General features: G+C 70.0%; 52 protein-coding genes and 1 pseudogene (2 of these 53 only partly in view). 30 read left to right on the top strand and 23 right to left on the bottom strand.

The genetic code is table 11. From position 1 onward, the window contains the following. From ACZZZQ_RS10160 to ACZZZQ_RS10125, 8 genes are all read left to right on the top strand, one after another. On the top strand, positions 1–708 hold the 3' portion of the coding sequence (locus ACZZZQ_RS10160; protein WP_463507484.1) for a hypothetical protein. The gene continues 213 nt to the left of window position 1, outside the view; the window shows 708 of its 921 coding nt (coding positions 214–921); its start codon lies off the left edge, out of view; its stop codon occupies positions 706–708. A gap of 231 nt (positions 709–939) precedes the next feature. Continuing rightward, positions 940–1,149: a hypothetical protein gene (locus ACZZZQ_RS10155; protein ID WP_053099248.1), complete on the top strand. Its 210-nt coding sequence runs from the start codon at positions 940–942 to the stop codon at positions 1,147–1,149. Between the two features lie 107 nt (positions 1,150–1,256). Next, complete coding sequence (locus ACZZZQ_RS10150) at positions 1,257–2,489, top strand: molybdopterin molybdotransferase MoeA (RefSeq protein WP_463507483.1); 1,233 nt, start codon at positions 1,257–1,259, stop codon at positions 2,487–2,489. Further along, positions 2,486–3,196 (top strand): molybdenum cofactor guanylyltransferase, encoded by a 711-nt coding sequence (gene mobA / locus ACZZZQ_RS10145; RefSeq protein WP_463507482.1) that lies wholly within the window; start codon positions 2,486–2,488, stop codon positions 3,194–3,196. Before ACZZZQ_RS10150 ends, mobA begins: the two co-directional genes overlap by 4 nt. After that, positions 3,193–3,477: a DUF6457 domain-containing protein gene (locus ACZZZQ_RS10140; RefSeq protein ID WP_372984558.1), complete on the top strand. Its 285-nt coding sequence runs from the start codon at positions 3,193–3,195 to the stop codon at positions 3,475–3,477. The genes mobA and ACZZZQ_RS10140 overlap by 4 nt, the downstream gene beginning before the upstream one ends. A 125-nt stretch (positions 3,478–3,602) precedes the next feature. Beyond that, positions 3,603–4,994, top strand: a complete 1,392-nt coding sequence (locus ACZZZQ_RS10135) for an MFS transporter (protein WP_463507481.1) — start codon at positions 3,603–3,605, stop codon at positions 4,992–4,994. Between the two features lie 2 nt (positions 4,995–4,996). Further along, entirely contained in the window at positions 4,997–6,541 is a 1,545-nt protein-coding gene (locus tag ACZZZQ_RS10130) for an FAD-dependent oxidoreductase (protein ID WP_463507480.1), read from the top strand. Continuing rightward, entirely contained in the window at positions 6,538–8,604 is a 2,067-nt protein-coding gene (locus tag ACZZZQ_RS10125; RefSeq protein ID WP_463507479.1) for a molybdopterin oxidoreductase family protein, read from the top strand. Before ACZZZQ_RS10130 ends, ACZZZQ_RS10125 begins: the two co-directional genes overlap by 4 nt. 15 nt (positions 8,605–8,619) lie before the next feature. Here the strand turns inward: ACZZZQ_RS10125 and pheA are convergent, their stop codons facing one another. After that, positions 8,620–9,570 (bottom strand): prephenate dehydratase, encoded by a 951-nt coding sequence (pheA, locus tag ACZZZQ_RS10120; RefSeq protein WP_053097750.1) that lies wholly within the window; start codon positions 9,568–9,570, stop codon positions 8,620–8,622. Between the two features lie 62 nt (positions 9,571–9,632). Between pheA and pgm the strand changes: the two genes are divergently transcribed. Further along, positions 9,633–11,276 (top strand): phosphoglucomutase (alpha-D-glucose-1,6-bisphosphate-dependent), encoded by a 1,644-nt coding sequence (pgm, locus tag ACZZZQ_RS10115; protein ID WP_187250751.1) that lies wholly within the window; start codon positions 9,633–9,635, stop codon positions 11,274–11,276. A 587-nt stretch (positions 11,277–11,863) separates the two neighbouring features. Here the strand turns inward: pgm and ACZZZQ_RS10110 are convergent. The 7 genes from ACZZZQ_RS10110 to ACZZZQ_RS10080 form a co-directional block, all read right to left on the bottom strand. Beyond that, positions 11,864–12,964 carry a glycerate kinase gene (locus tag ACZZZQ_RS10110; RefSeq protein ID WP_463507478.1) on the bottom strand — a complete coding sequence of 367 codons (1,101 nt, stop codon included), beginning with the start codon at positions 12,962–12,964 and terminating at the stop codon, positions 11,864–11,866. Continuing rightward, positions 12,961–14,019: a LacI family DNA-binding transcriptional regulator gene (locus ACZZZQ_RS10105; protein WP_463507477.1), complete on the bottom strand. Its 1,059-nt coding sequence runs from the start codon at positions 14,017–14,019 to the stop codon at positions 12,961–12,963. Before ACZZZQ_RS10105 ends, ACZZZQ_RS10110 begins: the two co-directional genes overlap by 4 nt. A gap of 71 nt (positions 14,020–14,090) precedes the next feature. Beyond that, positions 14,091–14,849: a sugar phosphate isomerase/epimerase family protein gene (locus ACZZZQ_RS10100; protein WP_463498973.1), complete on the bottom strand. Its 759-nt coding sequence runs from the start codon at positions 14,847–14,849 to the stop codon at positions 14,091–14,093. Between the two features lie 637 nt (positions 14,850–15,486). Continuing rightward, positions 15,487–16,350, bottom strand: coding sequence for a sugar phosphate isomerase/epimerase family protein (locus ACZZZQ_RS10095; RefSeq protein WP_463507476.1), 864 nt, complete (start codon positions 16,348–16,350; stop codon positions 15,487–15,489). Continuing rightward, positions 16,347–17,519, bottom strand: a complete 1,173-nt coding sequence (locus ACZZZQ_RS10090; protein ID WP_463507475.1) for a dihydrodipicolinate synthase family protein — start codon at positions 17,517–17,519, stop codon at positions 16,347–16,349. The genes ACZZZQ_RS10095 and ACZZZQ_RS10090 overlap by 4 nt, the downstream gene beginning before the upstream one ends. Positions 17,520–17,521: 2 nt before the next feature. After that, the gene (locus tag ACZZZQ_RS10085; RefSeq protein WP_463507474.1) at positions 17,522–18,685 is read right to left on the bottom strand and encodes a Gfo/Idh/MocA family protein; all 1,164 of its coding nucleotides are present in this window, start codon (positions 18,683–18,685) and stop codon (positions 17,522–17,524) included. A gap of 233 nt (positions 18,686–18,918) precedes the next feature. Continuing rightward, entirely contained in the window at positions 18,919–19,872 is a 954-nt protein-coding gene (locus ACZZZQ_RS10080) for a LacI family DNA-binding transcriptional regulator (protein WP_400342150.1), read from the bottom strand. 158 nt (positions 19,873–20,030) lie between these two features. Here ACZZZQ_RS10080 and galT point away from each other — a divergent pair, with 158 nt between their 5' ends. The 3 genes from galT (at position 20,031) to galE (ending at position 23,516) form a co-directional block, all read left to right on the top strand. Further along, positions 20,031–21,251 (top strand): galactose-1-phosphate uridylyltransferase, encoded by a 1,221-nt coding sequence (gene galT, locus ACZZZQ_RS10075; RefSeq protein ID WP_056279279.1) that lies wholly within the window; start codon positions 20,031–20,033, stop codon positions 21,249–21,251. Further along, positions 21,248–22,444: a galactokinase gene (gene galK / locus ACZZZQ_RS10070; RefSeq protein WP_463507473.1), complete on the top strand. Its 1,197-nt coding sequence runs from the start codon at positions 21,248–21,250 to the stop codon at positions 22,442–22,444. The genes galT and galK overlap by 4 nt, the downstream gene beginning before the upstream one ends. Before the next feature lie 94 nt (positions 22,445–22,538). Further along, on the top strand, positions 22,539–23,516 hold the full coding sequence (gene galE, locus ACZZZQ_RS10065) for a UDP-glucose 4-epimerase GalE (RefSeq protein WP_463507472.1): 978 nt from the start codon (positions 22,539–22,541) through the stop codon (positions 23,514–23,516). Between the two features lie 6 nt (positions 23,517–23,522). On the opposite strand, the gene ACZZZQ_RS10060 is transcribed toward galE, so the two are convergent. The 3 genes from ACZZZQ_RS10060 to ACZZZQ_RS10050 are packed head-to-tail and all read right to left on the bottom strand — an operon-like array spanning position 23,523 to position 26,889. Then, entirely contained in the window at positions 23,523–24,848 is a 1,326-nt protein-coding gene (locus ACZZZQ_RS10060; RefSeq protein ID WP_463507471.1) for an MFS transporter, read from the bottom strand. Further along, entirely contained in the window at positions 24,845–25,753 is a 909-nt protein-coding gene (locus ACZZZQ_RS10055) for a polysaccharide deacetylase family protein (RefSeq protein ID WP_463507470.1), read from the bottom strand. The genes ACZZZQ_RS10060 and ACZZZQ_RS10055 overlap by 4 nt, the downstream gene beginning before the upstream one ends. Beyond that, positions 25,750–26,889, bottom strand: a complete 1,140-nt coding sequence (locus ACZZZQ_RS10050; protein ID WP_463507469.1) for an ROK family transcriptional regulator — start codon at positions 26,887–26,889, stop codon at positions 25,750–25,752. Before ACZZZQ_RS10050 ends, ACZZZQ_RS10055 begins: the two co-directional genes overlap by 4 nt. A 157-nt stretch (positions 26,890–27,046) precedes the next feature. Between ACZZZQ_RS10050 and ACZZZQ_RS10045 the strand changes: the two genes are divergently transcribed. Then, complete coding sequence (locus tag ACZZZQ_RS10045) at positions 27,047–27,334, top strand: hypothetical protein (protein ID WP_053097764.1); 288 nt, start codon at positions 27,047–27,049, stop codon at positions 27,332–27,334. Between the two features lie 14 nt (positions 27,335–27,348). On the opposite strand, the gene ACZZZQ_RS10040 is transcribed toward ACZZZQ_RS10045, so the two are convergent. Further along, entirely contained in the window at positions 27,349–28,782 is a 1,434-nt protein-coding gene (locus ACZZZQ_RS10040) for a gamma-aminobutyraldehyde dehydrogenase (protein ID WP_463507468.1), read from the bottom strand. Between the two features lie 100 nt (positions 28,783–28,882). Here ACZZZQ_RS10040 and ACZZZQ_RS10035 point away from each other — a divergent pair, with 100 nt between their 5' ends. The 3 genes from ACZZZQ_RS10035 to ACZZZQ_RS10025 are packed head-to-tail and all read left to right on the top strand — an operon-like array spanning position 28,883 to position 31,129. Further along, positions 28,883–29,350, top strand: coding sequence for an Lrp/AsnC family transcriptional regulator (locus ACZZZQ_RS10035; RefSeq protein ID WP_053097765.1), 468 nt, complete (start codon positions 28,883–28,885; stop codon positions 29,348–29,350). Positions 29,351–29,378: 28 nt separating this feature from the next. Next, complete coding sequence (locus ACZZZQ_RS10030) at positions 29,379–30,785, top strand: NAD(P)/FAD-dependent oxidoreductase (protein ID WP_463507467.1); 1,407 nt, start codon at positions 29,379–29,381, stop codon at positions 30,783–30,785. Beyond that, positions 30,782–31,129, top strand: a complete 348-nt coding sequence (locus ACZZZQ_RS10025) for a cupin domain-containing protein (RefSeq protein ID WP_187250744.1) — start codon at positions 30,782–30,784, stop codon at positions 31,127–31,129. Before ACZZZQ_RS10030 ends, ACZZZQ_RS10025 begins: the two co-directional genes overlap by 4 nt. A 30-nt stretch (positions 31,130–31,159) precedes the next feature. Here the strand turns inward: ACZZZQ_RS10025 and ACZZZQ_RS10020 are convergent, their stop codons facing one another. The 3 genes from ACZZZQ_RS10020 to ACZZZQ_RS10010 form a co-directional block, all read right to left on the bottom strand. Then, positions 31,160–31,939, bottom strand: a complete 780-nt coding sequence (locus ACZZZQ_RS10020; RefSeq protein ID WP_232224479.1) for a CPBP family intramembrane glutamic endopeptidase — start codon at positions 31,937–31,939, stop codon at positions 31,160–31,162. A 110-nt stretch (positions 31,940–32,049) separates the two neighbouring features. Continuing rightward, positions 32,050–32,715 (bottom strand): hypothetical protein, encoded by a 666-nt coding sequence (locus ACZZZQ_RS10015; RefSeq protein ID WP_157557449.1) that lies wholly within the window; start codon positions 32,713–32,715, stop codon positions 32,050–32,052. Between the two features lie 114 nt (positions 32,716–32,829). Continuing rightward, positions 32,830–33,687 (bottom strand): alpha/beta hydrolase, encoded by an 858-nt coding sequence (locus ACZZZQ_RS10010; RefSeq protein WP_463507466.1) that lies wholly within the window; start codon positions 33,685–33,687, stop codon positions 32,830–32,832. A gap of 35 nt (positions 33,688–33,722) precedes the next feature. Between ACZZZQ_RS10010 and ACZZZQ_RS10005 the strand changes: the two genes are divergently transcribed. After that, positions 33,723–34,271 (top strand): AAA family ATPase, encoded by a 549-nt coding sequence (locus ACZZZQ_RS10005; protein WP_463507465.1) that lies wholly within the window; start codon positions 33,723–33,725, stop codon positions 34,269–34,271. Between the two features lie 27 nt (positions 34,272–34,298). Here the strand turns inward: ACZZZQ_RS10005 and ACZZZQ_RS10000 are convergent, their stop codons facing one another. Then, positions 34,299–34,868, bottom strand: coding sequence for a TetR/AcrR family transcriptional regulator (locus ACZZZQ_RS10000; protein ID WP_463507464.1), 570 nt, complete (start codon positions 34,866–34,868; stop codon positions 34,299–34,301). A 146-nt stretch (positions 34,869–35,014) separates the two neighbouring features. Here ACZZZQ_RS10000 and ACZZZQ_RS09995 point away from each other — a divergent pair, with 146 nt between their 5' ends. From ACZZZQ_RS09995 to ACZZZQ_RS09960, 8 genes are all read left to right on the top strand, one after another. Beyond that, the gene (locus ACZZZQ_RS09995; RefSeq protein ID WP_463507463.1) at positions 35,015–36,673 is read left to right on the top strand and encodes a CocE/NonD family hydrolase; all 1,659 of its coding nucleotides are present in this window, start codon (positions 35,015–35,017) and stop codon (positions 36,671–36,673) included. Next, positions 36,670–37,104, top strand: a complete 435-nt coding sequence (locus tag ACZZZQ_RS09990; protein WP_056279234.1) for a DUF3237 domain-containing protein — start codon at positions 36,670–36,672, stop codon at positions 37,102–37,104. Before ACZZZQ_RS09995 ends, ACZZZQ_RS09990 begins: the two co-directional genes overlap by 4 nt. 73 nt (positions 37,105–37,177) lie before the next feature. Continuing rightward, on the top strand, positions 37,178–38,827 hold the full coding sequence (locus ACZZZQ_RS09985) for an ABC transporter substrate-binding protein (RefSeq protein ID WP_463507462.1): 1,650 nt from the start codon (positions 37,178–37,180) through the stop codon (positions 38,825–38,827). 30 nt (positions 38,828–38,857) lie between these two features. Beyond that, positions 38,858–39,805, top strand: coding sequence for an ABC transporter permease (locus ACZZZQ_RS09980; protein WP_463507461.1), 948 nt, complete (start codon positions 38,858–38,860; stop codon positions 39,803–39,805). Further along, a complete protein-coding gene (locus tag ACZZZQ_RS09975; protein ID WP_463507460.1) occupies positions 39,802–40,665 on the top strand; it encodes an ABC transporter permease in 864 nt (287 codons plus the stop codon). The genes ACZZZQ_RS09980 and ACZZZQ_RS09975 overlap by 4 nt, the downstream gene beginning before the upstream one ends. After that, positions 40,662–42,359: a nickel ABC transporter ATP-binding protein NikE gene (nikE, locus tag ACZZZQ_RS09970; protein ID WP_463507459.1), complete on the top strand. Its 1,698-nt coding sequence runs from the start codon at positions 40,662–40,664 to the stop codon at positions 42,357–42,359. Before ACZZZQ_RS09975 ends, nikE begins: the two co-directional genes overlap by 4 nt. Further along, positions 42,356–42,823: a DUF3237 domain-containing protein gene (locus tag ACZZZQ_RS09965; protein WP_400341361.1), complete on the top strand. Its 468-nt coding sequence runs from the start codon at positions 42,356–42,358 to the stop codon at positions 42,821–42,823. Before nikE ends, ACZZZQ_RS09965 begins: the two co-directional genes overlap by 4 nt. 58 nt (positions 42,824–42,881) lie before the next feature. Then, positions 42,882–44,444 (top strand): amidohydrolase, encoded by a 1,563-nt coding sequence (locus ACZZZQ_RS09960; RefSeq protein ID WP_463507458.1) that lies wholly within the window; start codon positions 42,882–42,884, stop codon positions 44,442–44,444. 101 nt (positions 44,445–44,545) lie between these two features. On the opposite strand, the gene ACZZZQ_RS09955 is transcribed toward ACZZZQ_RS09960, so the two are convergent. From ACZZZQ_RS09955 to ACZZZQ_RS09930, 6 genes and pseudogenes are all read right to left on the bottom strand, one after another. Beyond that, the gene (locus tag ACZZZQ_RS09955; RefSeq protein WP_463507457.1) at positions 44,546–46,129 is read right to left on the bottom strand and encodes an ABC transporter ATP-binding protein; all 1,584 of its coding nucleotides are present in this window, start codon (positions 46,127–46,129) and stop codon (positions 44,546–44,548) included. Further along, the gene (locus ACZZZQ_RS09950) at positions 46,126–46,992 is read right to left on the bottom strand and encodes an ABC transporter permease (RefSeq protein WP_187250739.1); all 867 of its coding nucleotides are present in this window, start codon (positions 46,990–46,992) and stop codon (positions 46,126–46,128) included. Before ACZZZQ_RS09950 ends, ACZZZQ_RS09955 begins: the two co-directional genes overlap by 4 nt. After that, the gene (locus tag ACZZZQ_RS09945; protein WP_463507456.1) at positions 46,989–47,945 is read right to left on the bottom strand and encodes an ABC transporter permease; all 957 of its coding nucleotides are present in this window, start codon (positions 47,943–47,945) and stop codon (positions 46,989–46,991) included. Before ACZZZQ_RS09945 ends, ACZZZQ_RS09950 begins: the two co-directional genes overlap by 4 nt. Beyond that, positions 47,942–49,600, bottom strand: coding sequence for an ABC transporter substrate-binding protein (locus ACZZZQ_RS09940; protein WP_463507455.1), 1,659 nt, complete (start codon positions 49,598–49,600; stop codon positions 47,942–47,944). Before ACZZZQ_RS09940 ends, ACZZZQ_RS09945 begins: the two co-directional genes overlap by 4 nt. Continuing rightward, positions 49,597–49,953: an amidohydrolase family protein gene (locus ACZZZQ_RS09935; protein ID WP_463507454.1), complete on the bottom strand. Its 357-nt coding sequence runs from the start codon at positions 49,951–49,953 to the stop codon at positions 49,597–49,599. The genes ACZZZQ_RS09940 and ACZZZQ_RS09935 overlap by 4 nt, the downstream gene beginning before the upstream one ends. After that, positions 49,944–51,296, bottom strand: a pseudogene (locus ACZZZQ_RS09930) (amidohydrolase); the annotation flags it as partial. The pseudogene ACZZZQ_RS09930 and the gene ACZZZQ_RS09935, both read right to left, overlap by 10 nt. A gap of 162 nt (positions 51,297–51,458) precedes the next feature. Here ACZZZQ_RS09930 and ACZZZQ_RS09925 point away from each other — a divergent pair. The 4 genes from ACZZZQ_RS09925 (at position 51,459) to ACZZZQ_RS09910 (ending at position 54,400) form a co-directional block, all read left to right on the top strand. Next, positions 51,459–52,115, top strand: coding sequence for a TetR/AcrR family transcriptional regulator (locus ACZZZQ_RS09925; protein WP_072591912.1), 657 nt, complete (start codon positions 51,459–51,461; stop codon positions 52,113–52,115). Positions 52,116–52,209: 94 nt separating this feature from the next. Then, positions 52,210–53,478 carry a flavin-dependent oxidoreductase gene (locus ACZZZQ_RS09920; protein ID WP_463507453.1) on the top strand — a complete coding sequence of 423 codons (1,269 nt, stop codon included), beginning with the start codon at positions 52,210–52,212 and terminating at the stop codon, positions 53,476–53,478. Further along, entirely contained in the window at positions 53,475–53,930 is a 456-nt protein-coding gene (locus tag ACZZZQ_RS09915) for a MarR family winged helix-turn-helix transcriptional regulator (RefSeq protein ID WP_072591914.1), read from the top strand. The genes ACZZZQ_RS09920 and ACZZZQ_RS09915 overlap by 4 nt, the downstream gene beginning before the upstream one ends. Further along, positions 53,927–54,400, top strand: a complete 474-nt coding sequence (locus ACZZZQ_RS09910) for a DUF3237 domain-containing protein (RefSeq protein WP_463507452.1) — start codon at positions 53,927–53,929, stop codon at positions 54,398–54,400. The genes ACZZZQ_RS09915 and ACZZZQ_RS09910 overlap by 4 nt, the downstream gene beginning before the upstream one ends. A 55-nt stretch (positions 54,401–54,455) precedes the next feature. On the opposite strand, the gene ACZZZQ_RS09905 is transcribed toward ACZZZQ_RS09910, so the two are convergent. Beyond that, positions 54,456–55,922: a carboxylesterase/lipase family protein gene (locus tag ACZZZQ_RS09905; protein ID WP_463507451.1), complete on the bottom strand. Its 1,467-nt coding sequence runs from the start codon at positions 55,920–55,922 to the stop codon at positions 54,456–54,458. 124 nt (positions 55,923–56,046) lie between these two features. Between ACZZZQ_RS09905 and ACZZZQ_RS09900 the strand changes: the two genes are divergently transcribed. After that, positions 56,047–56,591, top strand: partial view of a hypothetical protein gene (locus ACZZZQ_RS09900; RefSeq protein ID WP_053097774.1) — the 5' portion only. Its footprint extends 1 nt past the window's final position; the window shows 545 of its 546 coding nt (coding positions 1–545); it begins with the start codon at positions 56,047–56,049; its stop codon straddles the right edge of the window (only 2 of its three bases are visible, at positions 56,590–56,591).

The following is a 56,591-nucleotide window of genomic DNA, read 5'->3' as shown; positions in this document are numbered from 1 at the left end:
ACGGCGATGCGCGTGTGGGGGTATCCGCATCCCGGCATCTGGAACGTCGAGGCACCGATCCTCGTGGTCGTGACGACGGGTTCGGCGCGCGTCCGCCGCCGCGGCGTCACCGGCCGGCGCCTGGCAGAGGGACGGGCCCATCCCTGGCGAATCGGTGGAATTCCGGTCGTCGATCCGGCCGCGGCTCTGTTCATGTGCGCCGCGACGCTGACCGACGACCAGGTGGTCATCGCCCTCGACGCAGTGCTGAGCACGGCCGACAACTATCCCGGGCTGCGTCAGGGGCGCCCTCCCCTGACAGAGACCGACATCGAACAGCGCCTGCAGGCCTGGGGCCGCTTCCCCGGCTCTCGACGAGTCCGTGACGCGCTGTCCCGTGCGCGCGAAGGAGTGGAATCGCCCAAGGAGACCGAGACGCGGTTGCTCATCGTCGCGGGAGGTCTTCCTGAACCCGTCGTGCAGTACGAGATCCACGAGAACGGACTCCTCATCGCGCGCAGCGACATGGCCTATCCCGACCTCAGGATCTCGATCGAGTACGAGGGCGACGGCCACCGCACGAGTCGCGATCAGTGGCGCCGCGACATCCAGCGGCAGCGAGATCTCGAGGACCTCGGCTGGATCGTCATCCGCGTGACTCAGCTCGACCTGGACGACGGGCGACCGCTGATGGACCGCATCCGTCGCGCGATGGCATCCCGTCGCTGACGCTCGCACATCTCTGCGTCCCGCCCCGCCCCTCCCACGCCCGCAGGCGGGGCCAGTTCCGCATCCGGCGTCCCGGCGGGGCCAGTTCCGCATCCGGATCATCCGTTTGCGATGCACAACTGGCCCCGCATCACCGGCGCCATGTGGCGAATGCCGCCAAGACTCCGCGTCAGGGGCTGGTATTCCGGTGCGCCGGGGCGTAGGGTCACCCGCAACGGAAGGGGTTCGATGATGAGCACTACCAAGACCCTGGCCCTCTGGGTGGCGTACGGCACGAACGGCGTCGTCGGCAGCATCCGACATGACGACGAGGGATACACCGTCGTCATGGCCGGGTCCGATGCGGCGACAGGCACGTACCCGACCCTGGAATCGGCGAAGGGCGCGTTGCACTCGCACATGCTGCCGGGCAGCGGTTGGCCGATGTTCCGCGAGCACTGACTTCGAACGGGGAAACAAGGGGCAGAGGGGCGGCGCGGTCGCGGGGCATCCCCGCGACCGTCGTACGCTGACTGCATGCGAATCACCACTCCCCTCGCTCCTCCGGCATGCTGACGGTCGAGGAGCAGCGGGCGACGGTGATCGCCGCCACCCGACCGCTGGATGCCGAATCGGTGCCGCTCGCGCAGGCGGCGGGCCGCATCCTCGCCGCGACCGTGCACGCTCGGGTCGATGTGCCGCTGTTCGACAACTCGGCGATGGACGGATACGCGGTCCTGTTCACCGACGTCGAGTCGGCCACGGCCGTGCACCCCGTCGAGCTCGCGGTGGTCGCCGACCTCCCGGCGGGGTCGGCCGACGAACCCGAGCTGCGTGAGGGACGGGCCGCACGCATCATGACCGGCGCGCCTGTGCCGCACACGGCGACCGTCGTCGTGCCCTTCGAGCACACCCGCGACGGCCTGCAGGCGTGGGATGCGCCTGCGATCGTGGTCACTGCGCCGACTCGCGCGGGTGCCAACATCCGCCGCCGCGGCGAGGAGCTGCGCGCCGGAGCCGTCGTCGCGACAGCGGGCACCACCCTCGGCCCGCTCCAGCTCACGGCCATCGCGGCCACCGGCATCGACACTGTGCCGGTGCATCGTCGTCCTCGCGTCGCGGTCATCTCGACCGGCAGCGAGCTCGCCGACCCCGGCGCCGGCCTCGCCCGCGGGCAGATCCCCGAGTCGAACTCGGTGCTGCTCGCCGCGCTGTGCGCGGAGACGGGCGCCGACGTCGTCTCGGTCGACACGGTGACAGACGAGGATGCTGCCTTCACCGCACTCCTCGATCGCGCGCTCGTCGATGCGCGGGTCGATGTCGTGGTCACGTCCGGCGGAGTCAGCGCCGGAGCCCACGAGGTCGTGAAGAACGTGCTGCGCGATCGCATCGAGTTCGTGGCGGTCGCCATGCAGCCGGGCAGGCCTCAGGCCTTCGGGCGCCTTGGCGACGCGCTGGTGTTCGGACTGCCCGGCAATCCGGCGAGCGTCGCCGCGTCGTTCGAGGCCTTCGTGCGGCCGGCGCTGCTCGCTCTCCAGGGTCGCGCAGCACTGCAGCGCCCGATGCTCCGCCTCGCCAGCACCGCAGCGTGGCGCAGCCCGGTGGGACGACAGCAGTACGTGCCCGTCGCCCTCGACCGATCCGACCCGGCCGCCTGGTCGGTGCGCCCGGCGGCCGCCGACGGGTCGTCGGGCGCGCATCTGGCGGCAGGACTCGCCAGGGCGGATGCCTATGCCGTCGTGCCCGCCGACATATCGGCCGTCGCAGCAGGCGACCTGGTCGATGTGATGCTGCTCTCGTGACCGGGACGCGCACGACCGAGACACCGGACGCCGCGACACCGGCGTCCGGGCCGACTGCCGCGATCATCCTCGCCGGCGGGCGGGCCTCACGACTCGACGGGACTGCCAAGCCGTTGCTCGAGGTCGGCGGCCGCACCCTGCTCGACCGCGCCATCGCCGCCGTCGACGGCTGCGACCCCATCGTGGTCGTTGGTCCGCCGGCGCCGACCCGTGTTCGCGTCGTATGGACCCGGGAGACCCCGGAGTTCGGCGGACCGGTCGCCGGCATCGCCGCAGGCCTCGCTCTCGTCGACACCGCCGACGTCCTGGTGCTGGCGGCCGACCTGCCGAACGCCGAAGGCGCCGTGGCGCTGCTGCGCCGGCATCCGCCCCTCTCCGCCGACGCCGACGGCAAGGGTGGCGACGACGACGCCCGCAGCACGAATGGCGCGCACGGCATCGACGGCGTCTGCCTGATCGACGCGTCGGGACGCATGCAGTGGCTCGTCGGCCGCTACCGCACCGATGCCCTGCGATCCGCCGCCGCGGCTCTCCCCGACGGCGGCCGCGACGCGTCGTTGCGATCGCTGCTGGCGCGCCTGCGCATCAGCGCGATTCCGGCGGGAGACCTGGCAACGGATGTCGACACGTGGGACGATCTCGAACGGGCCCGCGCCGCGGCACCGATGCCCCCGCGCGACGGAGCACCAGACGAGGAGACGATATGACCGACAAGCCGCAACACCTTCCGGTCGAAGCCCTGGACGACTGGACCACGGCGGTCTGCAGCGCGCTCGGGATCGATCGCGAGTCCGTCGATGTCGCCCTGCTCCTGGATCTCGCCCGGGATGTCGCGCACGGCGTCGCCCGCCCGGCCGCACCGCTCAGCGCCTACCTCGCCGGCCTCGCCGCAGGTCGCGCGGGCGGCAGCCGCGAGGACACCGCTGCGGCGGTCGCCACCATCACCGAGCTGGCCAGGGAATGGCGCGCCGACGAACAGGATTCCTGAAGTTCTCTCATCGCCCACCTCGCCGATGTGATCGAGAAGTAATCGTCCGGTAATCGCACTCGTGCGGCCCTGCAACATCCGCCGCCTACGTTCAGAGCATTCACCTCTCGAACGCAGGAGCCGCGATGTCCCAGATCACCGGAAGAAGCAGCGTCGACACCGCCGCCGTGACCCTCACGCGCCGCCCCGGCCGGTGGATCGACGGCTGGAACCCCGAGGATTCGGCCTTCTGGGCCACCGAGGGCAAGGCGATCGCCCGCCGCAACCTCGGCTGGTCGATCTTCGCCGAGTTCCTCGGTTTCATCATCTGGCAGCTCTGGAGCATCGTCATCGTGCTGCTCCCCGCCGCCGGGTTCACTCTGAGCACCACCGAGTCGTTCTGGCTGATCTCGCTGCCGAGCCTCGTCGGCGCGACGCTGCGGTTCCCGTACACGTTCCTCGTCGCCCGCTTCGGCGGACGCAACTGGACCATCGTCTCGGCGCTGCTGCTGCTGATCCCCGCCGTCCTGCTCGGCATCGTCGTGCAGGATCCCGAGACCCCGTTCGGCGTGCTGCTCGCCGTCGCGGCTCTCGCCGGCTTCGGCGGCGGCAACTTCGCCAGCTCCATGGCGAACATCACCTACTTCTTCCCGCAGAAGGAGAAGGGCTGGGCGCTCGGGCTCAACGCCGCCGGCGGCAACCTTGGCACCTCGGTCGCCCAGCTCGCGGTGCCGATCGTCGTGTCGATCACCGCCGCGTCGACCTTCAGCCTGTCGTTCGCCGGCTGGATGTGGGTGCCGCTGATCCTCGTGGCCGTGTGGGGAGCATGGCGCCACATGGACAACCTGTCGTCGGCCAAGGCGGACTTCGCCGGGGCCGCCGCCGCACTGCGCGAACCGCACCTGTGGGTGCTGTCGCTGCTGTACATCGGCACGTTCGGATCGTTCATCGGCTTCTCGAGCGTCTTCCCGAAGCTCATCGCCGACACCTTCCCCGAGTTCTCGACGTTCCAGATCGGCAGCGCCTCGCTGTCGCTGGCCTTCCTCGGGGCCCTCGTCGGCTCGCTCGCCCGTCCCTACGGAGGAAAGCTCGCCGACCGCTTCGGCGGAGCACGGATGACGATCGCCGCGTTCTCGCTCATGATCGTCGGCGCCCTGTCGCTGCTCGTCACTCTCGAGGCGAACAGCTTCGCGCTCTTCCTCGGATGCTTCCTGCTGCTGTTCGTCGCGGCGGGCGTCGGCAACGGCGCGACCTACCGGATGATCCCCAACGTCTTCGCCGCACGCGGTGCCGCGACCGCGGGCGACGCGCTCGCTGTCAGCACCCAGCGCAAGGGTGCGGCCGCCCTGGGGCTGATCTCGGCCATCGGCGCCTACGGCGGATTCGTGATCCCGCAGGTTCTCGCGGCGGCGAAGAGCGGCACAGGTTCGTACGCTCCGGCATTCGGCGGATTCGTCGCCGCCTACATCGTGCTGCTCCTCATCACGGTCTTCGTCTATCTGATGCCTCGGCCCTCGCTCGCCGGACACCGGATCTGACCATGACCGAGCGCATCGTCGTCATCGGCGCGGGGCCTGTCGGCATCCGCTTCGCTGAAGAGCTCCTGCCGCTCGTGGCAGGGGGTCGGGCGACGGTCACCGTGCTGGGCGCCGAGACGGCGGATCCGTACAACCGGGTGCTGCTCGCGGAATACGCCGTGGGCGAGGCCTCGTCCGACGAGCTCACTCTCGCCACTGCCGCGAGCCTCACCGGTGTGGATCTGCGGCTGGGGGCGCGAGCGGTGCGGATCGATCGGGATGCGCGGGTCGTCGAGCTGGTCGACGGATCGGCCGTCGGGTATGACCGCCTGGTGCTCGCGACCGGCGCGCGATCGATCGTCCCGTCGCTCGAAGGCCTCGAGACGCTCGGTCCGGACACCACCGGCCTCGACAGCAGCCTGACCTCGGGGGTCTGCGTGCTCCGCGATCTGTCGGATGCCGAGCAGGTGCGCGCCGTGGTCGCACGCGGCGGCCGGGTCGTGGTGCTCGGAGCCGGCGTGCTGGGGATCGAGCTCGCCATGCTGCTCGCGGACGCCGGCGCCGTGCCCTCCGTGGCCCACTTCGGTCCGATGCCGATGCCCCGCCAACTCGACCGGGGGTCGGCGAGCATCCTCTCGACCGCTCTCGCCTCGGCCGGCGTCACGCTGGTGCCGCACACCCGAGCCGAGGGAGTGATCGGGGTCGAGGGCGACGACGGCATCCGCCGGTTCCGTGCACTCGCGAGCTCCGACGGCAAGCGCATCGAGGGCGATCTGCTCGTGCTGTCGTGCGGCGTCAGGGCGCGCACCGAGCTCGCCGAGGCCGCGGGACTCCGCGTCGGCAACGGCGTGCTCGTCGACGGCGCACTGCGTTCGTGGTCGGATCCGCGCATCCATGCGATCGGGGACTGCGCCCACATCGCCGACCCCGCCGAGTTCCTGCACGACCGCCAGGTGCCGGGCGGACCGCACGGCCTCGTCGGCCCCGGCTGGCGTCAGGCGAGCTGGCTCGCCGCGGCCATCGCCGCCGAGCTCGACAGTGCCGACGACCACCCGGGCGAGTTCGCCGACGAGCACCCCGGCGTCGTCGTGCTCAAGGGCGAGCTGGTCGACATCGCATCCGCGGGCGACGTCTCGGCCGACCCCTTCGCCCCTGTCCCGGCCGGTGAGGATGCCCCCGGCATCGCCGTCTGGGCCGACCCCGAGCACGGCACCTACGTGAAGATGGCGACGCGCGACGGCATCCTCACCGGATTCGTGGCGGTCGGGATGCCGCGGGCCGCGGCCGAACTGAGCGTGCTGTACCTGCGCGGCGGCGAGCTGCCCGCCGACCGCTCGCTGCTGCTGCGTCTCGATGATCCTGACGCTGATGCGATCGCACCGGCCGGTCGTGACGCGACCCTCTGCATCTGCAACGCCGTCACCGTCGGCCAGATCGAGGACGCGATCGACGACGGCTGCTCGTCGGTGGCTGCGGTCGGCGAGTGCACCCGCGCCGGCACCGGATGCGGAGGATGCCGCGCCCGCATCACCGAGATGCTGCACGCCCACGCGGGGGCCGTCGCATGACCGACACCCACTGCCCCTACTGCGCGCTGCAGTGCGCGATGACGCTGACCCCGACCGTGGGCGCACCGCTGCCGGTCGCCGTCGCCGGACGCGACTTCCCGACGAACCGCGGCGGGCTGTGCAAGAAGGGGTGGACCTCGGCCGAGCTGCTCGCCGACGCAGGTCGCCTCACCACTCCCCTGGTGCGCGGGACCGACGGCGAACTGCACCCGGCGGACTGGGACGTGACTCTCGATCTGATCGCCGCGCGGCTGCGTCTGATCGCCGAGGAGGACGGCCCCGATGCGGTCGGCGTCTTCGGCGGCGGCGGGCTCACGAACGAGAAGGCGTACCAGTTGGGCAAGTTCGCCCGCATCGCACTGCGCACCTCGCGTATCGACTACAACGGCCGCTTCTGCATGTCATCCGCTGCGGCCGCCGCCAACCGCTCCTTCGGAATCGACCGCGGCCTGCCGTTCCCGCTGACCGACCTCGACACCGCCGAGACGGTGCTGCTGCTGGGATCGAACGTCGGCGACACCATGCCGCCGTTCGTCTCGCATCTGCAGGGCGCCAGGGCCCGCGGCGGTCTCATCGTCGTCGATCCTCGCCGCAGCTCGACGGCACGATTGAGCGCCGACGGCGCCGGGATCCACGTGCAGCCGGTGCCCGGCACCGATCTCGCGCTGCTGCTCGCAGTGATCCATGTCGTGATCGCCGAGGAGCTCTACGACGACGGCTATGTGCGCCAGCGCACATCGGGCTTCGACGCCCTCCGCCAGTCGGTGTCGGCGTGGTGGCCCGAGCGTGCCGAGACCGTCACCGGGGTGGCGGCGCGCAGCATCCGCGATCTGGCACGCAGACTGGCGGACTCCGACTCGACCTACATCCTCACCGGCCGCGGCGTCGAGCAGCACGTCGACGGCACCGACACCGCCACGGCCGCCATCAACCTCGCACTGCTCCTGGGTCTTCCGGGGACACCGGGGTGCGGCTACGGCACGCTGACCGGTCAGGGCAACGGCCAGGGCGGACGCGAGCACGGACAGAAAGCCGACCAGCTTCCGGGGTACCAGTCGATCAGCGACCCGGCCGCCCGCGCCTCGGTCGCGGCCGTGTGGGGCGTCGACCCCGACGACCTTCCCGGGCCCGGCATCCCCGCGGTCGAGCTGCTGCAGAGCGCCGGACTCCCGGGCGGCGTGCGAGCGCTGCTCGTGCACGGCTCGAACGTGTTCGTGTCGGCGCCGAACGTCTCGACCGTGCGCGAGGCCCTGAGCCGGCTCGATCTGCTCGTCGTCTCGGACTTCTTCCTCTCGGAGACCGCGAAGGCCGCCGACATCGTGCTCCCCGTGCTGCAGTGGGCCGAGGAGGAGGGCACGATGACCAACCTCGAGGGCCGCGTGCTGCGTCGCCGCCGAGCGGTCGACGCCCCCGCCGGCGCCCGCAGCGAGCTGTGGATCATGGCCGAGCTCGCCCGTCGCCTCGACGCCCCCGGCACCTGGAGCCTCGTGCCGTCGGAGGTGTTCGGCGAGCTGGCCCGCGCCTCCGCCGGCGGCCGCGCCGACTACTCCGGCCTCAGCCACGAACTGCTCGACCTCGGCATCGAGGCGCACTGGCCCTTCCCGATCGGGAGCCTCGGCACCCCTCGACTGTTCGCCGACCGCTTCGCGCACGCAGACGGGCGCGCGAAGCTCGTCGCCGTACGGGCTCGGGAGCATCCGACGGCGAGCGCCGACCGGCTCACCCTGATCACCGGGCGCCTGCTCGAGCAGTACCAGAGCGGAGCGCAGACCCGCCGCATCCCCGAGCTCACCGAGAAGCGGCCCGATCTCGTCGCGCAGCTGCACCCCGCTACCGCGCGTCGTCATGGGATCGGCGAGGGCGACGGCATCCGTCTCTCGAACTCCCGCGGCACCCTGCGGGCGCGGGCCGAGCTGACGCACGACATCAGGCCCGACACGGTGTTCCTGCCGTTCCACTACGCGGATGCCGAGAGCGCCAATCTGCTCACCGACGACCGGGTCGATCCGCACTCGGCGATGCCCGAGTTCAAGCGGGCTCTGGTCGAGCTCCGCGCGGTCTGATCGTGGAGGCGGCGCTCAGTCGTCCGGCTCGCCGCTGAGGATGCCGCGCAGCCAGTCGCGCGCCTCGACGAAGATGTCGTCGGAGTAGCGCTCGGGATACTGCACGATCTGCCGGTCGGCTCGCGGATACGACCCGAGGAACACCACCCTCGGGCTGAAGCGGCGGATGCCGAGCAGGGCGTCGGCCATGCGCTCGTGCTCGATGTGGCCGTCGGCGTCGATCACGAACCGGTAGCGGCCGAGCTCGTCGCCGATCGGACGCGACTGGATCAGCGAGAGGTTGATGCCGCGGGTCGAGAACTGCTCGAGCATCTCGAGCAGGGATCCGGGATGATCGTTCGGCAGCTCGACGATCAGCGAGGTCTTGTCGGCCCCCGTCGGCGCCGGCGCCGTGGTGGTGCGGGTCACGAGCACGAAGCGGGTGACGGCCTGGGCGTTGTCGCCGATGTCCTCGGCGAGCACGTCGACGTCGAGGTGCTTCACGACGCCCGGGGCGGCGATGGCCGCCTGGGCGGGAAGACCGCCGTCGAGCATGCCGATCGCCGACGCGACGTTGCTCGCCGCGGGCACATGCGAGTGCCTGGGGAGGTGCTCCCCGAGCCAGCCGTGGCACTGAGCGTAGGCGACAGGGTGAGCGGCGATCACGCTGATGTCTGCCAGGGTCGTGCCCCGAGGCGCCACGAGCACGAAGTTCACCGGCACGAGGTACTCGCCGATGATCCGCAGGCCCGGCAGAGTGGCCAGCGCATCCTGCGTGGTCGAGACGCCGCCCTCGATCGAGTTCTCGATCGCGATCATCGCGGCGTCGCTGCGCCCCTCGAGCACATCCGCGAGGGCTTCTCCGACGTTGTGCACGGCACGCCAGTCCTGACCCCGTGCTTCAGCGACCTGTTCGAGCGCCGCTTCGGTGAATGTTCCGGCGGGGCCGAGATAGCTGTAGGTGCGGCGTTCAGTCACGCGTTTCACCTTAGGGCACCGGCACACGCCCAGAAGATGCGCGGATGCCGAGATGGGGGCAGACTGTCTGCATGACGAGCCGCGCCGGCCTCCCTGCCGAGGAATCTGATCTGATCGATGTCGACGAGCTGATCGCCGCTTACTACGACCGCGTGCCCGACCCCGGAGTCGCCGCCGAGCGGGTCGCGTTCGGCACCAGCGGTCACCGCGGGTCGTCGCTGACCAAGAGCTTCAACGAGAACCACATCCTGGCGACCACCCAGGCGATCGTCGACTACCGCGCGAGCCAGGGGATCACCGGTCCCCTGTTCCTCGGCCGCGACACCCACGCGCTCTCGCTGCCCGCCGAGCGCAGCGCCATCGAGGTGCTCGTGGCCAACGGCGTCGACGTCCGCGTCGACTCGCGCGACGCCTGGGTGCCGACGCCCGCGCTCAGCCACGCGATCCTCACCTTCAACCGCGACCTCGCGCCGGATGCCGCCGGCCGTGCCGACGGCATCGTCGTCACCCCGTCGCACAACCCGCCCCGCGACGGCGGCTTCAAGTACAACCCGCCGCACGGCGGACCGGCCGACACCGACGCGACCGGCTGGATCGCCGACCGCGCCAACGAGCTGATCGCCGGCGGTCTCGTCGACGTCAAGCGCGAGCGGTTCGCCGACATCGACTGGGACGCGCTTCCGGGGTACGACTTCCGTGACGCCTACGTGCGCGACCTGGCAACGATCATCGACATCGACGCCATCCGCACCGCCGGAGTGCGCATCGGCGCCGATCCGCTCGGTGGCGCATCCGTCGAGTACTGGGCGCTCATCAAGGAGGTCTACGACCTCGACCTGACCGTCGTGAACCCCGAGGTCGACCCGACCTGGCGCTTCATGACACTCGACTGGGACGAGAAGATCCGCATGGATCCGTCCTCCCCGTCGGCCATGGCCTCGCTCGTCGCCAAGAAGGGCGACTACGATGTGCTGACGGGCAACGACGCGGATGCCGACCGCCACGGCATCGTCACCCCCGACGCCGGGCTCATGAACCCGAACCACTACCTCGCGGTCGCGATCGACTACCTGTTCTCGCACCGCTCCGAGTGGCCGCGCGACGCCGCGATCGGCAAGACCCTCGTGTCGTCGATGATCATCGACCGGGTGGCCGAATCGCTCGGACGCCGCCTCCTCGAGGTGCCGGTGGGCTTCAAGTGGTTCGTGCCCGGTCTGCTCGACGGCTCGGTCGCGTTCGGCGGCGAGGAGTCGGCCGGAGCATCGTTCCTCCGCAAGGACGGTACCGTCTGGTCGACCGACAAGGACGGCATCCTGCTGTGCCTGCTCGCGGCCGAGATCATCGCGGTCACCGGCAAGACGCCGTCGGAGCGGTACGCCGAGCTGGAGCAGGCCTTCGGCTCGTCGGCCTACCAGCGCGTCGACGCCCCGGCGACGCCCGCGCAGAAGGCGACGCTGGGCAAGCTCGCTCCGGATGCCGTCTCGGCGACGACCCTCGCGGGTGAGGAGATCACCGCCAAGCTGTCGCACGCCCCCGGCAACGGTGCGGCGATCGGCGGCCTCAAGGTGCAGACCGAGCACGCCTGGTTCGCCGCCCGCCCCTCGGGCACGGAAGACGTCTACAAGCTGTATGCCGAGAGCCTGCGCGGCCCGGAGCACCTCGCCGAGGTGCAGGCCGAGGCGCGAGCCGTGGTGTCCGCCGCCCTCGGGGGCTGATCCCCGCGTCCTTCGGGCTGTTCTTCTGCCCCCGCACGTCGCCCGTGTGGGGGCAGAAGTGCATCCGGGCGGAACGCTTTCGTGGCGGAACGCCCGCGTGAAGAATCCGGGGGCGGACTGCCCCACGGCATCCCCTCCTCGTGCGTGCGGGGCCAATAACGCAACCGAAACGGCAGATCCCGGTGCGAACGTGACCCCGACTGGCATCCGCGATGCGAAATTGACCCCGACTGGCGGACGGAGATGCCCTCGCGCCCTATCTCGCCGCCCCCTGCGTGTGCGGGGTCAATTACGCATCCGAAACGGCCGATCCCGGTGCGAAATTGACCCCGGCTGGCGGGCGGAGATGCCTTCCGGTCCTCGTGCTCGCCCCCTGCGTGTGCGGGGTCAATTACGCACCCGAAACGGCCGATCCCGATGCGAAAGTGGCCCCGACTGGCGAGCCGGCTGCGAAAGTGGTCCCGACTGGCTGGCGGGCGGATGCTGCGGGGGCGGGGGCAACCCGGGCGGAAGGATGCGGAAGGATGCGGACGGATGCTGCGCAACAGCGAACCCCACCGCGGGCCGACGCGCGCGGAGGCGATGCGTCAGACCGAGCGGGCGAGCAGGGCTCCGGCCTCGCGCAACCAGCGGGCGGGGTCGGCGAGCGCGGCATCCGAGGATCCGGCGATCTCGGTGAGCGACGCGGATGCCGTGAACAGCGCGGTGTCGGAGTCGGCCGTGATGCGTCCGGCGGCGAGCAGTGCGGTCGCACCGGTCGTCGACGCGAGGCCGGCGATGAACGAGGGTACCTTGCCGTCTCCGGACTGACCGTCGTACGACCCCTCCCCTGTGATGACATGGTCGGCGTCGGCGATCGCGCCGGCGAGGCCGATCAGGTCCGCCACCTCGGCAGCGCCCGGGGCGAGCGTCGCACCCCAGACGACCAGCGCACCGCCCGTGCCACCGGCCGCTCCGGTGCCCGGCAGTGCGGAGTCGAGGCCGAGCAGTTCGGCGAGGCCCGCTAGTCCGGCATCCACCGCGGCGAGCTCCGGGCCGACGAGACCCTTCTGCGGTCCGAACACGGCGGCGGCGCCCCGCGGGCCGACGAGGGGATTCGTGACGTCGGTGAGCACGCGCACCCGCGGCGCCGTGCGCAAACCGCTCAGGTCGACGGAGGCGATGTCGGCGAGACCGCGGGCTCCTCGCGCGACCGGCTCACCGGCGGCATCGAGGAATCGCGCACCGAGGGCGGTCAGCATCCCGGTGCCGCCGTCGGTCGACGCGCTCGACCCGATGCCGACGACCAGTCGCGTGACGCCGTGGTCGAGGGCTGCGGCGATCGCCTGACCGAATCCGGTGGTGTCGGCATCCCACGGACGCAGTTCGTCGAGCAGTTCGATACCCGAGGTCGAGGCGAGGTCGACGACGGCGGTCCCCCCGGGAGAATCCCCCGAGACGGGAAGCAGCAGCCAGCTCGTCTCCAGCGGCAGCCCCGCGGGTCCGTCGACGACGACCGGCATGCGTCGCGCTCCCGGCACGGCCGCCTCGAACGCGGCGACGGTGCCCTCGCCGCCGTCAGCCATGGGGCGGTGCACGAACGTCGCGGTCGGCTCGACCGATGACCAGCCTTCGGCGAGGGATGCCGCCGCATCCGCCGCGGTGATCGTGCCCTTGAAGCTGTCCGGCGCCAGCACCACGCGGGTCATCGGGTGAGTCCGGGGGTGCTCGCCCGCACGATGACCTCGAGCGGAAGCGGAGCCTGCTGCCAGTCGGCGTCGACCGTCGCACGGAAGGCCTGATATCCGACCTCGCTGAGCGGCACGCGCACGGTGGTGAGGGCCGGGGTGACATCGCTGCTCGAGGGCACGTCATCGAAGCCGCAGACCGCGATGTCGGCGCCGACCTCACGACCGGCCTCGCGGATTGCCGCCATCGCTCCGATCGCGACCACGTCGCTCATGCCGAACACGAGGGTGCCGGGTTCGACGCCGTCGGCGAGGGCCGCCGTCATCGCCTGCGCACCCGATTCGCGGCGGAAGTCGCCGCGGATCACCCGCTCGATCGCCCCGCCGTCGGTCTCGAAGCCGGCGCGGAATCCGGCGAGACGCTCGTCCGACGTCAGCACTCCCTCGGCCGCACCGATCGCGATGGCGGAGCGGTATCCGAGAGACGCCATGCGGCGACCGAGCGCTTCGGCGCCGGCGCGGTTGTCGATCTCGACATGGCGGTTGTCTGCGCTGCCGGCGCCGAACGTGACCACGCGTCCACCGAAGCGGGCGTACTCCGCGAGCTCGCGTGAGGTGTCGGAGTCCGTCGGCTCGTTCGTGCGCGATGCGGCGAGGATCAGGCCCTGGGGTCGCTGCCCACGCAGGGCCCGCACGATGCGCGCCTCGCGTGCCGGATCTCGCTCGGTGATCGCGATCGTCACGACCAGGCCCTGTTCGTCGGCTCCGCGGGCGACACCGGCCGCGATGAGTCCGAAGTAGGGGTCGGCGATGTCGGCGACCAGGAGTGCGATGACGGGCGAACTTCCTCGGGCGGTCGCCTGCGCCGATGCGTTCGCCGTGTAGCCCAGTTCGGCGGCCGCCTGCTCGACGCGCTCGCGGAAGGACTCGGCCACCTTGCGCTCGGATCCGTTGAGAACACGGGATGCCGTGGCGAGCGAGACCCCGGCCTCACGGGCGACGTCGTGCAGGGTCGGGGCCGCGCCCCGCGAATGCCGCGGCTGACGCACGCGGGAAGGGCTTTCCTGCTGACTCATGCCCTGAGCATACTGCGCGGTGAGGGCGATGCCGGGGAGGGTCCGGCGACCGGGCTGCGGGGGCGCATGGCTCAGAGGGAGAGGTAGGCGCGCAGCGTCGCCGCCTCGCCGCGCAGCAGCGTCGGATCATCGCCGGGTACGAACTCGAGCAGCGCATCGCGGGGCGGAGTCGTCGCGGACAGCGCCTCCGCGAAGAAGCGGGTCCACAGGGCATCCCTCGCCCGCAGCGGAAGCCTCTCGTGATCCGGCCACCACGAGAACACGTGCGCGGCGCTGACCCGGTCGGCGACCGCGCGGTACTCGTCGAGCACCGCATCGACCGTGGCACCGACCGTCGGCTGCCAGTACGAGCTGAGCGTCGGCCGAGCCACCTCGTCGAGCACCCGCAGCGTCGTCGGGGCGGTGTCGGCGAGCGTCCCGGAGTGGAACTCGAGCGCGAGCGAGATTCCCCGGGCGGCGGCCTCATCGACAGCATCCTGCAGTCGGGCGATCGTCGACGCCCAGTCCTGCGGCGACGCCTCGTCGGACCCGATCGGCCCAGCCCAGACGCGCACGCGATCGACACCGAGCGCCTCGGCGGTGTCGAGCACGGGGGTGATCGGCTCGTCGGCACCGGCACGGAAGTACGAGCCGTAGGAGCACGCGACGAGCCCGGCATCCGTCGTGAGCGTCGCCACCCTCGCGGCCTGCTCGACGTCGCCGGGCAGCACGTGCGAATCGGCTCCCCACTCGATGACCTCGAGTCGGGCGTCGGCAGCGAGGTCGACCACCTGTTCGGCGCTCAGCGACCGGAAGGTCACCGAGCAGAGTCCTGGGCGGATCTTCGTCATGACGTCATCCTCTCAATCGTTCGGCGGGGTGTCTCGGGGCTTGCGCCGTGCGCGACCGCCGCGTACAGGTGGGCGGTTCCCGGGTGGGGATCCGGTCTTCGGCGGCGTCCGGACCGGTCCGGCCCTGTCCGGTCCGACGAGAAGTCCGCCGCACCCCGTCCCGTCTGCAGGACCCAGGCACGGATGCAGGACAGAAACGGTGTCACGGCCCTGCATCCGTGCTCGGGTCCTGCATCCGTGCTCCGGCGAACGGTCCGGTCCGGTCCGGTTCGGTCTTGTCCGGTCCGGACCGGACCGACGAGAAGACCGCCGCACCCCGTCCCGTCTGCAGGACCCAGGCACGGATGCAGGACGGAAACGGTGTCATGGCCCTGCATCCGTGCTCGGGTCCTGCACGTGCTCCCGGCGAACGGTCCGGTCTTGTCTTGTCTGGTCCGGTCTGGTCCGGTCCGGTCCGACGAGAAGACCGCCGCACCCCCTCCCATCTGCAGGACGCAGACACGGATGCAGGACAGAAACGGTGTCACGGCCCTGCATCCGTGCTCGGGTCCTGCAGACGGTGGAAGCGTGGCCCACTCGCGGGGGTTTGCGGCCGGTGCCCGACCGGACCCCGACCCCGACCGAATCTCGGCGGCCGTCAGCGCAGATGCGGCGAGATCGCGGTGCCGAAGGTCTCGGCCGTACGACGGACGACCTGCTCGGGAGCGTCCGCCCAGATGTCGGCGTTGAAGATCTCGACCTCGATGTCACGGTCGTATCCGGTGTCGATCACGGCCCGCGTGAGCGAGCCGAAGTCGATCACGCCGTCACCCGTGTAGTGCCGCGACAGCAGCACATCGGCGGCGAGCGGGGTCTTCCAGTCGCACACCTGGTACGTCGCGATGCGCCCTTCGCGGCCGGCGCGCGTGATCTGCTCGAGCACCTGCGGATCCCACCAGATGTGGAACGTGTCGACGGCGGCTCCCACCACATCGGCGTCGAAATCGGCCGCGATGTCGAGCGCCTGCCCGAGCGTCGAGACGACCGCGCGGTCGGAGGCGTACATCGGATGCAGGGGCTCGATCGCGAGCGTCACGCCCGCCGCCTTCGCGTCGGACGCGAGCACGCCGATCGCGTCGCGCACACGCTCGCGCGCGCCGATCAGATCGCGCGATCCCACCGGGATGCCGCCGGCCACGAGCACGAGCACGGCCGTCGATCCGTCGGCGCCCGCGGCGGCGAGGGTCGCGGTCTCCTCGATCGCTCGGCGGTTGTCGTCGAGCGCAGCGATGCGATCCGGCCCCTCCGGAAGGGTGAAGAAACCACCGCGGCAGTGGGTCGTGACGCGCAGCCCCGAATCGGCGAGCATCTGCGCGGCGACGTCGAGCCCGACCTCATTAACGGGCTCGCGCCACAGGCCGATCGCCTGGATGCCGGCATCCGCCGTCACCCGCAGCGCCGTCGCGAGGTCTGCGTGCTTGATCGTGGCCTGGTTGATCGACAGGCGCGGGTCGACGGTCACAGGTCCACTCCGTTCAGGCGCAGCATCCCGTGCCAGCGCTCGCGTGCGAGTTCGGGATTCTCGAGGGCGAGCGACGCGTTCGCCAGCTCGACGATGCGGCTGAGGTGCGGAAGGCTGCGCGCCGAGTGCAGCCCGCCGACCATCTGGAAGGCGGGCTGGTGCCCGTTGAGCCAGGCGAGGAAGGCGACACCGGTCTTGTAATAGAAGGTCGGAGCGGCGAACACCTGGCGGCTGAGCTCTTCGGTCGGGCCGAGGATCTCGAGGTAGAGCTCGGGGTCCCCGGCATCGAGCGCCTGGATCGCCGCCGAGGCGACCGGGGTGATGGCCGCGAACGCGCCGAGCAGCGCGTCGGAGTGCCCGTCACCCTGCCCCACGGTGTCTCCGCCGATGAGGCCGACGTAGTTGAAGTCGTCGCCGGTGAACATGCGCACACCCTGCGGCAGCCGCTCGCGCACCGAGATCTCCGACTCGGCGTTCAGGAGGCTCATCTTCACGCCGGCGACCTTGTCGGGGTTCTCGGCGATCACGTCGAGCAGCACAGCGGATGCCGTCTGCCAGTCGTCCGCGCCGAAGTACCCGGCGAGCTCGGGGTCGAAAGCCGTGCCGAGCCAGTGCAGCACGACCGGCCCCGTGGCCGCCGAGAGCACCTCGCGATAGACACGACGGTAGTCGTCGGCGTTCTCAGCGACACGGGCGAGGTGGCGAGAGGCCATGAGCACCGGGCCCGCCCCCTGCTCCTCGGTGAAGTGCAGCTGCTCCTTGTAGGCGTCGATCACCTGGTCGAGCGAGATGTGCGACTCGGCGACGTGATCGGTGTTGACGCCGACCACGACCGAGCCGCCCTCCTCGCGGGCGACCTCGGCGCTGCGCGTGATGAGCTCGCGCGTCGCCGCGGCATCCAGCCCCATGTTCCGCTGAGCGGTGTCCATGGCGTCGGCGACGCCCAGACCCCACGAGTACACGTTGCGGCGGAACGCCAGAGTCGAGTCCCAGTCGATGTCGGCGGGCTGCCCCGGGGTGTTGTCGGCGTGCACCTTCGGCACGACATGGGCTGCGGCGTACGCGACGCGGCTCTGCAGCGGAGAGGCCGGACGCGTGTACCCGCCGCCCTCGCGCAGTTCGGCATCCGTCACCGCGCCCGCGGCGTCGAGAAGTCGGAGAGAGGTCATGCTCAGCCCAACGTCAGCGGGGTGAGCGCGACCTTGCGGCCTTCGGCGCTGGAGGTCAGCCCCGCCTCGGCGAACTGCACGCCGCGGGCGCCCGAGAGCAGGTCGAAGGGGTACTTCGTGCCCTCGACGAACGAGACCAGGTACTCCTCCCACTGCTGACGGAAGCCGTTGAGGAAGACGTCGTTGGTCGGGACGTTCTGCCAGTCGGCGTCGTAGTCGTGGCTGTCTTCGAGGTCGGGGTTCCAGACCGGCTTCGGAGTCGCGTTGCGGGGCTGGATCTTCGCGCCGAAGAGTCCGACGACCGCGGATCCGTGGGTGCCGTCGACCTGGAACTCGACGAGCTCGTCGCGGTTGACGCGCACCGTCCAGCTGGAGTTGATCTCGGCGACGATGCCGCCCTCGATCTCGAAGATGCCGTACGCGGCGTCCTCGGCGGTGGCGGTGTAGTGCTCGCCGTTCTCGTCCCAGCGGTCCGCGATGTGCACGGCGGCCTGCGCGTAGACGCTCTTGACCTCGCCGAACAGGTTCTCGAGCACGTAGTTCCAGTGCGGGAACATGTCGACGATGATGCCGCCGCCGTCTTCGGTGCGGTAGTTCCAGCTGGGGCGCTGCGCGGGCTGCCAGTCGCCCTCGAAGACCCAGTAGCCGAACTCGCCGCGCACCGAGAGGATGCGGCCGAAGAAACCGGAGTCGATGAGGCGCTTGAGCTTCTGGAGGCCCGGCAGGTAGAGCTTGTCGTGTACGACGCCGGTCTTGACGCCGGCCTCGTCCGCGAGACGCGCGAGCTCGAGGGCCTCGTCGAGCGACTCGGCGGTCGGCTTCTCGGTGTAGATCGCCTTGCCGGCCGCGATCGCCTTGCGAAGGGCCGAGGCGCGGGCCTTAGTCACGAGGAAATCGGCGTAGATCTCCCACTTCGGGTCGGCGAGCGCTGCGTCGAGGTCGGTCGTGTAGTCCTCGATGCCGTGCTTCGCGGCGAGCTCGGCGAGCTTGGCCTCGTTGCGGCCGACGAGCAGCGGCTTGACCGTGATGCGGGATCCGTCGGGCAGCTCGATGCCGCCCTGGTCGCGGATCGCGAGGATCGACCGCACGAGGTGCTGCCGGTAGCCCATGCGCCCGGAGACGCCGTTCATGATGATCCCGATCTCGCGGGGTGTCGCCTGTGACATTGCTGGTCCGTTCTGTGGGAAGCCCGTGCGCCGGTCGCCCGATGTGGGTAAGCGCTTTCCGTCAGCATGCCACGACTCCGTCGGGCGCGCAAGCGGCGGGTGGAAACCGCTATCCGGGTTCGCGGGGCGGTGGCGTGGCCCCCCTGCCGCGTGCGTGGTCACAAACGCATCTGAAGGGCGCGATTCAGGTGCGTTTCTGGCCACGCACCGTAGGGGGTGGGGGGCGGCGCGGGTCAGCGGGTGCTGGAGCGTTCGACCAGAAGCGTCGGCACGACGACAGCGGATGCCGCACCGTCCGCGGCGCCCTCGATGTCGGCGACGAGCAGGTCGACAGCGCGGTGCGCCAAGGCGGCGAAGTCCTGACGGATCGTCGTCAGCGGCGGGCGGTAGTTGGCGGCATCCGGCACGTCGTCGAAGCCGATGACGCTGACGTCCTCGGGAACCCGCCGCCCCGACTCGGCGAGCGCACGGAGGAGCCCGAGCGCCATCTGGTCGTTGGCGCAGAAGACGGCGGATGCTGCTCGCAGCGCCTCGCCCGCGGCGAACCCCGCCTCGGCGGTCCAGTCGCCGCGGACGACCTCGGTCGCCACGACCCCGGCATCCGCGAGCGCCTTCCGCCATCCGCGCTCGCGCTCGGCGGCCGCGAACGAGTCGGCAGGCCCGGCGAGGTGGTGCACCGTCTCGTGGCCGAGGCCCAGCAGGTGAGCGGTCGCCGCAGCGGCGCCTCCGACATGGTCGCTGTGCACGACGGCGAGATCCGCAGACCCGGGGGCATCGACGACCACGAGGCGCAGTCCCGGGGGCCGATCGGCTGCGGGCACCAGCGCCGACGCCTCGTTCAGCACGATCGCGCCGTCGACCTCCTGCTCGGCGAGGCGCTCGAAGGCGTCGGCCACGCTGTCGCCCGCGGTGACGAGGGTGAGGGCGTAGCCGCGTTCAGCCGCGGCCTCGGCGGTGGCCTGCAGCATCCGCGAGTTGCCGACCGTCGCGAGAGTGGTGACGACGAGTCCGATGGTCTGCGAGCGTCCGGTGCGCAGAGCGCGGGCTGCGCGGTGGGGGCGGTAGCCGAGCTCGGCCATCGCGGCTTCGACGCGCCGGCGGGTAGCGGGGTCGACGCGAGGGCTGTCGTTGACGACGCGCGACACGGTCTGACCCGAGACGCCGGCACGGGAGGCGACCATCGCCATCGAGACACGACCGGACGGGGCCTGGCGGCGGCGCGGGCGCGCGGCGCCGCGACGCAGATCATCGTCGCGCAGCAGCTCGTCGTCCACGGGCACCCTCTCTACGCGCTCACAACTCTGGAATGTTGACGTTACCACGGCGCTGTGCGTACCATGTTTACGTGAACACGCCCGAATCTCCCGAGTTGCGAACCGAGACCCTCTCCGCCGGCATCGTCAAGCGCGCGACGACGCTCGCCGACGGCCGCGAACTGATCTACTTCGATGATCCCGACACGACGCTCGGGGCCGACCGCGCCGTCGACAGCCGCACGCTCGACGCCCGCGGCGAGACCGCCACGATGCGCCTCGATGTACTCACCGGCGACTGGATCACGGTCGCCGCCAACCGGCAGAACCGCGTGATGATGCCGAGCGCCGACGCCGATCCTCTCGCTCCGCAGTCGCCGACCAACCCCTCGGAGGTGCCGTCGCTCTACGACGTCGCCGTGTTCGAGAACCGCTCGCCCGCCTTCGGCCCCGCCCTCGCCGAGGCGACCGGCACCGCTCCTGAGGCGAGCAACCCTCCCCGCGGGCTCGACGATCTCGCCGCCCTCGGACTCGGCCGCACCCGCACCTCGGTCGGACGCTGCGAGGTCGTGTGCTTCAGCCCCGAGCACACCGGCTCGTTCGGCACCCAGTCGGTGACGCGCGCCCGCACGGTGATCGAGGCCTGGGCCGACCGCACCGCCGCCCTCTCGAAGCTGCCGGGCATCCAGCAGATCTTCCCGTTCGAGAACCGCGGCGAGGCCATCGGCGTCACGCTCCCCCACCCCCACGGCCAGATCTACGCCTACCCCTACGTGACGCCGCGCACCACGCGCCTGCTCGACTCGATCGACCGCACCGCGCCCGACCTGTTCCAGCACATCCTCGAGTCCGAGCAGGCGTCCGAGAGGGTCGTCTTCCGCGGGGAGCACTGGACGGCATTCGTGCCCTTCGCCGCCCGCTGGCCGCTGGAGGTGCACCTCATGCCGCACCGCCACGTTCCGGACTTCGCCGAGACGACGGATGCCGAACGCGACGAGCTCGCGCCCCTCTACCTGCGACTGCTCCGCGGCGTCGACGCGCTCTACGACACCCCGACGCCCTACATCGCCGCCTGGCACCAGGCCCCGGTGAACGTCGGCCGAGACAGCGTGCGCCTGCACCTGCAGCTGACCAGCCCCCGCCGGGCGGCCGACAAGCTCAAGTTCCTCGCGGGATCCGAGGCCGCGATGTGGGCCTGGGCCGCCGAGGTCACCCCCGAGCAGGGTGCGGCCCGCATCCGCGAGGCCATCGCGAAGGCCGACGCCGCACACACCGCATCCGCAGACGAGAACGCAGACGAGGCATCCGCATGACCACCACCCAGGACGCCGCGCGCGCACTCTTCACCGACCTCACCGGTCGCACCCCCGAAGGCGTCTGGTCGGCGCCGGGGCGCGTGAACCTGATCGGCGAGCACACCGACTACAACGACGGATTCGTGCTGCCCTTCGCCATCCCGCATCGCACAGTCGCCGCCGTGGGAATCCGTGACGACCGCCGCATCCGCGTCGCCTCGACCTTCGCCGACGAGCCGGTCGAGGTCTCCCTCGACGACCTCGACGAGCTGTTCCCGACCCCGACCGGCACCGCGCCGCGCGTGCCCGAGTGGGCCGCCTACCCCCTCGGTGTCGCCTGGGCGCTGCGCCAGGCCGACGGTGTCGCTCCGTCCGCGGCCACCGGTTCAGGGCTAGACATCGCCATCGCGTCCGACGTGCCCGTGGGCGCGGGGCTCTCGTCGTCGGCGGCGATCGAGGGCGCCACGGCATCCGCGCTCAACGACCTCTGGGCCGCCGGGCTCGACCGCGTCGCCCTCGCCCGCGTCGGTCGGAAGGCCGAGAACGAGGCGGTCGGCGCCCCGACCGGCATCATGGACCAGATGGCGTCGATGCTCGGCGAGCCGGATGCCGCGATCTTCCTCGACTGCCGCTCGCTCGATGCGAACCTCGTGCAGGTCGGCATCGCCGAGGCCGGCCTCGCGATCCTCGTGATGGACACCCGGGTCAAGCACGCGCACTCCACGGGCGGATACGGCGAGCGCCGTGCGGCCTGCGAGCGCGGTGCCGCGATCATGGGCGTGCCGAGCCTGCGCGACGTCTCGGTCGACGACCTGCCCCGCGCCGAGGAGCTCATGGACGACGTGACGTTCCGCCGCGTGCGGCACGTGGTCACCGAGAACCAGCGCGTGCTCGACACCGTCGTGGTGCTGCGCGAAGACGGTGCCCGTGCGATCGGCGACCTGCTCGTGGCCTCGCACGCCTCGATGCGCGATGACTTCGAGATCTCGGTCCCCGAGCTCGACACGGCGGTCGAAACGGCCATCGCGGCCGGCGCACTCGGTGCTCGCATGACCGGCGGAGGCTTCGGCGGTGCGGCGATCGCGCTGATCGAGCAGGACTCGCTGCAGCAGGTGACGGATGCCGTGTCGGCGGCGTTCGCCGCATCCGGTTTCACCTCCCCCGTGATCTTCACCGTCACGCCGTCGGCCGGAGCGCATCGCGACGCGTGACCGCTGCCCGCTCGACCACGTCGTGAACGAGCGGCCTCAGAGTCCGCCGATCGCGACCTGAGATACTGAACACTTCCCCACCCTGAGGAGCACAATGTCCTGGATCGTGACCGGCGGCGCCGGCTACATCGGCTCGCACGTCGTTCGCGCACTGGCGGATGCCGGGCTCACGCCCGTCGTCCTCGACGACCTCTCGAGCGGCGTCGCATCGTTCGTGCCCGAAGGCGTGGCTTTCGTGCAGGGCAGCATCCTCGACCGTGAACTGGTCGAGAAGGCGCTGCGCGATCACGACGCCGAGGGCGTCATCCACGTCGCCGGATACAAGTACGCCGGCGTCTCGGTGCAGCGTCCGCTGCACACCTACGCGCAGAACGTCGAGGGCACTCGGGTGATCCTCGAGGCGATGGATGCCGCGGGCGTCACCAACATCGTGTTCTCGTCGTCGGCGGCCGTGTTCGGCACTCCCGATGTGCCGCTCGTCGTCGAGGAGACCGCCAAGAAGCCGGCGAGCCCCTACGGCGAGTCCAAGCTCATCGGCGAGTGGCTGCTCCGTGACCAGGCGATCGCGACCGCCGACTCCGACAAGCCGCTGCGTCACACCTCGCTGCGCTACTTCAACGTGGTCGGGTCGGCCGACCCGTCGGTCTATGACGTGAGCCCGCACAACCTCTTCCCGATCGTGTTCGAGAAGCTCATCGCCGGCGAGACCCCCCGCATCAACGGCGACGACTACGACACCGAGGACGGCACCAACGTGCGCGACTACGTGCACGTCGGCGACATCGCCGCCGCCCACGTCGCGGCAGCGAAGCGTCTCGCCGGTGGCGAGCCGATCGAGGCCGCGTACAACCTCGGCTCGGGCGACGGCCTCAGCGTGAAGCAGATCATGGACGCGGTCGCACGCGTCACGGGCATCGACTTCACCCCTGAGATCGGCCCTCGGCGTCCGGGAGACCCCGACCGCATCGTCGCGACCGGCGAGCTCGCCGCGCGTGACCTCGACTGGAAGATGCGATACACGGTCGACGAGATGGTCCGCACGGGCTGGGAGGCCCGTCAGGCCGCGTCCTGACGTCGGTCAGAGATCGCGCGTGCGGATCGGGTAGAGCCAGAAGCACAGCCACGCGAGGGCGGCGAAGACGAGCGGGACCACCGTGACCATGACGCGGATCCCGCCGTCGACCGCCTCCGGCTGCGCTTCGCCGAGTGAGGCGTCGAAGCCGGATGCCGTGAGCACCACCGCCGCCACGACGGCCTGCAGCACGACCGAGCCGCGCACGACGAAGCCGTTCACCCCGAAATACGCGCCCTCGCGTCGATGACCGGTGCGCGTGGCGTCCTCGTCGATGATCTGAGCGAGCACGACCTCGAGCAGCTGCAGCAGACCGCCGACGCCGACGCCCACCGCGACGCCGATGAGCGCCGCGGCGAGCACGGTCGACGGCAGCAGGTAGCCGAGCACGGAGATCCCGAACACGGCGACGCTCCACAGCAGCGCGGCGCGGGGTGAGGTGCGGCGCACGATCGCGCTCCACAGCACGATCGACGGGATGGCTGTGACGAAGATCGCCCCCAGCAGCAGGCTCGCCTCTCCCTCGGCGGCGCCCAGCGAGTAGCGCACGTAGAACGGCAGCGCCGCGAGGATGACGGCGATCGAGGTCTGGATGAACAGCGAGCCGAGCACGTAGGGCACGAACGCCCGGTTCGCGAACGTGTACTTCAGCTGGTCGCCCCAGCGCATCGCCTCGGATGCGGCCTCGGGCACTCGACGCTCGATCATGCCGCCGAAGAACGACCAGACGAGCAGCACGAGGCAGACCGCCGAGAGCACGAGGGCCATTCCCGGCCAGCCGATCGAGCCGTACAGCGCAGGGGCACCCGCGGTGCCGAGCACCATGCCGAGGATCGCGAAGATCTGCCGGGGCACGTTGCCGCGCGCCCGCTCATCGGTGGTGCGGAAGATCTCGGGGAACAGCGCCGAGATGTTCAGCACGACCACGACGAAGGCGATGTCGTACACCGCCACCACGATCAGGAACCAGACGATCAGCCCGGCGGTCGGCAGCTCCGGCGGCATCCACACCAGCGCGAAGGCGACCACGAGCGGCACGATGCCGAGACCGATCCATGGGATGCGGCGGCCCCACGGCGTGCGGATGCGGTCGGACAGCGCCCCGACGACCGGGTTGAGCACCGCGTTCAGCACGCCGTGCGCGATCATCGCCGCGGCCACCCATGCTGGCGCGACACCGAGGTGGGTGACGTAGAAGTAGACGACGAAAGCCGAGAACGTCTGCGCCATGAGCTGGGTCGGGAACCCCGATGCTCCGAACGCGATGGCCTGAGCCCTCGTGGGTGCGGCGTCGAGTCGTCGGTCGCGCAGCCGCGTCGTCAGCGAGGTCATGCGCGTCGGCTCCGCTGCAGATCGCGCAGATCGCGCCATCCGAGCCGCACCAGTCCCTCGTCGGCGAACACCTGCAGCACCTCGGGGTCGGAGAGCAGGCGAAGCTCGTGCCCGCGTTTGGCCGCACCGAAGTCGACGGCCGCGCGCAGCTCGTCGTCGTCGACCATCGGATGCAGGTAGATCTCGGTCACTCCGGCCGGCACCGCGCGCAGCAGCGCGATGAACCCGTCGCGCACCTGTTCGTACGACTCGTCCGGAGCCTCTTCGAACGGGTGGCTCCACAGCCGATCGATGACCTCGACGCCGAGCGCGTCGGCGGCGGCCGAGGCCTCGGCGAGCTTCGCCTGCAGGGCGGCGTCGTCGCCGGTCCCGTCCATGCTGCGCGGCAGCCGGAACGGCAGGCCGTTGCGGGCGGCGAGCTCGAACACCGGGCCGAGGAAGTCCCGCCCGGTCAGCAGACCGTAGACAGACCCCATGTGGTTGTCGAGATGCGTCACGTCGACCCCGGCGTCCAGCGCCGTCTGCAGCTGTGCGGCGATCTCGGCGGTGACGTCGTCGACCGACGCGAGCTCCTCGATCGCGAGGACGCCGGCGGGAAAGTACCCCGCGTCGTCGACGAGGGTGGTGTCGGTGCCGGTGAGGGGCCGCCAGCGGTAGTCGGTCCACTCGCTCGTGAGCACGAGGTGCACGCCGACGTCGAGGTCGGCGCGCGAGGCCGCGAAAGCGAGCGCCTCGGGTGCCCACGCGCACGGCACCATGAGCGTCGTCGAGTCGATGTGCCCCGCATCGAGCAGCTGCATGATCGCGGTGTTGGCCGCGTGGCACATGCCGAAGTCGTCGGCGTTGATGATCACGCCCCTGGCTCCGGGCGCAAGGCCGAGGCGATCCGCGAGGTCCGAGGTCATCGCCGACTCCTGTCCGATGCGGGAAGCAACCGCGAGAACACGGTCGCGCGAAGAGCGGATGCCGCCTCACCGACTGCGCCGACCAGCGGCGCCTCCGGGCCGAACGACGAGACGAGGAGGGTGAGCGGGAGCTGCGGGGCGAGCTCTTCGGCGAAGGCGACCGCCGCTCGGGCCAGCGCCGGGTGCGCGGCCGTGCCGCTGAGGAGGAACGCCTCGGGGTCGAGCACGAGCGCGATGCTGCCCGCGATCAGGGTGAGCCTGCGTCCCATCTCGGCGGCCATGGCGAGTGCGGCCGGATCGCCGGCGGAGGCGGCGTCGAGATGCTGGTCGATCGTCTCGTCCGGGTCACGCCCGTTCGCCAGTGCGAGGTCGCGCACGACGGCGTCACCGAGCACGGGAGCGCCGATCGGCAGCGGACTCTGCGGCAGATACATGACCTCGCCGGCCACGCCCGAGAAGCCCCGGTGCAGGGAGCCGTCGATCACGATGCCGGCGCCGAGTCCGTCGTCGAGGAGCAGCAGCGCGAAGCTGCTGAGCGCCGCGCCGGCGCCCTCGGAGAGCTCGGCGAGCGCTGCGAGGTTGACGTCGTTCTCGACCCTCACCGGGCAGCCGAGGCGCGTCGACAGGGCGTTCTTGAACGCGCCGCCGTCGGGACCCTGATCATCTCGGATGCCCCCGTCGGCGGTGACGATGCCCGGGATGCCGACGACCGCGAGCAGCAGCGGACCGGCCACCGCCCTCTGACAGGCATCGATGAGGCCGGCGATGTGCTGCACGCGGTCCCCGCGCGCGGGGAAGGCGGCGTGGCTCTCGGCCCGCACGGCTCCGGTGGGGTCGACCAGCGCGACGTGGGCGGCGTGGGCGTCGACGTGCACTGCGGCAGCGAGTCCGAGATGTGGATGCAGCGAGACGCGCCCTGCTGCCGGTCCCCGCGTGTCACGGTCGACGCCCGCAGCGGCGACCGCCGACGATGATTCGAGCATCCGCAGCACCTGCGTCACCGCAGTGCGAGAGAGACCGGTCTCGGCGACCAGTTCGGCGCGGGTGAGCGGGCCTCGGCGCGCGAGCGTCTCGAGGATCGCGCGGCCGTTGAGTGTTCGGAGCAGGGTCTGGGGCCCCGCAAGTGGTCGTGCCAAGTTGATCCCCCCGGATTCGACGTCCGCCCCAGCTTGACACATCGCGTCATACGTGTCGAGAGATCCGGACCCTGATCCGCGTCATGATCCACGGCCGTGCGCGTCTTGCTTCAGGGAGCCACCACGGCCCCGTACGACCACAGGGAGGAGGCATCCGATGCGACCGACCATCCCGCACCGGCTCGACCGACGTCCGTCGTCGCGCATCGACACTCCGACCCCGGCCGTGTACCCCTATGAGGTGACGGCCCTGCTGGAGCGCGGGTGGTGGGTGCTGCACGTCGCCGACCTCGACGTGCGCGGCGTCGCCGCGACGCTCGCCGAGGTCAGATCGGCCGCAGAGCTGCTGCTCGCGCGAGCGCTCGATGCCCCCGTCGGCAGTGTGCCGATGACGATCTCGGTGGTGCGGTTCACGCGAGGGTCGCTCATCCGCTCGCGCTGGTAGCCCGAGACCCGCCGTCAGTCCAGCGCGGACATCACGTGCTTGATGCGCGTGTAGTCGTCGAAGCCGTACTGCGAGAGGTCTTTGCCGTAGCCCGAGTGCTTGAAACCGCCGTGAGGCATGTCCGAGACGAACGGGATGTGGGTGTTGATCCACACGCAGCCGAAGTCGAGGTCGCGCGAGAAGCGCATCGCGCGGGCATGATCGGTGGTCCACACCGACGATGCGAGGGCGTAGGGCACGTCGTTCGCCATCTCGAGCGCCTGCTCCTCGGTCTCGAACGACTGCACGGTCAGCACCGGGCCGAAGATCTCGCCCTGCACGGCCTCGTCGTCCTGATGCAGACCCGACACGATGGTCGCCTCGAAGAAGTAGCCCTTCTCACCCTGACGCGCACCGCCGGTCTCGATCGTGGCGTGTGCAGGCAGGCGGTCGACGAAGCCCTGCACCTGAGCGAGCTGGGCAGCGCTGCTGAGGGGACCGTAGAGCACGCCCTCCTCGTGCGGGGAGCCCGTGCGGGCATCCGTCTTCGCCTTCTCGACGAGCGCGGCGACGAACTCGTCGTGCACAGACGAGTGCACGAGCACGCGGGTGGCCGCGGTGCAGTCCTGTCCGGCGTTGAAGAACGCGCCGGTGACGATGCCGGATGCCGCCTTGTCGAGGTTCGCATCGGGGAAGACGATCGCGGGCGCCTTGCCGCCGAGCTCGAGGTGCACCCGTTTGACGTCGTTCGCCGCCGATCGTGCGACGGCCATCCCGGCGCGCACGGATCCGGTGATGGCGACCATCTGCGGCGTCGGATGCTCGACCAGCGCCACGCCGGTGTCGCGGTCGCCGAGCACGACGTTGAGCGTGCCGGCGGGCGTGTGCAGCGCGACGATCTCAGCGAGCAGCAGGGTGGTCAGGGGCGTCGACTCGGCGGGCTTCAGCACCACCGTGTTGCCTGCGGCGAGCGCCGGGGCGATCTTCCACACGGCCATGTTCAGCGGATAGTTCCAGGGGGTGACCTGTCCGATCACGCCGATCGGCTCGCGGCGCACGAACGAGGTGTGGCCGGCGAGGTACTCCCCCGCCGCGCGTCCTTCGAGACTGCGGGCGGCTCCGGCGAAGAAGCGCAGCTGGTCGATCGACTGCAGGATCTCGTCGGCCACGAGGCTGGCACGCGGCTTGCCGGTGTCCTTCGACTCGAGGTCGGCGAACTCCTCGGCGCGGGTCTGCATCTCATCGGCGATGCGGAACAGCGCGAGCTGGCGATCGGCAGGAGTGGTGTCGCGCCAGATCGGGAACGCGACGGATGCGGCGGCGTAGGCGGCGTCCACGTCGGAGGCGTCCGAGACCGGCAGCTCGCCGTAGGCCTCCTCGGTCACCGGGTCGATCAGCGGCATCCGCTTCTGTCCGCTCAGGGGAACGTACTGCCCGCCGATGAAGTTCTGAAGGAGTTCTGTGGCCATGCTCGCCATGCTAGCGACCGGATCACGAATACAGAAGAGTGAAGTGACCTTAACGATGGAATCAGTTGCCAGGGAGCGCCGATCCTGTCAATATCGACACATGAGCACCACGCCGAAGCAGCCCGTGTTGGACGACATCTCGAAGCGGATCGTCGAGTTGCTGCAGGAGGACGGTCGACGGCCCTATGCCGAGATCGGCCGAGAGGTGGGGCTCAGCGAGGCGGCGGCGCGTCAGCGCGTGCAGCGGATGACCGAGGCGGGCATCATCCAGATCGTCGCGGTGACCGACCCGATGCAGCTCGGCTTCAACCGCATGTCGATGATCGGCATCCGCGTCACGGGCGACCCGCGGCTGATCGCGGAGGAGCTGACGAAGATCACCGAGCTCGCGTACGTCGTCGTGACGCTCGGCACGTTCGACATCCTCGTCGAGGCGGTGTGCGAGAGCGACAGCCACCTGCTCGATCTGATCGCGACCCGCATCCGTACGATCCCCGGCATCACGCACACCGAGAGCCTGCTCTACGCAGGGCTCTACAAAGACCTCTACAACTGGGGCACGCGCTGAGGCGCGGGTCCGGAACCAGGAGAACACCATGGGAACCACGGTCTTCGAACGTCGCCGCCCCGCGGATGCCGTGATCGATGCCTCGCTGCGCGACACCGCGTTCAGCGTGTTCTGGCTCGATGACGTCGAGCGCGTCTCGCACCCCGCGCTCACCGACAGCATCACCGCCGACCTCGCCATCGTCGGCGGGGGCTATGCCGGCCTCTGGACCGCCGTGCGCGCGAAGGAGCGCGACCCTCAGCGCAAGGTCGTGCTGCTCGAGGCGTCGCGCATCGCGTGGGCGGCGTCGGGCCGCAACGGAGGGTTCTGCGAGGCGAGCCTCACGCACGGACACGAGAACGGCCTCACGCGCTGGCCCGACGAGATCGACCGCCTGGAAGAGCTGGGGATCGAGAACCTCGACGGCATCGAAGAGACCGTGAAGCGGTACGGCATGGATGTCGACTTCGAGCGCACCGGCCAGCTGGCCGTCGCCGTCGAGCCGCACCAGGTCGAGTGGCTGCGCGAGGAGGAGGGATTCCTCGACCGCGAGGCCGTGCAGGCCGAGGTGCATTCCGACACGTTCCTCGCCGGCGCCTGGGAGCGCGATGCCTGTGCGCTCGTGCACCCCGCCAAGCTCGGTCTCGAGCTGGCGCGCGTCGCGGTCGAACTCGGGGTCGAGATCTACGAGCAGGCGCTCGTGCGCGAGGTCATCGGCGACGGATCGAGCGCGATCACGCTCGTCACACGTGACGGCGGGCAGGTGCGAGCGGATGCCGTGGCTCTCGCCACGAACGTCTTCCCCTCGCTGCTCAAGCGCAACCGCCTGATGACGGTTCCCGTCTACGACTACGTGCTCATGACCGAGCCGCTGACCGACGAGCAGCTGGCGTCGATCGGGTGGTCGAACCGCCAGGGCCTGGCCGACAGCGCCAACCAGTTCCACTACTACCGCCTCACCGCCGACAACCGCATCCTGTTCGGCGGCTACGACGCGGTCTACCATTTCGGCGGCAAGGTGCGACCCGAGTACGAGGATCGCGCCGAGAGCCACCGCAAGCTCGCCTCGCACTTCTTCACGACGTTCCCCCAGCTCGAGGGGCTGCGCTTCACGCACCGGTGGGCGGGGGCGATCGACTCGTCGAGTCGCTTCTGCGCGTTCTTCGGCACCGCCCGCAAGGGACGCGTGACCTACGCGACCGGGTTCACCGGGCTCGGCGTCGGCGCCGCGCGCTTCGCCGCCGACGTCATGCTCGACAAGCTGTCGGGCGAGCCGACCGAGCGCACCAAGCTCGCGATGGTGCGCGAGAAGCCGATCCCGTTCCCGCCCGAGCCCGTCGCCTCGATCGGCGTCAACCTCGTGCGAGCCGCGATGAACCGGGCCGATCACAACGAGGGCAAGCGCAACCTGTTCCTCAAGACGCTGGATGCCGTCGGCATGGGCTTCGACTCGTGAGCGAGCTCGCGCCGGGAACCGGAGTCGATGCGGTGGCACTGCCACTCGTGCACGAACCGCTGCCGGCCGACGACGTGCTCCTCGGACAGCCGACGACCGCCACGCATGCGTTGGCGATGCTCGGCGAGGTCGAGGTCGGTATCTGGGAGATGACGCCGGGCACGGCATCCGACACCGAGGTCGACGAGGTGTTCGTCGTGCTCTCAGGTCACGCCCGGATCGAGTTCGTCGAGCCGGCGCTGCCCGCGATCGAGGTCGACGCCGGGTCGGTCGTGCGCCTGGGCGCGGGCCAGCGAACCGTGTGGACGGTCACCGAGACGCTGCGCAAGATCTACATCGCCTGAGGAGTGACGGGGTCGCGCGAGCGCTTCCCCTCAGGCGCTCGCTGGCGCTGTCGACCTCGCTGCGGCGACCGGCTTCTCATCCGTGCCTTTGATCACCCAGTAGACGACGGCGACAGCGAGGATGCCGATCACCGGGCTCAGGAACGCGGCCCACGCCGTGCCGAGCGGGGCGAACCCGACCGCGAACACCGAGACATCCCAGAGGCCGTGCAACGCCATCGCCCAGATGAGCGACCCGGTCACTCGACGCACGATGTAGAAGCAGGTGCCCGACATCGCGGCGAGCACCACCTGTCCGAGCGTGGGCCCGACGGGGGCGCCCAGCGCGGCATTGATGATGTGCATCCCGCCGAAGAGCAGGGAGGTGAGCAGCCACACCCATACCTCAGAGAGGCGCGAGCGGAGGGCAGTCAGCAGGAGTCCTCGCGACATCAGCTCTTCGCAGAATCCGACGGCGAGCCCGAGGGCGAGCAGCGACAGCAGGAACGATGCGTCGAACTTCGACCAGTCGGTGTTGAGCAGGTTCACGACAGCGACGACGAGCATGATCGCGGGCACGAAGATCGGCCACTTGTGGTGCGAGCGCGTGCGCTCGAACAGCGCGGGCCTCCACCACCCCAGAAGCCAAGTGGTGATGGCGAGCAGCACGGCGCCGACTGCGAGGTCGAGTACCGCTCCTCGCCAGGTGAACTCGGCCGAGGTCCCGATCTCGGTGTAAGCCACCCCGCTCAGTTTCGATACGACGAAGATGACTGCGACATAGCCGACGTAGATCGCGAGGCCGATCCAGACCCGAGGAGTGACGCGCATGAGGTTGTGCCTTCCGTCGGCGAGGGGGTTCCGATCACCCAACATATCGGTGGACAGGGTGGAGATGGTGACGCCGGAACGGCCACCATTCTCGCGCTCGTCACGATCAGCTACGTGGGGTCCGCATCGAGGACTATCCCGAGTCTGCTGGCGACATCACGCGACCGCCTCTCAGCGTCGGCTGCTGTGCGTTCGAGGCCGGGCAGGTCCTCCGGGCGGAAGTACCAGGTCGACCGGTCACCAGGGGAGACGTATCGTTCTTCGTCAGTGAGCTGCGCATCGGCGCGGGCCTTCCGGAGGTCGGCCTCGGCACGGTCCCGCTCGTCGAGCACCCGCGACGCGAGCATGATGTCTCCAGCTGGCAGATCTGCCGGGGCCCCGGCCTCCACAAGAGGATGGATCAGCACGGACGGCAGGGGCTTCGGGATGGAGGTGGCCGGTCGCGCACGCGAGGCGATGACCGCGGTCACTACCGCACCCAGGACGAACAGCAACCCGACGGCGATGGCCGCGCCTCGAAACGACAGTCGGAGCGACGCGATCACCACGCCGGCCACGGCCGCGAGCAGGAGACCTCCGGCGATCGGGACGACGCACCCGATCGCATCCCTCTTGCCGCGGGCAGCTCGCACTCGCCGATGGCTCTCGATGATCGCCGACGCGTCGGTCTCGCTGTCCGGCGGCACGAGGTGCAGCTGATCCGGGTGCGTCCGGATCGCCGCGGCATCGACGGCCGGCAGGAGGAAGCAATCCGGGCGGTCGGAGGAGATCGGCACCACCCCATCCTCTCGTGCCGGGGCCCTGTATCGGCCCGTCGCGGAAGCAACGTGACCGACGGCGACCCGAGCTCGCGTCCACCGTTCCCGCCGAAAACGATCGATAGCCGCCGACTATTTCGGCGCAGGCGTGGCATCTCGCCAGATCCATCGGAGCGCGTCCGGCAGCAGGACGCCGCCGTGGTTAGCGCTGTGGCCGCCGTCTCCGAGCACCAATCGGAAGTCGTAACCCGCTTTGGCCAGAGCGGCGGCGACTTCGAGGTTCTCGGCGAGCCAGTTCATCTCGGGCTGGTTCCAGCCGTCGTCACGGTGCGCCGCCTGCATGAAGATCGTCAGTGGCCTGCGGGGTTCAGACATCAGTAGCCGGGGGTACGGGTTTCCGTCGGGCATCTGCGAGAAGCTCGACAGGTACGCGATCACGCGCCTGAAGGCGTCTGGCCGTTCCCAGGCCGCGGTGAAGGCCGCGTTTCCTCCTGAGCTTCCTCCGCAGATTCCTCGCATGTCGGGGTCCGACGAGACGCGGAACCGGGCGGTGACGACCGGTAGGACTTCGGTGAGCAGGAACGACGCATAGCGGTCGTCGAATGCGTCGTACTCCGCGTTCCGATTCTTCGGGTTGTCAGCGCCTGGGAAGACACCCGGATCGACGAACACACTGACAGTGACCGGCATCTCACCGCGGTGAATGAGGTTGTCGAGAACGATGCCACCGCGAACGTCACCGTCAGGATCCAAGTACCACCAGCCGTCGTTGAAGACCATCAACGCCGCCTCGCCCTGCGGGTCGTGACCAGCGGGCACATGGATCCAGCACCGTCGGGTGGTACCGGGATAGACGACGCTGTCATCGATCGTGAATTCCGTGATCTCTCCCGGTGTCACACCGGCTTGACGCTCGGAGTCCGGGCCGAACCGGTACGTCACATCATCGAGCTCGACGGGCAGCTCGCGGTACGGGATCTCGGTGGCCATCCACGACACCATAGCGACTCAGGCATACTCGGGGAATGCCTGAAGTCCGCGACCCCACAGAGCCGTCCTGCATCATCGTGACCGGCATGCCCGGTGCCGGGAAGTCCACCGTCACCGAACTCATTGCGAAGAGCCTGCCGCGAGCAGCGCGACTCAGCGGCGACGAGGTATCCGGCATGATTCGCTCCGGACGAGTATGGGCTCTCGGCAGCCCCCGTGATGAAGCCGAGCGACAGATCCAGCTGATGCCCCGCAATGTGGCGGCTCTGGCGAACAACATGGCGGCGGCACGTTTCACCGCGGTTGTCGACGTGGTGCTCGAGTCGCCGGCAGAGCTCGCGACTCTGACGGATGCACTCGTGTGCGCCTGGGACCTCGTCGTCCTCGCACCGGGTGCCCAGGTATGTCGAGATCGCAATGCTGCGCGCGACATCGACGACCGATGGGACTTCACCGGCTACGACCGGCTCGACCTGAAGATGCGCGAGAGCTTCAGCGACAACAGCCATTGGATCGACACGTCGAACCACACCGCGGAAGAGTCCGCAGCCGACGTTCTCCGACGGGTCCGCGTCGGGAGCTGAGGGCCGCCGCGCGCACGACGCGGAAGCTCAGAGCGCGGCGAGCAGCGTCTCGACAGCCCGGCGCACCCGGGCAGTGCGGACCTCGTCGGGGTTGAAGTCGCCCATGAAGACGTTGCCGAGCGCGGCCGAGAGCGTGCCGTCGGCGACGAGCTCGCAGGTCGCGGCATCCGCCTTCGGGTACTCAGCGGCGGCGAGCTCGGCCAGGGTCGTGCGAGTGTGGCCGTATGCCTCCGTGAGCACCTCGGCGATCGGCGGGTTGGTGCGCGAGAGCTCGACGAACCCGAGGACGACCGCATTCTCGGTGTCTGATCGGGTGAACTCCTCGCCGAACAGGTAGTCGAGCGCATCGGTGAACGTCACCAGCGTCGACGGCAGGATCGTCAGGGTGCCCGTCTCGTCGGCGAAGACGTGCCGCGCGGTGTCGGCGAGCAGCTGATCGCGGTTCCCGACGAAGTGCCGCACATGTCCGCGCGACATCCCTGCCGCCTCGGCGATGCGGTCGAGTGAGGTTCCGGCGATGCCGTGCTGGGCCACGGTCTGCAAGGTGGCTTCGATGATCTGGTCGCGTCGTTCTGCGGCCACGGTCGGACGTGCCATCGTTCCCCCTTTTCCCTGCATCAGCAGGATACATAGATGTTACAAGTTTTTAGTCTAGTCAGACTTGACTATTAACTTCGACGGACTTACGTTGTGATTCATCGAGCACCGCGGTCTTCCCGGCGCAGAGGTTTCAAAGGAGAGCAATGACCCGCTACATCCGCATCCCCGCGGCACCCGAGAGCGACCTGGCGCGTCCCGCCCGCATCCGGATGCGCGACGGCGTGCTGCTCGCGGCGGACGTCTACCTCCCCTCGGACGGCGGCGACCGCGCCGGCGACACCATCCTCATCCGCCTGCCTTACGACAAGAGCGGCACCTACACCTACATCCCGTTGATCGCCGAGTACCTGATGGCCCGCGGCTACCGCGTGGTCGCCCAGGACGTGCGGGGCAAGTTCCGCTCCGAGGGCGAGGCGCTGCTCTTCGTCAACGAGGTGCGGGACGGCGAGGACACGCTCGACTGGATCGTGCAGCAGCCGTGGTCGAACGGCCGGGTCGCGATGTGGGGCGACAGCTACTACGGCTACACCCAGTGGGCGGCAGCGGCCAGTGGCCACCCCGCGCTCAAGGCGATCGCGCCTCGCGTCACCGGCACCCGCCTCGGCGAACCCGTGCATCGCGCACCCGGCGAGCGCGTCTCGGACGTCGAGTGGGCGATCACCTACCTCTATCCCGTGAGCCATTTCCATGGCAACGACACCTACATGTGGGAGCCGGACTGGACTCGGCGCGACTTCGCCGCCCAGGTCGAAGACTTTCTCGCCGAGGCCGGAGAGCGCTCGATCTCTTACGACCAGTGGTACCCGCGGCCTGTTCACCTGCCGCGCTTCCCGCTCGGCTCGCCCTTCGCCGGCCGTTCGGTTCCAGCGCTGCACACGATCGGCTGGTGGGACAACTGCTCGCCCCTGTCGTGGGCCGATGTCGACGACATCGCGAAGAGTCCGGCGTGGGCCGCTCACCATCACCTCCGCATCGAGTCGATCGACCACGAGGGCTACGAGCTGCTCAGCGACCCGGCCGACCGCGTGGCCGAGCGCACCGACGACCAGGTGCGTGCGCTCCTCCCCCGCACTCTCGACCCCGCGCTCGAGTTCTTCGAGGTCTACCTGCGCGGCCACGGCGCCCCGTCCGACATCCCCGCAGTGCGCTGGAACCTCGCCGGTACGACAAAGGAGCGGACGGATGCGGCGTGGCCGCCCGCCGGCATCCGCACCGTCACGCTGCAGGCGACCGCAGAGGGAGGGCTGCGCACGGATGCCGCAGAGCAGCCGACCGAGCTGACGTGGACGCACGACCCCGACGACCTCGTGCCGTCGAGCGCCGAGGACGCCTTCTCCTTCCTCCTCGAGATGCCGGACGACGCACCGATCGGCGCCCGCGGCGACGTGCTCGTCTTCACGTCGTCTCCGGTCGCCGCCGATGTCGACCTCGCCGGCCCCGTGAGCGCCACCGCGACGGTCCGCTCCGACGGCCCCGTGCTCGACCTGTTCGTCCGACTGCTCGACGTCTCACCCGACGGCACAGCACTGCGCATCGCCCGCGGGCAGCGTCAGATCGCCGAGGCCACGACGCCCGCGACCATCGACATCGGCCTGGGGCAGATCGGATACCGGCTCCAGACCGGCCACCGCCTCCGCGTTCACGTGTCGAGCAGCGACTATCCCGAGTTCATCCCGCAGACCGGCACCGGCGCCGACCCGTGGGCCTGGGGGCCCACCGCGACCAATCAGCAGCACCTCACCGTCGGGGGCCCCGACGGGCTCACGATCCACCTCCCCGTCCTGGATGGAGAACTGTCATGACCACGAACACCCCTCAGCCCGAGCCGATCCTCGAGTACGCCTTCGAGATCCGGGTCGACGTCGACACCGACATCCACCTGGGCCGTGGACCGCACGAGGTGCTCGCCTTCACCCCCATCACCGGGGGCACGATCGATGGCCCCCTGCTGCAGGGCACGGTTATCGCCGGTGGAGGCGACTGGTCGGTCGAGCGCGACGGCACGTTCCAGCTCGAGGCGCGCTACCTGCTGCGCGCAGCCGACGGTGCGGCGATCGACATCCTCAACCGCGGCTACTACCGCGAAGAGGCCGACGGCTCGTCGTACTTCCGCACCGCCCCGGTCTTCCAGACCGACGCACCCGAACACAGCTGGCTGAGCCGCAACCAGTTCATCGGCCTCGCCCGCGACGAGGACGAGCAGATCTGCATCCGCGTCTACGTCGTCAGATGACCCGCACCGCCCGCACCACCACCCCCGGCGGGGTCGACGACGCTCCCGCTGCACGCACCTGAGAGGACCCGACATGACCCGCACCACCCGACGCCGGTTCACCGTCGCCGCCGCCCTGGCGACCGCGACCGTTCTCGCCGCCACCGCCTGTGCACCGCGCGCCGGCACGACAGACTCGTCCACTGACGAGATCGACGCCTCGTCACTGGTCACCGCGCTGCCCGCGGCGACCACGCCCGTCGACGAGGTGACGTGGGCGGTCGTCGAGGGCGAGCCTCAGACGCTCGACCCGTCGTCCTCTGCCAACATCATCATCCCGAACCTGTGCGACAGCCTGCTCACGGTCGAACCCGACTTCACCCTCGAAGCGGGCATCGCCGAGACGGCCGAGTGGGTCGATCCCGTGACCTTCGAGATCACGGTGCGCGATGGCGTCACCTTCTGGGACGGAACTCCGGTGACCGCCGCGGACGTCGCCTACAGCCTGGAGCGCAACCGCACCCCCGCGTCGCAGTGGTACGCGGCCTTCGCACTGATCTCGAGCATCGAGACGCCCGACGACGACACCGTCATCGTGCACTTCGCAGCGCCGGACACGACATTCCGCGATGCCCTCGGCGGCGGAGGCGGAGCCGTCATGAGCTCCGCCTTCGGCGCCAGCGCCGGTCAGGACCTCGGAACCTCCGGCGGCGGCCTGATGTGCGCAGGCCCCTACCAGCTCGACGAGTGGAAGCCGGGCTCCGAGATCTCGGTCACCGCGAATCCCGACTACTGGAACGGCGCTCCGCTGACCGAGCGCATCCGCTTCGTGTTCGTCACCGACGGCCCCACGCTCACCTCCGCCCTGACGGCTGGCGAGATCGACGGTGCCTTCACCGTGCCTCCCGGATCGCGGCAGAGCTTCGAGGCCGACGGCGGCGCCGGCCGCCTGATCGCGGGACCCTCCACGGCCTCGTACAGCTTCGGCCCCGCGTCGGCCGACAGCGCGGCCGCCGACCCGCGAGTGCGGCAGGCGCTGAGCCTCGCCATCGATCGCGACGTCTACATCGACACCGTCCTGCAGGGGCTCGGCGAGGTGCAGAAGACGATCGTGCCTCCGTTCGTGTGGAGCGGCATGGAGGCGAAGGACATCTACCAGGATGCCTACGACGCCCTCCCCGCACCCGAGGTCGACCTGGATGCGGCCAAGAAGCTGATCGCCGAGTCCGGCATCGACACCTCGGTGCCCCTCGTGCTCGCGGTGCCTGCCGGCGCGAAGGAGTTCTCGCAGACGGCATCCATCGTGCAGAGCGCGGCGAAGGACATCGGCCTCACCATCTCGATCGACGAACGCCAGCCCGCCGACTTCGGGGCACTGTTCTACACGCCCGAGCTGCGCGAGGGCATCGACTTCGTCGCGACGACCGGATACCTCGAGGTGCCCGGCGTGCTCGGCTACCCGCAGCTGTTCATGCTGCCGGCCGAGATCGGCGGCATCTTCAACTGGTCGGGCTATGCGAACGACGAGGTGACGGCCGACCTCCAGGCGGCGCGCACCGCGACGGATGCCACCACAGCGGCCGACGCGTTCGTGAGCGCACAGGAGATCTTCGCCGCCGACCAGCTGCAGGTCACCCTCGCCGGCGCCTACCAGCTCACCTACCTGTCCGACGACCTCACCGGCATCACCACCTCGGTCGCGATCTACAGCTCCCCCTGGGCGCTGCACCTCGGCGGCGAGTGAGTCGTCCAGGACGACGGAACGGATCCCCTCATGATCAGGACGGTGCTCGGAAAGCTGGGCGGACTCGCGCTCACGCTCTTCCTCGCCAGCGTCATCATCTTCTCGGCGCTGCTGCTGACGCCCGGAGACCCGGTGTCGGCGCTGGCGGGCGGTGCTCGTCCGACCCCGGAGCTCATCGCGGCCATCCGCGCCGAGTACCGACTCGACGACCCGGTCTGGTTGCAGTACCTGCACTGGCTCGGCGGCGTCGTCACCGGCGACTTCGGCCGGTCGTTCGTCTACAAGACCGACGTCTCCGTGCTCGTGGGGGCCCGCTTCGAGGTGACCTTCCAACTGGTGCTGCTCACGACGGCCCTGATCGCGGTGTTCGGCCTCGGCTCCGGCATCCTCGCCGCGGTGAGCGGCCGCCGTACCGACATGATCGTCTCGGTCTCGACGTCGCTCGGCATGGCTCTGCCTACGTTCATCGTCGCGATCCTGTTGATCTGGATCTTCGCCACCTCGCTCGGCTGGTTCCCGACCTTCGGGGCGGGTGACGAAGGACTCGATCGGCTCTGGCACCTCGTTCTGCCTGCGGCGTCGCTCGCGCTGATGTTCATCGCGCACATCAGCCGGGTGACGCGCAGCGCTCTCGTGGCGCAGCTGCACTCCGAGCATGTCGAGACGGCCCGGGTCCGCGGCATCCCGTGGCCGCGGGTGTTCCGTCGTCACGTCTTCCATAACGCGGCGCCGCAGATCCTGGCGATCTCGGGCACGACGATCGCCGGGCTCTTCGCGGCCTCGGCAATCGCCGAGCAGGCCTTCGGCCTCGGCGGCATCGGCTCCCTCCTCACCGAGGCTGCGGCCCGCAAAGACCTCCCGGTCGTGCAGGTCGTCTCGCTGCTGCTCGTCACGCTGTTCGTGGTACTGAACGCGATCGCCGACCTGCTGGCGGCGGCGATCGATCCCGACAGCGCGGGAACCAGGAGGAACGCATGAGCGTCGGTCAGCTCGCCGCGGGGCGCATCCCCGTCGCCGCACGTCGTCTCGCCCGACGGGACCCGCTCGTGGTCGTGGCCGTCGTCGTGCTCGCGGTCATCGCCGTGATCGCCGTCGCCGGCCCCTGGCTCGCCCCCTACTCACCCGACCAGCTCTACGTCGGGCCCACGAACGGCGTGGTCTCCCTCGACCATCCGTTCGGCACCGATGACCTCGGCAGGGACATCCTGTCGCGGGTTCTCGCCGGCGCCTCGGCCAGTGTCGCGGCCCCGGTCATCGTCGTCGTGCTCTCCACCACGCTCGGCATGGCGCTGGCCGTCGCCTCCGCCTGGTTCGGCGGATTCGTCCGCGGCACGATCGCGCGCATCATCGACGTGATCTTCGCCAGCCCGGGCCTGGTGCTCGCCGTCCTCGCCGTGGCCATGTTCGGCAAGGGACTCGTCGCCCCGGTCGTCGCACTGTCGATCGCGTACATCCCGGTCGTCGCGCGCCTCACCCAGACGGCGGCCTCGCGCGAACTGGGTCGCCCCTACGTCGCAGCGCTGCGGGTGCAGGGGGTGTCGAGCGCGGCGATCTGCTTCCGTCATCTGATCCCCGCACTCGTCCCGGTCGTCGCGGCCCAGGCGACGGTCGGCTTCGGCTACGCGATGCTCGACCTCGCTGCGATCTCGTTCCTGGGTCTCGGCCAGCAGCCTCCCGCCGCCGACTGGGGATCCATGATCGCCGGAGGGCAGGCCGCCATTCTCGCCGGGGCTCCCGAGCAGTCGCTCTTCCCGGCGGCGCTGATCGTCGTCACCGTGCTCGCGGTCGGCATCATCGGCGCACGCACCACCACCTGGGCAGAGGAGAAGGAACGATGACGGCACCGGTGCTCGAACTGCAGGGCCTGGCGATCGGCATGCCGACGCCCGAGGGGCCCCGCATGCTGGTTCACGACTGCACGCTCGACGTCGACCTCGGCGAGTCCGTCGGCCTCGTCGGCGAGTCCGGCTCGGGGAAGACGCTGAGCGTGCGGGCGATCGCCGGCCTCCTGCCCGAGTCCTTCACGACGGCGGGAAGCATCCGCGTCGAAGGCCAGGACCTCGCGTCCCTCGACGACCGCGGGCGACGCGAGCTGCGGGCGCTGCGCATCGGCATGGCGTTCCAGACGCCCCGCGCGCACCTCAACCCGCTGCGGACGATCGGCGACTTCCTCACCGAGGCGCTGGTCACCGTGGCAGGCTTCACCGTCGACGCCGCCGAGCGTCGTGCGATCGAGCTGCTCGACGAGGTCGGAGTCCCCTCTCCCGCCCGTCGACTGCGCCAGCGACCGGCCGAGCTGTCGGGCGGCCTGCTGCAGCGGGTCATGATCGCATCCACTCTGGCGATGGATCCCCGTTTGCTGCTCGCCGACGAGATCACCACCGCCCTCGATGTGACCACACAGGAGGAGGTCATGGCGGTGATCGGCGACCTGCGTCGCCACCGCGACCTGTCGCTGCTGTTCATCACCCACGACCTCGCTCTCGCCGGTGCCGTCTGTGATCGGGTCGTGGTGATGAAAGAGGGGCGCACGATCGAGACGCTGCGGGCGGGGAGCATGAGAGAGGATGCCGCGCAGGACTACACGCGCATCCTCATGTCGGCCTCGCTCGACGCCGTGCCGCTGACCGCGGGGCCGTCGAGTTCCGCCGAGACCGAGCCGCTCCTGCGAGTGGACGGTCTCAGCAAGCGATTCCGCGTGCGAGCGGCCCGTGGGCGCGGGCACGAGGTGCTCACCGCCGTCGACGACGTCTCGTTCACCCTCGCTGCCGGAGGATCTCTGGGCATCGTCGGGGAATCCGGGTCGGGTAAATCCACCACGGCCCGCATCATCTGCGGCCTGGAGCGCACGGATGCCGGCACCGTGCACGTCGGCGGCTCCGATTGGAGCACACCCGCCGCCTCGGGCACCGAGCGCCGCATCCGCGCGAAGACCGCGCAGATGGTCTTCCAGGATCCGTATCAGTCGCTCGACCGACGCCAGACCGTGCGACAGTGCCTCACCGAAGCGATCCGCGTGCACCGCCGCGACGACGACCGCGCCGCGCTCTCCGCGCGAGTGGGCGCACTGATGGAGTCCGTGCGCCTCGACCCCGCCCTGCTCGACGCGCGTCCGCGCTCGCTCTCCGGAGGCCAGCGGCAGCGCGTGGCGATCGCGCGGGCACTGGCCGCTGAGCCGCGCATCCTCGTGCTCGACGAGGCCGTGTCGGCGCTCGACGTCACCACCCGAGTCGAGATCCTGACGCTGCTCGAACGCATCCGCCTCGAGACCGGCGTCGCGCTGCTGATGATCACACACGACCTCACCGTCATCCGCCGACTGTGCGACGAGGTGGTGGTGATGCGCGAGGGCCGCATCGAGGAGCGCGGCGCTACCGGCACCGTGCTCGACGACCCTCAGGCTGAGTACACCCGCCTGCTTCTCGACTCGATCCCGAGCGAGGGCTGGGCACCGCAGCGGCGCATTCCGGTGCGCACCACTCCGATCCCGACGATCGGACTCGACCGACCGACCACGAGGAGACGGCGATGACCGACACCGAGCTGATGACCCCCGCATTCGAGTTCTGCTTCGAGCTGCAGGTCGATGTGACCCCGCCTCAGCGCATCGGTCGGGGTGAGGGCGGCCAGCTGCACTTCACTCCGATCATCGGCGGCCGCGTCACCGGGCCTCGCGCTGAAGGGCGTGTCGTTCCGGGCGGAGGCGACTGGTGGGTCGACCATGGCGTCACCACCCAGCTCGATGCGCGGTATCTGATCGAGATCGACGGCCATCTCGTCGATGTCGTCAACCGCGGCTATTGGCGGGCGAACGAGGCGGCGATCGCGCAGTTCGAGTCGGGCGGACAGCCGTCCGAGCACGATCTCTACTACCGCACGGCGTTCGTGTTCCAGACGGATGCGGAGCCCCTGCGTTGGCTCGCCGAGTCGCAGTTCGTCGGCTACGCGCGCCCCGGAGACGACCAGGTCGTCATCCGCGTGTTCCGAGTGGTGTGACGAGATGATCGACGAGCAGGACCCGAGCGGCGCGGCCGCAACGACGAGAGGCACGACCATGACCCGCACTTCACCCGCCGACGTGTGCATCGTCGACGGCCGCGTCTTCGACGGGCGGATCGGCACCGCCGACACGGCCATCGCCATCCGCGGCGAGCGCATCGTCGCGATCGGGACGGACGACGAGATCCGTGCCCTCGCAGGGCCTGACACCCGCGTGATCGACGCCGCAGGCGGCGGCATCCTGCCGGGGTTCGTCGACGCGCACATCCATGCGGCGTTCGCCGGCGTCGAGCGGCTCAGCTGCGATCTGACCTCGGCGACGAGCATCGACGAGACGCTGTCGCTGATCGCGGCAGCGGCCGCGACGACGGATGCCGAGTGGATCACCGGCGGCGGCTGGAGCCACGAGCTGTTCCCCCACCCGACGAGGCAGATGCTCGACGCGATCGTGCCGGACCGCCCTGTGGCGCTCAGCGACGCCGGGCACCACACCCTCTGGGTCAACTCGCGCGCGCTGCAGCTCGCCGGAGTCGACCGCGACACCCCGGCGCCGCCGAACGGTCACATGCACCATGACGACGAGGGCGAACCGACCGGATATCTCAACGAGACGGCGGCCGAGCTCGTCGGTCGAGCGATTCCGGCGTCGACCGATGCCGATATATCGGCTGGCCTGCTCAACGCGCAGGACTTCCTCTGGACGCTCGGCATCACCGGCTGGCACGAGGCCATCCTCGGCGAGTACAACGGCAAGGCCGACTGCACTGCCGCGTATCTCGCGACCATCGCCGACGGCACTCTCCGCAGCCGCACGTCCGGCGCGCTCTGGGTTCCCCCCGGCACCACCGCCGCGCAGGTGCCCGAGCTGGTCGAGCGCTTCGTCGCTGTGCGAACAGCGAACGCGGCCGCCGGATTCGACACATCGACCGCCAAGGCGATGGTCGACGGCGTTCCCCACGGCGAGACCGCGGCGCTGCTCGAGCCGTACTGCAGCCACGCCGGCAGCGGGGAACTGCACATCGACGCCGAGGCACTGGAGGCACTCGTCGTCTCGCTCGACGCCGCGGGGTTCGCGATGCACCTGCACATCATGGGCGACCGCGGCGTGCGTGTCGCCCTGGCCGCGGTCGAGGCTGCCCGACGCGCCAACGGCACCGGTCAGCGCCATCACTTCGCGCACCTGTCGATGGTCCACCCCGACGATGCCCGCCGCTTCGGCCCTCTCGGCATCACCGCGAACATCCAGGGCCTCTGGGCATCCGTCGACCCGGCCGTCGTGCCGATGATCGGCGACGCGCGGATGCGCGCGGGCTACCCGTTCCGGGCGATCGCCGACAGCGGCGCCGCGATCGCCATGGGGTCGGACTGGCCCGTATCGCCGGCCGACCCGTGGCTCGCGATCCACGTCGCCGTCAACCGCACTCTCCCCGGCCCCGACGGGCAGCCGCGCGAACCCCTCGACGCCACCCAGCGTCTCACCCTCACCGAGGCGCTCGCCGCGTACACCAGCGGATCCGCCGAGCTCGTGCTGAGCGGAGGGGGATGCTGCGCATCGGCGGCCGTGCCGACATCGCGGTGTCGACCGTCGATCCGTTCGCCATCCCGGCCGAGGCGCTGATCAGCGTGGGCACCGCCGTCACGATCGTGGGCGGAGCCGTCGTGCACACGCGCGAGTGAATCGAGTCGGCGACGCACCGTCCCGTGCGTCGCCGCCTCGGTTCACGTGATCGGCACGGGCACCGAGTCGATCAGCAACCGGGTGTACTCGTGCTGGGGGTCGCTCAGCAGACGCTCTGTCGCGCCCGCCTCCACGATCTCCCCGCGACGCATCACGATCGTCTCGGCGCAGACTCTTCGCACGACCGCCAGATCATGGCTGATGAAGAGCAGGGTCAGCCCCTGCTCCCGCCGGATCCGGGCGACGAGATCGAGCACCTGAGCCTGCACGGACACGTCGAGTGCGCTCGTCGCCTCGTCCATCACCAGCAGCTCGGGTTCGACGGCGAGCGCCCTGGCGATCGCCACACGCTGACGCTGGCCGCCTGACAGCGTGCGCGGGCGAGCGGTGAGATGCTCTTCCCCCAGCCCCACGGCGGTGATCAGTTCGCGCACGCGCTCGGCCGCGTCGTTCCCCGTGCGGCCGCCGTGGAGTCTCAGCACATCCTCTATCGCTCGCCCCACGGGAATTCGCGGATCGAGCGAGAGGTACGGGTCTTGGAAGACCATCTGCACGCTCTTGGCACGCTCCAGCCGCTCGGCGCGCGATCGCGGGATGCCCGCCATGGATCGGCCGCCGATCGTGATCGCTCCGGCATCCGGCTCCTCGAGTCCGACGATCATCCGCGCCAGAGTCGACTTGCCCGACCCGGATTCGCCCACGACGGCGAGCGCACCGCCGCGGGGAACGACCAGATCCGCATCGATCACGGCGGAGACCGGCTCTGCATCGCGGCGCCGATAGGTCTTGCCCACCCCCGTCACGATGAGTTGCGCCTCGGCACCCGACACGGCCGTCGGCGGTGAGATCTCCCCCGAGATGCGGGGCGTCGCGGCGACCAGACGTCGGGTGTACTCGGCGGTCGGCGCCACCAGCACGTCCCGCGCCACCCCCTCCTCGACGATCGCGCCGTCCTTCATGACGACGAGCCGATCGCAGAGCGACCCCGCGAGGTTGAGGTCGTGGGTGATGAACAGCATCCCCATCCCGCTCTGCTCGCAGAGATCCCGCAGCACCTGGATGATCTCCGCCTGTGTCGTGACGTCGAGAGCGGTGGTCGGCTCATCGCAGACGAGCAGGCCGGGAGATGTGCTCAGGGCCCCGGCGATCATGACCCGCTGCAGCATGCCGCCCGACAGCTCGTGCGGATGCTGCGACAGATGTTCCGCCGGAGCGGGAAGCCTGACGGCGGAGAGGAGCTCGACGGCGCGGGTGCGAGCGGCCTCCTTCGCCCACCCCTCGCAGAGCCGCAGCCCTTCGGTGACATGATCGCCGATCGTCCGCATCGGGTTGATGCCGGCGCGCGGATCTTGGAAGACCATCGCGGCCTCGTGCCGACGGATCTCCTGTCGCTCCGCCGCGCCCGCGAGCGGGGACCGTCCGTTCACAGCGACGGCTCCGCCGACGGTCGCACGATCGGGAAGAAGACCCAGCACCGCACGGGCCGTGAGCGACTTGCCCGAGCCGGACTCGCCGACGAGGCCGACGGTCTCGCCGGAGGCGATCTGCAGCGAGATGCCGTGCAGCAGTCTGGTGCCGTTCGGAAGATCGAGCGTCAGGTCGCGGATGTCGAGCAGAGCGTTCATGAGGGGTTCCCTCCGCCGATTCGGTCGGACAGTTCTTCGCCGATGATGTTCACGCACACGACGACGAGCACGACGGCTACGGCCGGGGCGATCGCCGGCAGGAACTGCCCTGCGGCGACTCCCGACTGCGCCTCGTTGATCATGGCGCCCCAGTCGGCGGTGGGCGCCTGCACGCCGAGCCCCAGGAACGACAGGCCGGCGAGCTCGGCGAGCACGTATCCGAAGTTGAGGGTCGACTGCGCGCCCACGATCGGCGTGACGTTCGGCAGCACTCGCCGCGAGGCGATCCAGCCTCCGCCGAACCCCTGCACCCGATAGGCCGAGACATACGGCCGCGAGCGCTCGGCCATGACCAGCGACCTCGTGAGCCGTGCCACGAACGGCGCGTACGCGATGCTCATGGCGATGACCGGGGCGACCAGCCCCTTGCCGAACAGCGCGACCGCCATGATCGCGATCAGCAGAGACGGGAAGGCGAACAGCACGTCGAAGATCCGGCTGAGTGCGGCATCGATCCACCCTCCGCGCCACCCGGCCCACAGCCCCAGCAGGATGCCGAGGACGGTGGAGAACAGCACGACGAGCAGCGGGCCGATGAGCGCCGTGCGACCGCCGTAGATGAGGCGGCTCAGCAGGTCCCGGCCGAGGGAGTCGGTGCCGAGCCAGTGAGCCGCGGACGGCGGCGCGAGGAACGACGTGAAGTCCACCGCATCCGGGTCGTAGGGTGCCACGAAGGGGGCGAAGATCGCCGCCAGCACGACCGCGCCGAGAACGACGACGCTGGCCAGGTAGAGGAATCGCGGGCGGCGCCCGCGAGGTGCGCGCAGCACCCGCATCGCGAGCGTCGGAGTCGAGGAGGTCATCGGGCACCAGCTCCTGCAGCGGATCGGGGGTCGATCCAGGGTTCGAGGACGTCGACGATCGCGTTCACGACGACGAACGCGCAGACGACGAAGAGGACGATGGCCTGCACCACGGGGAAGTCGAGCCGATCGACGGACTGCACGAGAAGCGACCCGATCCCCGACAGCCCGAACGCCGCCTCGACGATCGAGCTGGCGACGATGAGCCCCGCCACGAGCACGCCGCTCACGGTCAGGATCGGACCGAGGGCGTTGCGCAGCACGTGCCGCCGCACGACGATCGATCGACGCACGCCCCGACTCGTCGACACCTCGACGTGCTCGCGGCTCAGCTGATCGACCATGGCCGACCTGGTCACCTTGCCGACCAGCACGATGAAGACGAGCGCCAGGGCGATCGACGGCAGGGTCAGGTGATAGACCATGTCGATGAAGCCCTCGCCCGACCCGAAGGAGGGGAACCAGCCGAGCTGCACGGAGAACACCGCGATGAGGACGATCGCTCCGACGAACGACGGGATCGCGCCGAGCACCGTGAGTCCGATCAGGACCAAGCGATCCAGCGCCCTCCCGCGGTTCAGCGCCGCGACAGCACCGAGCACGACGCCGGCGACCAGCACGATCGTCCCCGCCATCGTGACGAGCATGAGGGTCACGGGAAGCCGGTCGCCGATCACCTCGGTGACGTCCTGCCGGTACTGCAGCGAGCGCCCGAGATCGCCGTGGAGCAGACCGAGAACCCATCGCAGGTACTGCTCCCACGGCGGCAGGTCCAGTCCGTACTGGGCGGTCACCTGCGCCACCGCCTCTGCACTGGGCTTGCGCCCGCGCAACAGGAAGCTCACCGGGTCGCCGGGTACGAGGAAGCGCGAGAAGAAGACGAGCAGCGATGCCAGGAACAGGGTCAGCAGCAGCCCACCGAGCTTCCCGGCGACCCGGCGCGCGGCTGTCATCGGGCGCCGATCGTGGCCGCCCACGGGTAGTACATGAAGGCGATCGACGGCTGGACTCCGGTGATCCTCTCGCCCAGATAGAGCGATATCGGCGCCTGATACAGCGGGAGCCACGGCAGCTCCGCATTCGCGATCCGCTGCGCCTCGGCTGTGAGCTCGCTGCGCGCGGCCGGATCGTCGATCGTGACGGCCTCCTGCAGGATCGCGTCGAACTCCGGGTCGGACCACCCGCCGTAGTTGCTGAAGTCGCCTGTCCGAAGCACGGAGTACATCTCCAACGCATCCGGGCTCGAGAGATACCAGCTCGTGTAGAAGAGGTCGACGCCTTCGCGGGCGGTGGGGTCGGAGAACAGCGCGGTGTAGGCGTTCGGGGTGACGGTCTCGACGTTCACCGTCAGCCCGATCGACCGGGCAGCGGCGACGGTCGCCTGCGAGATGACGGCGAAGTCGTTGCTGATCGGCGCGGTGACGTAGGTCAGCTCGGCTCCTTCGGCGCCGGCTTCGGCGATGAGGCTCTTCGCCTGCTCAAGGTCCTGCTCGTAGGAGGTGACGTCGTCGAACGCAGCGGTGCGCGCGGCATCAGAGGCGTCCTGCCAGACCGACGGGGTGGTCATCACGTCGGTCGTCTCGCCGACGCCTCGGTACGCAGCCTGAAGGATGCCGTCACGGTCCATCGCGAGCAGCAGGGCCTTGCGCACGCGCACGTCGCCGAGGGGACCGTCGAGATCGCTGACCACGATGTTGCCCACCGCGGTGCTCATCCCGAAGAGCACGTCTCCCTTGCCCGCCGATCGGAGCGTGGAGACGGCCTCCATGGGAACCATCCACGATCCGTCGACGCTTCCGGACTTGAGTGCGTTGATGCGCGCGGTGGGGTCGGTCATGAAGACGAACTCGACCTCGCCGGACCGCGCTCGGAGTCCCTCATCCCAGTAGTCGTCGTAGCGGGTCATCGTGATCGACTCACCGGACTCCCACGAGGTCAGCTCGAAGGGACCGGTGCAGTTCACACCGCCCGTCGAGTTGCCGTAGTCGGCGCCCTTCTCGGCCAGAGTCGCGGCCGACTCGATCACACCGGCGGACCCGCCCATGCCGAGATTGAACTGCGAGTCGGGCCCCGTCATCGTCACCGTCACCTCGCGCTCGCCGGTCTGCTCGATCGACTTCACGTTCTGGTAGACGGAGTACCAGAACGATCCGACGGCCGGGTTGAGGTGTCTGCTCATCGACGCGACCGCATCGGCCGCTGTGAGCGCAGTGCCGTCGTGGAAGGTGACGCCCTCTCGGATCGTGTACACCCAGGTGTCGGGCGTCGGATGCGCGAACGATTCCGCGAGGCCGGGGCTGAGGGAGTAGTCCGGGTTCAGCCGCAGCAGAGACTCGCAGGTGTTGGCGAGGATCGAGTTGTCGGCGTAGTCGAAGGCGTAGGCGTAGTCGAGCGAGTAGGGCTCGGCATAGGTCGCGAACGTGAACGAGTCGATGTCGCCGCTGGGCGCGGCCGTCGTCTCGGTCAGCTCCCAGTCGATCGGCTCGTCCGACCCGGAGCCGGTCGTGTCGGCCGGGCCGCAGCCGGCGAGCGCCGCGACGGCGAGGACGCCGACGAGCGCGGTCGCGCCTCCGCGGGCGAGGGAACGGGAGCGGAGCGTGCGGTTCATCGGGACTCCTTGCGGTCGGTGCCGGGCGAGGTGGAGGCGAGAGCGTCTGCCGTGTGGACGCGGCGCCCGTCTATCCAGGTGGACGTGACGCGCGCCCGGTGCAGTTCTGCCACCGGCAGTCGGAAGGGATTCGGTTCGATCACGACGAGATTGGCGAGGTATCCCTCGCGGATGCTGCCGGTATCGTCATCGCGTCGGTTCACGTACGCGGACCCCGAGGTGTACGCGGCGAATGCCGTCTCGAGGTTGAGTCGCTGATGCGCTCCCCGAGCGGCGGCCGCTCGGACCCCGGATACGAGCGGTTCACGGCGATATGGATGGCCGCGAGCGGATCTGCCGTGGAGACCGGCCAATCGCTGCCCGCCGCCAGTCGCGCACCCTGTCGCACGAGATCGCCGAACGGATACTGGCGGTCCACCTGTCCGTCCTGCAGGAACGGCAGCGTCAGGTCGTCGAGCTGGTCTTCGTGGGTCGCCCAGAGCGCCTGGATGTTGGCGATCGCGCCAAGCGGCGCGAAGCGGGTGGTGTCGTCCTCCGAGACGACCTGGAGGTGCGCGAGGTGGTGGCGTCCGTCGGTGTCGCCGTTGGCGTCACGGGCGACCTGCAGAGCATCGAGGGCCTCGCGCACGGCGCGGTCGCCGAGCGCGTGCATGTGCACCTGCTGACCGGAGGCGTCGAGGGCCGTCACGTATTCGCGCAGCCGGTCAGGGTCGATGAAGCTCAGCCCGTGATTGCACGTGTCGTGTCCGGACTCGTCCCGATAGGGGGTGAGCATCGCCGCGGTCTGGTTCTCTGCGACGCCGTCGACCATGATCTTCGTGGTTCCGAGATCGATCCGACGATCGGGATGAGCGGCGGCGGCGCGCTCGCGGCGTTCGGTCATGCGGGCGACCTGGTCGACTCCGCCGTCTCGCAGCCACCATTGCGCCCCCACGACGTGCACGAGCAATCGCCCCTCGGCTGCGGCCCGCTCATACGCGGCGAGCGGATCCGAGATCCCGCCGGAGTCCGCACCGACCATGGCGTCCTGCCACCCGGTGATCCCGAGGGCGATGAGCTCTTCCTGTGCACGCAGCAGTCCCTGGTAGGCGAGATCGGCAGAGGTCGCGGGGCGCACCGCGGCGAAGAGGTCGCCGGCGCCCTCGTGGAACGTACCGGCGGGAGAGCCGTCGATATCGCGAACGATCCGGCCGTCCGCCGGGTCCTCCGTCTCGGCCGTGATCCCCGCCCGCTCGATGGCCGCCGTGCTCGCCCACGTGCTGTGGTGATCCCGGCTCTGCAGCAGCACGGGCCGACCGCCTGTCGCGTCGTCGAGCAGTTCACGCCGCGGGTTGCCCCCGGCGAAGTGGTCCATGCTCCAGCCTCCGCCGAGGATCCATTCCTCCTCCGGGTGCGCCTGTGAGTAGGCGCGGATGATCGCGACGGTGTCGTCCGCATCCGCCGCGTCCGAGAGATTGCACTGCAGCAGCTCGATTCCGCCGCCCACCGGGTGGATGTGCGCGTCCTGGAAGCCGGGGCTGAGCAGCGCCCCGCCGAGGTCGATGCGGCACGAGTCGGGGAAGGTGTCGAGGTCCGCCTCGGATTCCGGGACGACCGCCGCGATGCGACCGTCGCGTACGACGACGGCATGATCCGCGAGCGGAGAACCGCTGCCGGTGAACACGAGACCTCCGTGGAAGACGAACTCGCTCGCCATAGTGGACCTTCCCTCATCGTCGATGCTGCTGGAACGCGACAAACGTATCCTCGGTCATCTATGGTGTCAACAGTGTTGTCAGAGGCGATGCGATTCCGTTGCCATCGGCTCAGGATCGCCGCATCGCATGGCACGATGGAGCAGAGAAGACCGGAGAGACGAATGGCGAACAAGGCATCCGCGCGCGTGCGGCTCGACAGGGCGACGATCATCGACGCCGGCATGGAGCTCGCCGAGACCGGAGCGGCATCCATCTCGGTGCGAGAGCTCGGTGCCCATCTCGGCGCCGACCCGACCGCCATCTACCGCCACTTCGCGAGCAAGGACGCCCTGATGGGCGCACTCCTCGACGAGCTCAACGGTCAGGCCGCAGCAAGCGTCGACCTTCCGGTCGACGACTGGGCGGGCCGCCTGCGCATGCTGAGCGAAGCGACCCTCGCCTCCTTCACTCGCTACCCGGCCATCGGCGCGGAGGCGACGAGCCTGACCACGCACGGCGCGGGCGAGCTCGCGGCGATCGAGCTGATGCTCGATGCCTTCCATCGCGCCGGACTGCGAGGGCAGGAGCTGGTGCGGCACTACGCACTGCTCGCCTCGCACGTGCTCTCGGGTGCCGCGGGGATCGCTCGAGCGAGAGCGGATCGCAGCCACGACGGCGAGGACAGCCCCTGGATCGACTCGCCGCTGCTCGCCGATCCGCGCCAGTTCCCCCTGATCGCCGAGAACAGCGCGCTGCTGTCGGACCTGCAGGACCGGGAGCTCTTCCTGCTGGGCGTCGACGTGATCATCGAGGCCGCACGCACGGCCGCCGCTCGCTGAGGAGCTAGGTCGATCCGCCTCTTGCGTCAGATATGGTTTTGTGACAAAACTATATCTGACGGCGGCTCGGATGAGCCGCGAACAGGAGCGATCAATGAAGATCATCATCATCGGGGCGGGGATCGGCGGACTCGCCACAGCGGTCAGCCTGCATGAGGCCGGGTTGCGCGACGTCGCCGTGTTCGAGCGGAGCACGGCGATCCGTGGGCTCGGCGTGGGCATCAACCTGCTGCCGCACGCACTGCGCGAGCTCACCGAACTCGGCATCGCCGACACCATCGCCGAGCTGGGGGTAGAACCGCAGACGCTGGCCTACTACAACCGCTTCGGGCAGCCGATCTGGAGCGAACCGCGCGGGCGCGAGGCCGGATACCGCTGGCCGCAGCTGTCGGTGCACCGCGGTCGTCTGCAACTCGCTCTCCGTGACCTCGCTGCAGCGCGACTCGCAGAGCCCATCCGCCTCGATCACCGCCTCATCGACGTCACCACGAACGATGACGGCACCGAGACCGCGCGCTTCGCCACCGCCGACGGCACGGTCGAGGCGACCGCCGACGTGATCATCGGCGCCGACGGCATCCACTCGGCACTGCGTGCTCTGCGCTACCCGAGTGAAGGAGCCCCGCCCTGGAGCGGCCTCACCCTGTGGCGCGGGGTCACGCGGATTCCGGCGTTCCTCGACGGCCGCACCATGATCATGGCGGGCGACGGCGAGCAGAAGTTCGTCGCGTATCCGCTCGCACCCGCAGACGCCGACGCCGACGCCGACGGACGGATGCTGGTGAACTTCATCGCCGAACGCCGCGTCGGCGGCACGGGAGACGCGGACTGGAACCGCCACGTCGAGCCCGGACCGATCGCCGAGCTCTTCCGCGACTGGCGCTTCGACTGGCTCGATGTGCCGGCCGCGATAGCCGCCGCCGACGAGATCCTCGAGTACCCCATGGTCGACCGAGACGCACTGCCGCAGTGGACGTTCGGTCGCACCACGCTGCTGGGTGATGCCGCGCACGCGATGTACCCGAACGGATCGAACGGCGGATCCCAGGCGATCCTCGATGCGCGCACGCTGGCCTTCCACCTCGCGACAGCCCCGAGCATCGACGAGGGTCTCGCCGCATACGAGCAGGACCGCCGCCCCGCGATGACCGCTCTGCTCGCCGGCACTCGCGCCACGGGGCCGGAGCGCGTGATGCAGCTGGCTCGCGAGCGCGCGCCGCAGGGCTTCGCCGACATCGACGACGTGATCCCCTCTGACGAGCGCGAGCGGATCGCCGCCGACTACAAGAAGGCGGCCGGTTTCCTTCCCGAGATCCTCAACGAGCGCCCCTCGCTCACCCCGGCGTCGGCGGTGAGTCGATGAGCGGTTTCGATGCGGCTCGACTCGCCGGCGTCATCTCCCCGCTGCGGCGCGCGCTCCTCGCCGCGACGCGGGCGGAGGCTGGGCTTCCCGAGCTGTCGGATGCCCAGATCGACGTCATCCGGGCCCTGCCACGCGGCACCTCGAAGGGTCCGGCGGAGATCGCCGCGCGGCTGCGTCTCAGCCGATCGACCGTGAGCAATCTCCTCGGGGCGATGGAGGGCGAGGGCCTCATCGAACGACGCCCGGCGCCCTCCGACGGCCGTCGGGTCATGGTGCAGGCATCAGCGAAGGCGCTCGACCTGTTCGACCGGTTCGACGCCGCGAACTCCGCTCTCGTCGCACAGGCGACGAGTCGGCTCGACGACGAGGAGCGAACCGCGCTCGCGGCCGCGGTTCCCGTGCTGGAGAGACTCTGCGACCTGCTCGCCGCCGACCATGAGGAGACCCGATGACCTCGCACGATGAACTCCCCCGACCCGACCTCGAGTTCGCCTTCGACGTCACCGTCGACCTCGGCCCGCTCGAAGATCACCACGCCACCAGCGTCGGCCATCGCCGTGTCGTGCCGATCCTCGGCGGGCGCATCACGGGCGCCGTCGAGGCCGAGATCCTGCCCGGCGGAGCGGACTGGCAGATCGTGCGACCCGACGGGACGATCGAGATCGACGGCCGCTACTCGGCACGGACCGACGGAGGCGACCTGCTGCTGCTGCACGCGAAGGGACTCCGCACAGGGACTCCCGACGTGCTCGAGCAGCTGCGACGCGGTGAGGACGTCGACCCGGGCGCGTACTACTTCCGCACGACCGTGCAGATCGAGACGGCCGCGCCGGCACTGGCCCACCTGCAGCGAACCCTGTTCCTCTCGGCCGCTCAGAAGCAGGCGGATGCCGTGCGCTACCGCGCCTACCGGGTGAGCTGAGCCCGCAGCCGCGCACTGCCCCGGCTCGGGCCCGGCTCGGGCCCGTCGAGGCGTGTCAGACCAGCGCACGCACCGACGCGTACGCATCGGCGACGTCGCGGATGGGCAGGTCGTACACCCGCACCATTCCGGCATCCCCCTGGTGCTCCGGCCAGCCGGGCTCACCCGTGGTGAGGAACGCGACGGCGGCACCGTGCAGCTCGTCGGCGAGTTCCTGCGGCGGATTCGGTCCGGCGAGCGCCTCCATCGAGGGGCCGTCGAGGCAGTCGAAGAAGAACGGCACATCGAGGCAGTGCTCCGCGAAGCCGAAATGCCCTGACGGCCACGAGAACCGGTAGAGCCAGGTGGGCGCGTCGCCCCGGGCGGCTGCGATGCGGGGAACTCCGCTGCGGAACATCCGATCGGTGAGGACGCGACCGGCGAGGCGGGCCTTGCCGAGACGGGCGACGTCGGCGTTCGCGGCGAGATAGTCCGCGCGGATCGTCTTGCGCAGGCCCAGCCGGGTCAAGAGGACGCCCTGCGGCACCCAGCGCAGCGCCCTCGCGGCGCTGCCCGTGAACGCCATGGTGAACTCGTCGTCGGCTGCGCCGATCACGAGCGGCTTGTCGGCACCGACGCCGGCACGCAGAGAGTCAGGGGTCGGACGTACGAGAAGGTCGCCGTCGATCGCGGGACCGAGCGGAAGCCCCTCATCGATCATGCTGGTCATCGACGACGGACCGAGCTGGGTGGCCTTCTTCTGCAGGGCTAGCAGACGCTCCTCCGCGACCGATGAGAATCCGGCCACGGTGGGGTCGACGCTCGCCGCCGCAGCGAGCGCCCGCCCCAACGCCTCGGCTCGCGGCGCCGCGACGTCACCGAGTGCCCCCGAGATCGCATAGACGCCGTGGAACAGGTGCTGCGCCTTCTCCATGCCGAGCAGGGTCAGCACGGCGCCGCCGCCCGCGGACTGCCCGGCGATCGTCACCCGCTCGGGGTCTCCGCCGAATGCGGCGATGTTCTGCCGCACCCATTCGAGAGCGAGCAGCCAGTCGCGCACGCCACGGTTCGACGGGGCGTCCTCGATCCAGCCGAATCCGTCGAAGCCGAGCCGGTACGAGATCGACACGGTGACGACGCCGTCGCGGTTGAAGTTCCGACCGTCGTACCAGGGGCTCGCCGGAGAGCCCGCGAAGTATCCGCCGCCGTGGATCCACACCAGCACGGGAAGACCCGCCGCCGTGGGATCGGGCGTGAAGACATTGACGTTCAGAGTCGAGTCGCCCTCGACACTCGGCTCGGGGATCAGTGTCACCCCGGGATCGCCGCGCTGGGCGGTCGCAGCGAACTCGAGGGCGTCGAGCATGCCGTCCCAGGGCGCCTTCGGCACCGGCGCCTGGAACCGCAGGTCACCGACCGGCGCCTCCGCGAACGGGATGCCGAGGAAGGCCGCCGACCGCGGTGCGCCCCTGCCTCCGGTGGTCGGGCGCCAGCGCCCGCGAACCCGCCCCGCGGCGGTCTGCACCTCGACGTACTCGGTCATGACTCTCACACTCTCACGCCGAGACTCTCTCCCGCCGAACGGCAGCCCGGGATGTGTCCCGTCGGTCGATCCTCGTCCCGCATGTTCCCGCCACGGACCGCGCCCGTCGCCTAGTGTCGACGTCATGGTCTACCCCCGCGCCTACTTCTCCGCGATCACGAACGAGGCCGAGTTTCTCGCCGACTACGAGCCCTCGCTCGCACGATGGGCAGACGAGGACGGATCGACCCTGCTGATGCGAGCCCTCCGCAACGCCGATCCCGCCAGCCGGGTCGCGATCGCCACGCGACTGCTCGACGACGGCGCTGATGCCGCCGCGGCGACCGAGAGCCACGTGAACGCTCTGCACGTGTTGCTGAGCGCGACAGCACACGATTTCACCGCCGAAGCGCCTCTGCTCGCCCGCCTGATCGATGAAGGTGCGGATATCAATGCCGACAGCGGCAGTCGGTGGGGCACGCCGCTGCAGACGCTCAGTCGCACGCTCAAGTTCTCCGACGAGACTCTCGCTCCGTTCTATGACGTCCTGTTCGCCCGCCCCGGTCTCGATGTGACCACCCCGAGCAGCGTGGGACGCAGCGTCACCGAGAGCGCACAAGCCGCCATCAGACGCCGCGCCGACCTACTCGCGCGTTGCCACGCGCACACGAGAACCCACGCACCACGCTG

The sequence above is a fragment of the Microbacterium sp. AC132 genome (assembly GCF_979258525.1).
The sequence above is the reverse complement of the archived record's forward strand: the minus strand, read 5'-3'. Positions and strand labels throughout refer to the sequence as shown.

Coding starts and splice junctions, on each gene's coding strand:
- ACZZZQ_RS10140 (WP_372984558.1), top strand. CDS start 3,193: ATGACCGACAAGCCGCAACACCTTCCGGTCGAAGCCCTGGACGACTGG.
- ACZZZQ_RS09965 (WP_400341361.1), top strand. CDS start 42,356: ATGACCGACACCGAGCTGATGACCCCCGCATTCGAGTTCTGCTTCGAG.
- ACZZZQ_RS10080 (WP_400342150.1), bottom strand. CDS start 19,872: ATGGCGATGGTCGCCTCCCGTGCCGGCGTCTCGGGTCAGACCGTGTCG.
- ACZZZQ_RS10105 (WP_463507477.1), bottom strand. CDS start 14,019: ATGAGTCAGCAGGAAAGCCCTTCCCGCGTGCGTCAGCCGCGGCATTCG.
- ACZZZQ_RS10060 (WP_463507471.1), bottom strand. CDS start 24,848: ATGACCTCGCTGACGACGCGGCTGCGCGACCGACGACTCGACGCCGCA.
- ACZZZQ_RS09980 (WP_463507461.1), top strand. CDS start 38,858: ATGATCAGGACGGTGCTCGGAAAGCTGGGCGGACTCGCGCTCACGCTC.
- ACZZZQ_RS10150 (WP_463507483.1), top strand. CDS start 1,257: ATGCTGACGGTCGAGGAGCAGCGGGCGACGGTGATCGCCGCCACCCGA.
- ACZZZQ_RS09905 (WP_463507451.1), bottom strand. CDS start 55,922: ATGACCGAGTACGTCGAGGTGCAGACCGCCGCGGGGCGGGTTCGCGGG.
- ACZZZQ_RS09920 (WP_463507453.1), top strand. CDS start 52,210: ATGAAGATCATCATCATCGGGGCGGGGATCGGCGGACTCGCCACAGCG.
- ACZZZQ_RS09945 (WP_463507456.1), bottom strand. CDS start 47,945: ATGACAGCCGCGCGCCGGGTCGCCGGGAAGCTCGGTGGGCTGCTGCTG.
- ACZZZQ_RS09925 (WP_072591912.1), top strand. CDS start 51,459: ATGGCGAACAAGGCATCCGCGCGCGTGCGGCTCGACAGGGCGACGATC.
- ACZZZQ_RS10040 (WP_463507468.1), bottom strand. CDS start 28,782: ATGGCCACAGAACTCCTTCAGAACTTCATCGGCGGGCAGTACGTTCCC.
- ACZZZQ_RS10135 (WP_463507481.1), top strand. CDS start 3,603: ATGTCCCAGATCACCGGAAGAAGCAGCGTCGACACCGCCGCCGTGACC.
- ACZZZQ_RS10090 (WP_463507475.1), bottom strand. CDS start 17,519: ATGACCTCTCTCCGACTTCTCGACGCCGCGGGCGCGGTGACGGATGCC.
- ACZZZQ_RS10055 (WP_463507470.1), bottom strand. CDS start 25,753: ATGACCTCGGACCTCGCGGATCGCCTCGGCCTTGCGCCCGGAGCCAGG.
- ACZZZQ_RS10030 (WP_463507467.1), top strand. CDS start 29,379: ATGGGAACCACGGTCTTCGAACGTCGCCGCCCCGCGGATGCCGTGATC.
- ACZZZQ_RS09915 (WP_072591914.1), top strand. CDS start 53,475: ATGAGCGGTTTCGATGCGGCTCGACTCGCCGGCGTCATCTCCCCGCTG.
- ACZZZQ_RS10085 (WP_463507474.1), bottom strand. CDS start 18,685: ATGTCACAGGCGACACCCCGCGAGATCGGGATCATCATGAACGGCGTC.
- ACZZZQ_RS10035 (WP_053097765.1), top strand. CDS start 28,883: ATGAGCACCACGCCGAAGCAGCCCGTGTTGGACGACATCTCGAAGCGG.
- ACZZZQ_RS10005 (WP_463507465.1), top strand. CDS start 33,723: ATGCCTGAAGTCCGCGACCCCACAGAGCCGTCCTGCATCATCGTGACC.
- ACZZZQ_RS10155 (WP_053099248.1), top strand. CDS start 940: ATGAGCACTACCAAGACCCTGGCCCTCTGGGTGGCGTACGGCACGAAC.
- ACZZZQ_RS09910 (WP_463507452.1), top strand. CDS start 53,927: ATGACCTCGCACGATGAACTCCCCCGACCCGACCTCGAGTTCGCCTTC.
- ACZZZQ_RS09940 (WP_463507455.1), bottom strand. CDS start 49,600: ATGAACCGCACGCTCCGCTCCCGTTCCCTCGCCCGCGGAGGCGCGACC.
- ACZZZQ_RS10100 (WP_463498973.1), bottom strand. CDS start 14,849: ATGACGAAGATCCGCCCAGGACTCTGCTCGGTGACCTTCCGGTCGCTG.
- ACZZZQ_RS09975 (WP_463507460.1), top strand. CDS start 39,802: ATGAGCGTCGGTCAGCTCGCCGCGGGGCGCATCCCCGTCGCCGCACGT.
- ACZZZQ_RS09955 (WP_463507457.1), bottom strand. CDS start 46,129: ATGAACGCTCTGCTCGACATCCGCGACCTGACGCTCGATCTTCCGAAC.
- nikE (WP_463507459.1), top strand. CDS start 40,662: ATGACGGCACCGGTGCTCGAACTGCAGGGCCTGGCGATCGGCATGCCG.
- ACZZZQ_RS09995 (WP_463507463.1), top strand. CDS start 35,015: ATGACCCGCTACATCCGCATCCCCGCGGCACCCGAGAGCGACCTGGCG.
- galE (WP_463507472.1), top strand. CDS start 22,539: ATGTCCTGGATCGTGACCGGCGGCGCCGGCTACATCGGCTCGCACGTC.
- ACZZZQ_RS10000 (WP_463507464.1), bottom strand. CDS start 34,868: ATGGCACGTCCGACCGTGGCCGCAGAACGACGCGACCAGATCATCGAA.
- ACZZZQ_RS09960 (WP_463507458.1), top strand. CDS start 42,882: ATGACCCGCACTTCACCCGCCGACGTGTGCATCGTCGACGGCCGCGTC.
- ACZZZQ_RS10045 (WP_053097764.1), top strand. CDS start 27,047: ATGCGACCGACCATCCCGCACCGGCTCGACCGACGTCCGTCGTCGCGC.
- ACZZZQ_RS09990 (WP_056279234.1), top strand. CDS start 36,670: ATGACCACGAACACCCCTCAGCCCGAGCCGATCCTCGAGTACGCCTTC.
- pgm (WP_187250751.1), top strand. CDS start 9,633: ATGACGAGCCGCGCCGGCCTCCCTGCCGAGGAATCTGATCTGATCGAT.
- ACZZZQ_RS09950 (WP_187250739.1), bottom strand. CDS start 46,992: ATGACCTCCTCGACTCCGACGCTCGCGATGCGGGTGCTGCGCGCACCT.
- ACZZZQ_RS10110 (WP_463507478.1), bottom strand. CDS start 12,964: ATGACCCGCGTGGTGCTGGCGCCGGACAGCTTCAAGGGCACGATCACC.
- ACZZZQ_RS10130 (WP_463507480.1), top strand. CDS start 4,997: ATGACCGAGCGCATCGTCGTCATCGGCGCGGGGCCTGTCGGCATCCGC.
- ACZZZQ_RS09985 (WP_463507462.1), top strand. CDS start 37,178: ATGACCCGCACCACCCGACGCCGGTTCACCGTCGCCGCCGCCCTGGCG.
- ACZZZQ_RS10020 (WP_232224479.1), bottom strand. CDS start 31,939: ATGCGCGTCACTCCTCGGGTCTGGATCGGCCTCGCGATCTACGTCGGC.
- ACZZZQ_RS10010 (WP_463507466.1), bottom strand. CDS start 33,687: ATGGCCACCGAGATCCCGTACCGCGAGCTGCCCGTCGAGCTCGATGAT.
- galK (WP_463507473.1), top strand. CDS start 21,248: ATGACCACCACCCAGGACGCCGCGCGCGCACTCTTCACCGACCTCACC.
- ACZZZQ_RS10125 (WP_463507479.1), top strand. CDS start 6,538: ATGACCGACACCCACTGCCCCTACTGCGCGCTGCAGTGCGCGATGACG.